The following is a 54,665-nucleotide window of genomic DNA, read 5'->3' on the forward strand; positions in this document are numbered from 1 at the left end:
CGGCGGCCGCGGCCGGCATCGACCTGCGTTTCGTCGACGAGGACCGGGTGTCGGTGTCGTGCGACGAGACCACGACGGCGGCGGTGGTGGCGGACGTCCTGGCGGCCTTCGGTGCCGCGCCGGCCGCGCCGGCGGAATGTGGTGCGCGCCCGCTCGCGCGCACGACGGACTACCTGACCCATCCGGTGTTCTCGACGCACCACTCGGAGACGGCGATGCTGCGTTATCTGCGCCGCCTGTCCGATTCTGACTATGCGCTGGACCGGGGGATGATCCCGCTGGGTTCGTGCACGATGAAGCTGAACGCGACCACGGAGATGGAGCCGGTCACCTGGGCGGAGTTCGCGAACATCCATCCGTTCGCGCCGGCGTCGCGCACGGCGGGCTACGAGGCTCTCGTCGCGCAGTTGGAGGCCTGGCTGGCGGAGGTCACCGGGTACGACGCGGTGAGCGTGCAGCCGAACGCGGGTTCGCAGGGTGAGCTGGCGGGCCTGCTGGCGATCCGGGGCTACCACCGTTCGCGCGGGGACGTGCACCGTGACGTGTGCCTGATCCCGTCGAGCGCGCACGGCACGAACGCGGCCAGCGCGGTGATGGCGGGCATGCGGGTGGTCGTGGTGGCCTGCGACGACAACGGCAACGTGGACCTGGCCGACCTGGACGCGAAGATCGCCAAGCACCGTGCCGCGCTGGCCGCGATCATGGTGACGTACCCGTCGACGCACGGCGTCTACGAGCGGGGCATCGCGGAGCTGTGCGGCAAGGTGCACGACGCGGGCGGCCAGGTGTATGTCGACGGCGCGAACCTGAACGCGCTGGTCGGGTACGCCCGGCCGGGCAAGTTCGGCGCGGACGTGTCGCACCTGAACCTGCACAAGACGTTCTGCATTCCGCACGGCGGCGGCGGCCCGGGTGTGGGCCCGGTGGCGGTGCGCGAGCACCTGGCCGAGTTCCTGCCGGGCGACCCCCTGGAGCCGGGTGACCACCACGCGGTGTCGGCGGCGGCGCACGGTTCGGCGGGCATTCTGCCGATCTCGTGGGCGTACCTGCGGATGATGGGTCCGGACGGGCTGGCGCAGGCGACGGCGGTGGCGGTGCTGGCGGCGAACTATGTGGCGGCGCGGCTGCGGGAGCACTACCCGGTGCTGTACGCGGGCAACGAGGGCCTGGTCGCGCACGAGTGCATCCTGGACCTGCGTCCGATCACGAAGGCGACGGGCGTGTCGGTGGACGACGTGGCGAAGCGGCTGATCGACTACGGCTTCCACGCGCCGACGATGTCGTTCCCGGTCGCGGGCACGTTGATGGTGGAGCCGACCGAGAGCGAGGACCTGGCGGAGCTGGACAGGTTCTGTGACGCGATGATCGCGATCAAGGGTGAGATCGACCGGGTGGCGGCGGGCGAGTGGCCGCGGGACGACAATCCGCTGCACCACGCCCCGCATACGGCGGCGGCGGTGTCGGCGGACGAGTGGCCGCACGCGTACCCGCGGTCGCTGGCCGGGTTCCCGGAGGGGGTGGATCGGACGGCGAAGTACTGGCCGCCGGTGCGGCGCATCGACGGTGCGTACGGGGACCGGAACCTGGTGTGTTCCTGTCCGTCGCCGGAGGCGTTCGAGGACTGAGGTGGCGCGCGCCGGGCCGGTGCGGAGTCACCGGCCTGAGCCGTGCCCGGTGGCCGGCGGGCGTGTGCCCCGGGGAGTCCGGGGGGCGCGCGCCCTAGGGTCTGGCGGGGCCTCTGCGTGGCGGTCCGGGTGCGTTCGTGAGGGGGCGGGCTCGGTCAGGCCGCGAGGGCGTGCCGGGCCGGGCCACGGTGGGGTTCGATCTTGCTGCCGTCGGGCAGGAGTTCGCCCGTGTCCTCGAAGAGGATGACGCCGTTGCAGAGCAGGCTCCATCCCTGTTCGGGGAAGGTCGCCACGATGCGGGCCGCTTCGCGGTCCACGGCCTCAGCGGAGGGGCAGGTGGTTTGGTGCTGGCACATCGGAGGTCTCCGTGTCGGGGGTTGTGTCGTTCTTCACATCAACGGTGGCGAACACTACTCCCATCGGAACGAGTCCGTGGGGAGCGAGTGACGGGGCCACATTGAGCGAATCCACTGTTCAGATGTTCCACGGCGGTCGCGGATACGACCACTGTGCGACAGGCGCGCCAGCCGTTCCACCGGGTTCTCCGGCCTCCTGCCAGCGCCGTCACCGTCCGTCATGCCGGTACGAGTGGTACCTGAGTGACGGAGGTGACCCCGCTGAGCTTCTGTCAGCGTGGCTCGAGAACAACGGACTGCCGGTGCGAAAACTCGTACTAACGGCTAGTTCTTTTCACCCGTTCGGCGCCGGCACCGTCTGCGGATCCTCACTGTACGTATCGGCTGCGGCCGGTTCGGTGATGATCGGCGGGGCGCCGGGACGGCCCAGCCCGGTGCCCGGAATCCCCGACGTGGTAGCGGTTCTCTACCGACACACCGATGACGACCTGGACCGGGGAGACGACCTCCCGGCGCTTCCGGGCGGTGACGATGTGTCACCGCCGGCTCCCTGGTCGATCGGCGCCTGGCAGGACAGCTGGACCCGCGACGAGCATGCCGACGCGGTCCGCGCGGTCCACGAGGCCATCGCGCGGGGCGACGTTTATCAGGTCAATGTCGTAGGGCATGTGAGCGCCCCGTACACGGGAGATCCGGGTCCGGCCCTACAGCGGGTAACCAAACTGCCCGGAGCGCGGTATGGCGGCATTCTGACAGGACGGGACTGGGCGATCGCGACGGCGTCGCCGGAGACCCTCGTGGAGGTGCGCGACGGCCGGGTCATCACCCGGCCCATCAAGGGCACCCGTCCGGCCACCGCCGAGGGCCGCCGCGAGCTGCTCGCCTCCGCCAAGGAGCGCGCCGAGCACGTGATGATCGTCGACCTGGAACGCAACGACCTGGCCCGCCTGAACGGCGTCGGCCCGGTCGACGTCGACGAGCTTTTCGCCGTGCGCCGCTGGTCCGGTCTCTGGCAGGCCGAGTCGCAGGTCTCCGCGCCGATCGAGGGCGACCTGGGCCTGGCCGACCTGCTGCGCGCGGTGTGCCCGGGCGGCTCGGTGACCGGCGCGCCCAAGCTCGCCGCGCTGGACGTGATCGCCGCCCTGGAACCGGTCGGGCGCGGCGTCGCCATGGGCGCCCTCGGCTGGGTCGGCACGAACCACGTCGACCTGGGACTGACCATCCGCACCGTCGCGGTCACCGGCGGCCGGGTCCACCTGTGGGCCGGCGGCGGCATCACCTGGGACAGCGATCCCGACGCGGAGGTCGACGAGGCGGCCGCGAAAGCGGGCCCGATCCGGGCCGCGCTGGCCGGACCGACCCGGCACGGTAACGAGTGACAGGGCTCCCGGTGCATACCGTTGATCGATAGGGTCGAGGCATGACAGTGCGTCCCATCCGGCTCTTCGGCGATCCCGTGCTGCGCACCGCGGCCGACCCCGTGACCGTTTTCGACGATGACCTGCGCCGGCTCGTCGCCGACCTGGAGGACACCGTGCGCGAGCCCGGCCGCGCCGGCGTCGCCGCACCGCAGATCGGAGTGAGCCTGCGCGTGTTCTCCTACAACGTCGACGGCAAGGTCGGCCACCTCGTCAACCCGGTCCTCTCCGGGTTCGAGGGCACGCAGGACGACGAGGAAGCCTGCCTTTCGCTGCCCGGGATGGGCTTCGCGACCCCACGCGCGATGACGGTCACCGCGACCGGCGTCGACATGTACGGCGAGCCGCTGACGATCGCCGGCACCGGCTTCCTGGCCCGGGCGCTGCAACACGAGACGGACCATCTCGACGGCCGCCTCTACATCGACACGCTGACCGGGGACACCCGCCGCCAGGCGCTGCGCGAACTGCGCCGAAGCCGCCCGATGCCGGCCTGACCGGCCACCCGGCCTCTCCGCGCGGCTCTTTCGCCCGTCGGCGCTTTCGTGGCGCAGTGATCAACCGTCGGGTTCAGAGTCGGCGGATGATCTCCCGCAGGTCGGGCGGGTCCAGCCCGGGCAGGCCGGGCAGTTCGTCGACGTGCAGCCACTGGTGACCGGCGAGCGTCTCCCGCTCGTCGGGCAGCAGCCCGTCGCGGCCCAGCGCCGGGCGCGCCTGCGCGAAGCGGGCCAGGAAGAACCGCTCCGGGCCGGTGAAACGCCGGCCCTTCCACACGAAGTCGCGCGGCACCTCGACCGACCGGTCCAGCACCGCCGCCGGGTCGAGGCCGGTCTCCTCGGCAAGCTCGCGCCGCGCCGCCTGCCAGTGCGTCTCGCCGGGGTCGAGGCCGCCGCCGGGCGGCTCCCACACCTCGTGCCCGTCGACCGGGTCGCACCAGCGCATGAGCAGCACCCGGCCGTCGGCGTCGAGGCAGACGACCCGGGCGGCGGGCCGGTGGATGGCGTCCATCAGAGGATGATGAACGACGGCGGCGGATGGCGCAGGAATTCGTGGTGCGAGATGTCCCATCCGTACGCGCCGGTGCGGGCGAAGACCAGCACGTCTCCGACGGCCAGGTCTGCCACGTGCTGGTCCCGGGCGAGCACGTCACGCGGGGTGCACAGTTCGCCGACGGCGTCGACGGTCACATCCTGCCAGCGCGGGCGCGGCCAGTCGTAGGGCCACCGCTCGCGGCCGAGCACGGTGAACGGATGGCTGTAGCCCCAGGCGGCGGGGAGCCGGAAGTGGTGGGTGCCGCCGCGCAGCACCGCGAACCGGCGGCCGTGGGTGTGCTTGAGGTCGAGAACCTCGGCGGCGTACCAGCCGGCGTCGGCGGCGAGTATGCGGCCCGGCTCGACGATCAGTTCCACGCCCGGCGGCACGGTGACACCGGCGCCGACCGCGGCCAGGTCGACGGTCGCGTCGCCGAGATAGTCGACGCCGAGACCGCCGCCGGCGTTGACGGTGCGCAGCGCGACGCCGTACCGGCGGGCGGCCCGCGCCGACCAGGCCAGCGCGTCGGCGAGGAACCGAGCGTGCGCGGGACCGTCGAGGTTGTTGGAGACCGCGTGCAGGTGGAAGCCCGTGACGGACACGTGGTCGTGCGGGAGCGCCAGCACCTCGCCGAGCTGTGCCTCGTCGACGCCGAACGGGGTCGGCGCGCCGGTCATGGCGTGGCTGCCGGGCAGGGCGGCGCCGGCGCGGTTGACCCGTATGCAGGCGGGCACGACGACCTCGGCGGCCCGGGCGAGCCGATCCAGCCGGAGCAGCTCCTGGCCGCTCTCGACGTTGACCTGCGCCCCCGCGGCGATCGCGGCGGCCAGTTCGGCGTCGGTCTTGCCCGGCCCGCCGACGATGACGCGGCGGGCGCCGGCGGCCCGCGCGAGTTCCAGTTCGCCGCCGGAGGCGACCTCCAGGCCGTCGCAGACGCCGGCCAGGGTGCGCACGACCTCCGGGTGACCGTTGGCCTTCACCGCGTACAGCAGCGTGGCGAAGGGCAGGGCGGCGCGCACGGCGGCGGCCCGCTCGCGCAGGGACCGGCGGTCGTACACGTAGGCGCACACCGGCGACGGGAGGTCGCTCAGCGCGGCGAGGACCCGGTCAGGCGGGCGCATGCAGAGGATTCTCGACGAGCAGGTATTCGTCGCCGGCGCCGGCCAGGCGCATCCGCACCAGCGCCTTGTGCGGCACGAGCGGGGCGGTGAACGCGGCATGGTCGGCGCGCCCGGCGTCGCCGAGCGCCTCGTAGGTCTCGTCCACGACGCCGCGCACGATGCGCCAGGCCGCGTCCTCGGCGAGGCCATGCGACTCCTCCAGGCGCAGGACGAGCTCGCCGAGATGCGCCTGGAAGGCGGTGTAGCCGATCTTGGCGCGGAGCACGTGCTCGTCGCCGGTGCCCACCACCGAGCCGGGCCACAGCGGCACCTCGTGGCCCGCGGCGGCCAGCCGTCCCGGATGCAGGCGGAGCCCGGCGAAGTCGCGGACCGCCAGCCGGTAGGGCACCCCGCCGACGAAGGTGGGCAGGCAGTTCTGCAGGTGCGCCTCCAGCGCCACCCCGCGCAGGGTGAGCCGCAGCAGGGGCGGCAAGAGCAGCCGGGCGTACGCGTCGAGGAAGCCGGCGGCGGCCTGCGCGTCGTCGCGGCGCCCGGTGCTCGCGGCGAAGGCCGCGACCAGATCGGCGGCGAGGAACGGCAACGCGCCACCCGCGAGCGCCCGCTCGCCGGGCCGCAGCCGCCCGGCGAGCCCGTCGCGCAGGATCGCCGACATGTCACGGCCGGCGGCGGGCACGGCGGCCCCGGCGGTCTCGGCCATCAGCAGCAGGCGCCCGGCGTCCGGATCCTCGCCGGCGAGGCGGTGCAGCAGCGCCGACACGGCCGGTCCGTTGCGGGTGCTGGCCACCGAGATGCCCCGCCGGGTCGAGGTGACCTGGATGTCGAGGGAGAGCTTGAGATAGCGGCGGCTGCCGTCGGCCGCGGGCGGCAGCAGCAGTGTCCGCAGCGCGGCGGTCGGGATCGCGTCGAGCTCGTCGCCGAGAATCCGCACGGCCCCGCCGGCGATCAGGTCGCGGTGGCGGCCGGCGACGATCGTGTCGCGCTGCCAGGCGTGCACCGGCTGGAGACGGTAGCCGTCGGGCACGGCCGGCAGCCCGGGGTAGGCGGCGCGCAGAGCGGTGCCGAGGTCGTCGCCGAGGTGCGCGTCGTCGCGGACGGCGAGGAACCCGACCCGGGTCCGCCCGGCCTCCAGGTCGTGGGCGAGCACGTCGGTGGCGTCCCAGCCGAGCCGGGTCCGGCCGCACGGATGCAGATTGTGCCCGGCCACGGCGAGTCGTTCCCCGGCCACGGCACCCTCGTCGGGGTCCGCGCCGCCGTCGGCGTCGGCGTCTCTGCTGCCGCTGACGGCCTCGCCCGTGTTGGCACGCGTGCTGTCGCCGACGCCCTCGCCTGCGTCGGCACGCTTGCCGTCGTCGGCGGCCGGCTTCTGGCGCGCCATCGCGATCGCCAGGTTGACCACGGCGTTGCGCAGTTCCGCGGCGAACCCGGCGGTGTTGCCGGGCAGCCCGGTGGGCAGCAGGTCGGCCGGGTCGTCCGCGCCGGCGTGGGCGTACTCGACGCGGCCGAAGGCGTGCACGCGATCGCCGGGTGCGGCGCTCGCCAGGCCCTCGCGGACCAGGGCGCCGCGCAGCCGTCGCCCGACGACGTCAGCGGCGACGGGCAACGCCGCGGTGAACGGGTCCAGCAGCCGCGGGGCGTGCACGGCCAGGGCCGCGCTCGCGTCGGCGGCGCCGACAGGGAGCCTGCGGTCGGTCACTCGGGGCGTCATGCCGCGTCTCCCGGGTAGGCCTTCCGGGCCCCGCGTGGCGCCTCGGTCCAGTCCGTCATGGTGAACCTCCTGGGCGTGCCTTCCGGGCCCTCCGCGGTGCCGTCGGTCATGACGCGGCCATGGGATTGTCCAGGAAGGTCCATAGGTCGTCGAGCGGGTCGGCGGCGAGGCGCATGGCCGTGGTCGCCTTGACCGGCAATGGCTCGCGGAGCATGGTCGCGGCGTCTGGAGTGCGGGCCGACGCGAGCGCCGCGGCCGCAGTCGCCCAGAGCTTCGCCGGATCGGCGCCGCCGCGCTCCAGGACGGCGACGAGCTGCCCGGTCACCGTGCCGAGGGCGGCCGCGAGCTTGGTACGCAGCACGGCCGGGTCGTCGCTGGCCAGGTCGCCCGCGAGCGGCGGCGGCTCGAACCCGGCGGCGCGCAGGCGGGCCGCGCTGACCCGGACGCCGCCGAGGTCGCGGTAGACGATCCGGATCGGGCGGCCCTGGTCCAGCACGACGAGGCTGTTCTGCCCGTGCGCCTCCAACGCGACGCCGCGGTCGAGGACCGCCAGCAGCGGCGGGAACAGCAGGTGGGTGAGATCGTGCCACCACGCGTACGGGTCGGTGGCGGCGTGCCACAGCAGGGGCCGCCCGTCGTACGGGTCGGCGGCGGCGAGTGCGGCCAACGGCACGACCGTCTCGCCGGGCCCGACGACCGGGGCGGCGCGGTGCAGGTGGGCGAGGTGGCGTTCGGGGCGCCCGTCGACGAGCACCGCGCCGGCGCCGTACTCGGCCAGGACCGTCAGCGGCAGCCCGGCGGTCACGTCACCCAGCAGCGCCGACAGCCGGGGGCCGTTGTGCACGGCGGCGGGGGAGACGGTACGGACGGCCGAGGTCATCTGCACGTCCACGGCGGTCTTGACATGCCCGGCGGCGGTGGCGACGGTGCGCAGCGACATCAGCGGCCGTACGGGCCCGGTCTCGCCGTCGTCGCGCAGCCAGGGGTACCGCTCGCGCAGGTGCGCCGCCTGCCACGGGTGGGCGAGCAGGACCGGGGGGCCGTCGCCCGACCAACGGTCCGCGGGCACCCGCAACCGTCGCAGGCGCAGGGTGCGGCGGTGTTCGGGTGCGTAGGCCAGCACGTCGGCGACATCCATGCCGCCGCGGGTGCGGCAGCAGGGGTGCAGTGGGTGCCCGTCGAGGACGAGCTGCTCCACGGTGGCCAGGTCGGGGCCGGTGGCGAGCAGGGGTCGTGCGGTGCCGGGTGGCGCGTCAGCGTACGCGAGGGTGAGGTTGGCGACGCTGTTCGCGATCTCGTCGTGGAAGGTCTGAGCCCAGCCCAGTTCCCGGACGAGCGCCGCGGGATCGGTGATCTCCCCGGTGTCGGTGACGCCGTGCCCGCTGGCGCCCGGCAGCTCGCGGTCGCGGTCGCGGGCCGCCGGTTCGCCGCTGCCTACGCCGGCCCTCGGTTCGCCGTGGTGGCCGTCGTGGGCCGCCGGATTGTCGCGGTGGCCTTGGCGGGCCGCTGGATTGTCGCGGTGGCCTTGGCGGGCCGCAGGCTCGGAGCGGCGGCCTTCGTGGGCTGGCGGTTCGGCTAGGCGGCAGGTGAGGCCGGGGGCGGGCACGGCGAACGGCAGCTCCGCGCCGGCCGGACAGGTCAGTACGCGTCCGTCGTTCAGGGTGACCAGGCCGGGCTGCCGGGCGGCGACGCCGGGCAGCGGCTCGCGGTGCAACGCCCCGAGGAGCCGGGCGAGCACTTCCGCCCGGGCCCGGGGGAGTGCCCGGTCGAACGCCCCGACCAGCCCGGGTCGAAGGTCGCCCAGCTCGGCACGGGTCAGCTCGGCGTCGGGGGTCGGCACGCCGCCTATTCTCCGGCACCGTTCCACCCGGCGCTCCTCGCACCCCTAACATCCTAGGACGGCTTAGCGGGTGTGCTGCCGCACACCCATACACCGGAATTTCATCGACACCCCAAAGAAGCGGAGTTCAGCCCAGGAGTGCGGCCTCCTTGAACGGATCCAGGCCCACGCGGGGGCGGTCGGGGCGCTGCGGTGGCGGGCCGTCCAGGGACTGCAGCCAGGCCCAGGTGTCGGCGACGGTGTCGCGTGCCGGCCGTACCCGCAGCCCGGCCGCGACCGCCCGGCTGACGTCGCCGCCGTGCATGAAGTCGTGGTCGAAGCCCGGCGGCAGCCAGATGGGCAGCTCGAGCCACGGCGCGATGCCGGCGGCGAGGATGGTCTCCGGCGGGGTCCATCTCAGCTCGGCGCGGCCGCCGGTGATTTCGTTGCCCAGGTCGAGCAGTTCGCCCATGGTGGTGTGTCCCGGCGGGCTGACCAGGTTGTAGGCGCCGGTGTGCCCGGCCTCGGCGGCGTCGAGCAGGAAGATCGCCAGGTCCCGGGCGTCGATGTACTGCAGCGGCAGGTCGCGGGGGCCCGGGGCGAGGGTCGGCCCGCCGGCGGCGAGGCGCCGCAGCCACCAGGGCAGTCGGCCGATGTCCTCGTGCGGGCCGAGGATGAGTCCGGCCCGGGCGAGCAGGACGGGGCCGTCGAAGGTCTGTTCGGCGGCGATCTCCGCGCCTCGTTTGGCGGTGGCGTAGTCGACGTCGTCGCCGGCGTCGGGGGAGGCGTCGACGACGGGTGCGTCCTCGGTGAGGGGTATGGGTCCGCCGTCGGCGTAGACGCTGCGGCTGGAGACGTACGTGTAGTGGCCCGCGCGGCCGTGCAGTTCCCGGGCGGTGTCGCGGACGGCGGAGGGTGCGGCGGACCAGGTGTCGATGACGGCGTCCCAGGTGCCGCCGTCGAGGGCGGCGAGGCCGCCGGGTGCGGTGCGGTCGCCGGTCAGGGCGGTGACGCCGGGTGGTGCCGGGCGGTGGCCGCGGTTGAGGACGGTGACGTGGTGGTGGCGGCTGCGGGCTTGGTCGACGACGGCGCGGCCGACGAATCCGGTTCCCCCGAGTACGAGCAGATGCATGGGCGCGACGATGCCTTTCGTCGTACCCGGGGCGGAAGATGCTATCGCTGTCGGCGGAACGGTATCGCTGTCGGCGAAAAGCAGGCGGAGACGGGGTCGCCTGACGCCGGCCTGGCTATCGTGTACGGCCATGATCGACTTATCCGCGCCGGACGGCACCCGGCTGGCCCTGCACGATTTCGGCGGCTCGGGTCGGCCGGTGCTGCTGGTGCCGGGGCTGTGCGGCTATGCCGGCGAATGGTCGGCAACGGTTGCCTGGCTGGCCGGTACGCATCACGTCTTTGGCCTGGATCCGCGGGGGCATGGCGAGAGTGAGCGGCGCCCGGCCGACGTGTCCCGGGCGGCTCACGTCGCCGACGTGGCGACGGCCCTGGCGGTGACGGGTCCCGCCACCGTGATCGGTCAGTCTCTGGGTGGGCACACCGCGTTGCTCACCGCGGCTGGCCATCCGGAGCTGGTTGCCCGGCTGGTGCTGGCGGAGGCGGGTCCCGAGGGTCCCGACGACGACACGGTGCGGGGCGTCGACCGGTGGCTCGCCGCGTGGCCGGTGCCTTTCCCCGACCGGGCGGCCGCTGCCGCGTATCTGGGTGGCGGCCTGGTGGGGGAGGCGTGGGCGCGGGGTCTGCGGCGCGGGCCGGACGGTTGGTGTCCGACCTTCGATCGCGAGGTGATGGTGGCTACGATCGCCGCCGCTGTCGGGCCGTGTTGGGGTGAGTTCGCGCGGATCGCTTGTCCGACGCTGGTGGTGACCGGCGGCGCCGGCTATCTGGGTGCCGAGGAGTGCGCCCGGATGGGGCAGCATCCGTTGGTTACCGCCGTGCGGATCGATGAGGCCGGCCATGACGTGCATCTGGACAGCCCTCGGCAGTGGCGTGAACTGGTGACCGGCTTCCTCGCCTCCTGAGAGGCGATTTGATCACCGTGCAGTGGGGCCCAGTGGAAGTGTCGCCGTCCGGTGCCAGGGGCCGCCGGGCGCGGGGATTCCCTGGATGAGGTGCACGGCGGTGATGTCGGCCGCGATGGGCAGATGGTTGGCGGCTTCGTCGGCGGCGGCGCGCAGCAGGTGCGGTGGGTGGTCGTGGCCGATGGTGAGGTGGGGGATCAGCTCGGGGTGTGCGCCGCCGTAGGGCTGGGCGTCGGGGAAGCGGGTGGTGACCGCGTGGGTGAGGGCCCGGAACGGGGCGTCGGGGTCGGGGGCGAGCCAGGCGACGGTGTCGCCGAACCAGCCGACGTGGGTCAGGGCGGTGGTGAAGCGGGGGATGGCGCCGATCGCCTCGCGCAGGCCGGCCAGGACGGCGTCGGTGACGGCGGTGGGTGGCAGGAACGGGTAGACGATCGTGATGTGAGCGGGCACTCCCCAGGAGGCGGCGAGGTCCAGGCGGGCGCGGTGGTGGGCCACGGCGGGTTCGGCGGCCGGGATTTCGACGATCAGCGCGGTGTGGGTGGGGGTCATGGTGTCGAGTGTGTGAGGTGGGGGTGGGGTGATGTCGATCGGGTGGTGGCTGTGCCGCGGATAGGCGTCACCTGGGAAGTGGCTGTGCGGACTTTAGGCTTTTTCCGGGTGCAACCGAGCGGCAACCGTCTGTGACCGTCTGCTGCACCCCGCGCAACGAAAAGTTCCCCCTGTCAGCCGGTGAGCCGTCACCGGGAGACGGGATACGAGGGGGAACACCATGTCCGCAGCGACCGCGCCGAAGACTGTCAGTCGTGAGCTGGAGAACCTGATCCGCGAGAACATGCCGCTGGTTGGTCACCTGGTGCGCGAGATGCTGTTCAAGGTTCCGGCCCACGTGCACCGCGACGACCTCGCCTCGGCGGGCTACGCGGCCCTGGTCACCGCGGCGCAGGCGTACGACGCCACCCGTGGCATCCCGTTCGGCCGCTTCGCCGCGGTGCGGGTGCGGGGGGCGCTGCTCGACGAGCTGCGCAGCATGGACTGGGCGAGCCGCTCGGTGCGGGCTCGGGCTCGGCGTGCCGAGGTGGCCCGCCAGGAGCTGACGGCGCGGCTGGGCCGTACGCCGTCGCCGAAGGAGCTTGCGGAGCTGCTCGGTGTGGGTGTCTCGGAGCTGGCGTCGGTCGATGACGACGTGCAGCGTGCCGCGGTGCTGTCGCTGCAGGGCTTCACCGCCGGTGCGGCGGAGGAGATGGTGACCGAGGCGTCGCTGAACCCGGAGGAGATGCTGCTGCACCGGGAGCGGATCGGCTACCTGCACGACGCGGTGGCGGTGCTGCCGGAGCGGCTGCGGTTCGTGGTCGAGGCGTCGTTCCTGCAGGAGCGGCCGCTGGCCGAGGTGGCCGCGGACCTGGGTGTGACGGAGTCGCGGGTGTCGCAGCTGCGCACCGAGGCGCTGGCGTTGCTGCGCGAGGGGCTGACCTCGCACATGGATCAGCACGACGGCGGCGCGGGCAAGGGCGACGGTGTTGTGGCGCGGCGGCGGGCCGCGTACGCGGCGCAGATCGCGGGCCGCAGCACGATGGCGACGCGGCTTGCCGTGACCGACGTGCAGGGCGTGAACGTGTCGGCGGCGTACGCCGCCTGAACTTCTCTCTGAACACCGCGGGCCGTCACCGGAATGGGTGGCGGCCCGCGGTGTTTCGTCGGCGGTCGGGTGGGCCGGAGCTGAGATCATGGCGGGCATGTCCCTGGTTCCGCGTCAGCATGCCGGGACGGTCGCGGCCGTCGGCGGCGCCGAGGAGTTCACCGAGGCGTGGCTGCGGAATCGGCGGCTGTCGGCGCATACCCGTGACGCGTACCGCCGTGATGTGACGGCGTGGCTGGTGTGGTGTGCCGAGCGGGACGTCGATCCGCTGCGGGCCTCGTTTCTGGACGTCAACGCGTACGCGCGGGGTCTGGAGGGCCGGCAGCTCGCGCCGGCGACGGTGGCGCGCAAGTTGTCGGGGCTGTCGAGCTGGTACGACTTCCTCGTCAAGCTGCGCGCCGTCGAGGCGAATCCGGTGACCGGCGCCGACCGTCCGTATGTCTCGCGGGACCATTCGGCGACGGTGGGGCTGAGCCCGGAGGAGGTCGACGCGGTCCTCGCCGCGGCCGAGGCGGTGACCGGTGTGACCGCGGCGCGCCACCGCGCGGTGATCGCCCTGCTGGCGGACCTGGGTCTGCGGGTGGGTGAGGTGGTCGGCCTCGACGTCGGCGACCTGGGCGTCGAGCGGGGGCATCGCAGCGTGCGGTTCGTGGGCAAGGGTGGCCGGCCGCGCCGGCGGGCGCTGACCCCGTACGCGGGTGCGGCCCTGGACGCGTATCTGGCCGAGCGTGCCGCGGCGGAGCAGACCACGGCCGACCGGCTCGACGGGCCGCTGCTGGTCACGACGACCGGCGCCCGGTTGGACCGGCACGCCGTGTTCCGGCTGGTGCGTCGCCTCGCCCGGGAGGCGGGGATCGAGGGGTGGGCGCGGCTGTCGCCGCACTCGCTGAGACACGCGTTCGCCACCTCGGCGCGGGCCGAGGGGGTGCCGTTGGAGGATGTGCAGGACGCGATGGGGCACGCCGACCCGCGGACCACGCGTCGCTACGACCGGGACCGGCACAATCTCGATCGGGATCCGGCATATCTGCTCGCGGCCGCACGGGTCCGCCGCAGCGGGCAGTGAGCGACCCCCTATCCTCGACCGCGGTCCGCAAGTCGATCACGGGACGGGGTTAGGTTGAACATCTTCGAAGCGGTGCTGTTGGGCGCGGTGGAGGGTTTCACCGAGTTTCTGCCCATCTCCAGCACCGGTCACCTGACCATCCTGGAGAAGCTGCTCGGCTACGAGATCGACGCGCAGGACATCACCGCGTTCACCGCGATCATCCAGTCGGGCGCCGTGCTCGCCACGGTGATCTTCCTGCGCCACGACATCGTGCGGATCATCAACGCCTGGTTCCGTGGGGTGCTGAGCCGTGACCAGCGCGCCAACGCCGACTACCGGTTCGGCTGGGCGGTCATCCTGGGTTCGATCCCGATCGGCATCGTGGGTCTGCTGTTCCAGGACACGATCACGTCGACGCTGCGCAGCCTGTGGTTCGTCGCCGGGGCGCTGATCGTTTACAGCGGTGTGATGTGGTTCGCCGACCACGCCGCCACCCAGGTGCGTCACGTCGAGGACGTCACCTGGAAGGACACTCTGATCATCGGCGTGGTGCAGTGTCTGGCCCTGGTCCCCGGCGTGTCCCGTTCGGGCGCGACGATGACCGCGGGCCTGCTGCGCGACCTCGACCGGGTGACAGTGACGAAGTTGTCGTTCTTCCTGAGCATCCCGGCGCTGCTGGGCGCCTCGGTGCTGCAGACCGTCACCGAGTTCGACAACATCTCCGCCGACAATCAAGGTGTGGGCTGGCTGCCCACGATCGTCGCGACGATCACGAGCTTTGTCGTCGGCTGGTTCGCCGTGTCGTGGCTGCTGAAGTTCATCGCCCGGCACTCGTACTCCATCTTCATCGGATACCGCCTGGTGCTCGGCTCGGTGCTGATGGTGCTGCTCGCCACGAACGTGATCGAGCCCCAGTAAACAGGTAGTTACATCGACATTCGTTGTTCTTTGCCCTAAACGGCGATAACGTAGCGCGTGCCGATCGGTACCCCCTGCTACGAATGAGGAGGGCCCGCTGTGGCCGACCTCCTGACCGACCGCCTGCCCCTGTTCCCGTTCCGCGGCCCCGACGACGACCCGTTCACGCCCGTCGCGGCCGCCGACCTTCGCCGCCTCGACGGACCGGTCACCCGGGTACGGCTGCCCACCGGCGGTTGGACGTGGCTGGTCACCCGGCACGCCGACGTCAAGCGGATGCTGCGCGGCGACGCGTTCAGCGCCGACCTGACCCGGCCCGGCTTCCCCCTGCTGCGCGAACTGCCGCCTCAGGTCCGACTGGGCAACCGCGGCGGTTTCATCCGCATGGACGGCGCGGAACACCTGCGGCTGCGGCGGATGCTCAACCCCGAATTCATGATCAAGAACATCCGGCGGATCGAGCCGCTGATCGGTGACGTCGTCGATGACGCCCTGGACGCCCTCGCCGCCGCCGGGCCGCCCGCCGACCTCGTCACGGCGTACGCGCTGCCGGTGCCGTCGCTGGTGATCTGCCATCTGCTCGGCGTCCCGTACGCCGACCATGTCTTCTTCCAACAGCGCAGCGCGACCATGCTCGACCGCGGCGCCGATTCAGCCCGGGTCCGCGACGCCATCCTCGGCCTGCGCCGCTACCTGGGCACCCTCATCGAGGCCAAGCGCACCAGCGGCGACCCCGGCGACGATCTGCTCGGCCGCCTCGTCAGCGACCGCGTACGCACCGGCGAGCTCGAGACCGGCGAGCTCATCGGCATGGCGGTGCTGCTGCTCGTCGCCGGGCACGAGACGACCGCGAACATGATCGGGCTCAGCGTGCTCCTGCTGCGGCGGTACCCGCGGGCATGGCAGCGGATGCGCGACGACGACCAGGCCGCCGACACCGTCGTCGAGGAACTGCTGCGCTACCTGACGATCGTGCGCAACGGCCTGCCCCGCCAGGCGACCCGCGACGTCGAGATCGGCGGCCGGCTCATCCGCGCCGGCGAACCGGCCACCGCGCTGCTGTCGCTGGCCAACCGCGACGACGAGGTGTTCGACGACGCCGACACCTTCGACCCGTACCGGCAGGCGCAGCAGCACCTGGCGTTCGGCTTCGGCGTCCACCAGTGCATCGGCCAGCCGCTGGCCCGCGCCGAGCTGCGCATCGCCCTGACCCGGTTGGTCCGCCGCTTCCCCGACCTCACCGTCACCGCCGACCCCGCCCGCCTGCCGAGACGCGAAAGCTCCATCGTGTACGGCGTCGCCGAACTGCCGGTGACCTGGTGACCGCCCGCGTCACCGCCGACCGCGACACCTGCGTCGGCGCCGGCAACTGCGTCCTGACCCTGCCCCACGTCTTCGACCAGGACGACGAAGGCCTCGTGGTGGTCCTCGACCCGGACGCCGCCGACACCCCGGACGACGTGCTCGCTCGCGCCGTCGATCGATGCCCCTCGGGAGCGATCACCGTACGCTGACAACCAAGTCAGCAGCCCGCCCAGGTCCGCGGCGCCGACCGCGCTGCCATGGTGTCCGGGTGCCCGCTCCCGAGCACCCCGTGTCGGCGCAGGACGGTCGCCGCTGAGCCGCGCCACCGTGTCCCGCAACGCCCGCACCGCCTCGATCACCGCCGAGCGCTCGGGCGCCGAGGACGTCATCCCGGTCAGCAGCGCGGCGGTCACGAGCTGCGTCGACCGCGTCCTGTCCACGTTAGGCCTGCCGTCGACGCCATGCGTCTCTCGTGCAGGAATCAGGCTAGCGCTGCACGATCGCCACCCGTGGGTTCACTTGCCGTGCGGGTCGGCGGCGTTGAGCGCCGCGACCACCTGGTCGTAGTCGCCGCGGGCCTCGCCGTAGCGCAGGAACTTGACCCGTTCCACCAGGACCTCGGTGGCGTCGGGCTCCTTCTCCAGCAGGCCGACGACCTCGCTGACGTACTCGTCGAGCGGCATCGCGGCGTCGCTGCTCTCGTGGCCGGGCAGTAGCGCCGTCCGCACCGCCGGCGGCACCAGTTCCACGACCCGCACCGACGTGTCCGCCAGCTGCAGCCGGATCGACTCGCTGAGCATGTGGATGGCCGCCTTCGACGCGTTGTAGCTCGGGGTGGCCTTCAGCGGCGCGAACGCCAGACCGGACGAGACGGTGACGATGGTGGCGTCCGGCCGGGTCCGCAGGTGGGCGATGAACGCGGCGATCAGGCGGATCGGCCCCAGCAGGTTCGTCGTGACGACCTCCTCGGCGCTGGCGAGGAACGCCTCGGGCTTGTGCCAGTCCTCGACCCGCATCACCCCGGCCATCGTGACCAGCACGTTGAGGCGCGGATGCCGGGCCAGCACCCGCTCGGCGGCCGCCTCGATGCTGGCGGCGTCCGTGGTGTCGATCCGCTCGGTGTCGATACCGGGGTGCTCCGCGGCGATCCGGGTGAGCAGGTCGCCGCGGCGCCCGCCGACGATGACGGTGTTGCCCCGCGAGCGCAGTGCGAGGGCGAGCGCCAGGCCGATGCCGCTGGTGGCGCCCGGGATGAAGATCGTGTTTCCGGAGATGTCCATGACCAGGGAATCTGCCCCGTCCCCGGCGTACGTGGCAGAGAGCGGTCATCGGGGGATCCGCAATCCCTGGTTGGGGTGCGGCCAAGGTTCGGATGAGCACCCGTCGTCGACATGATCACCGTGATCCGGGAGCTGATCGCAGAGGGCTGGCAGATCACCGGTGAGGACCTGGCGGTGCTCTCGCCGCACCTGACCGCGAACATCCAACGCTTCGGCGTCTACGCCACCGACGAGGTCGCCCTCGCGCCGGACGCCTACAACGCGCACCTCGGCGTCGAGCTGGCTGCCGCAGCGCTGCTGTCGGGCTGGGGTGTCAGGGAGCGGGCGACATCTACACCAAATGGTGTAGGCGGTACCCGGTTGGCGTCGGTCAAGGTGACATCCGCGGGACGACGCGGCACAGGTCGGGTTTCCATAGCGTCGGAGCATCCCGATTGAGGAGGCTCTATGTTCCGCACTGACCCAGCCGGCACCTCGCCGGCACCCCGCGGATCGCAGTCGGTCCATCCGGCCACGGCGCCGCGTACCGGCCGCCGGATCGCCGTGGACAGCGTCTTAGGCGGGTTGGTCTTGCCGCTGATCGGCTTTGCCGTAGCCGACGTGATCAATCCGGATTGGAGTCCGGCCGAGGCGATGATCAGCCACTATGTGCATGCTCCGCACGGTGGGTGGTTGGTGCCGCTCGGCACGCTGAGCATGGCCGTCGCCTCCGGGACGCTGACATGGCTGGCTGCCGCGTACACCCGGGGTGGCCGCGCCGGTCTGGCGCTGCTCGGTGTCTGGACCGCTGGCCTGCTGGTCGCCGGGGTGTTCGCCACCGACCCGCCCGGCCAGTGGGACCAACCGCCGACCATGGCCGGCACGCTGCACGGGGTCGCTGCGCTGCTCGCTTTCACGACACTGCCCGCAGCCGCGGTCGAGCTCAGCCGGGTGTGGCGCCGGGATCCCCGGTGGCGTCCGGTCGCCGGTGGACTGGCCGTTACGGCGGCACTGTCGGTGGCCGCGTTCGCACTATTCATGATCACGTTCTTCGACGTGATGGGAGGCCCATCCTTGGCGGTCGGAGCGTGGTCGACCGTCACCGGTTTCGCCGAGCGGGTCATGGTGTGGGCCTACGTCGGCTGGCTCGTCGTCGCGGCGGCCGGGCTGCGCCGGATTACACGGGAAGGATAATCCTCTCATGGGACAGGCGGCGGCATCGATGGATCGCTCCTGCACCGAGCTGCCCGCGAGCCGGGCCGGGTTGCCGCGTTGGGCCGTCACGGCGGTCCTTGCCGTGTTGACCCTGGTGGGTGTGCCGACAGGTATCGCACTCACCGGCGGCAGCGTGACCCTGCACGGTGCACTCCCGCTGGCCGAGGCTCTCGCCATCCTGGTGATGCTGCGTCAACGGTGGCCCGTCGCCGCTCTGCTCGCGGCGGTGGCGGCGGTGACGGCGATGAGGGGTGCCGGCCTGGTAGAGGTGGGCTGGATCTGGCCGGCCACCGTCCTGTTCGCCCACGCTGTCATGATCGGACGCATCGGCTGGGCTGTCGGCACCGGCGCGGTCGTCCTGGCCTACGCTGCCAGTTGGGAGTGGGCGGTGCTCGGGCACAGCCCGGATCTAGTTGTCGCCCGGGTCGGTGGCGAGGTGTTCTGGCTGGCTCTCGTGGTGGCGATCGGTGTCGCGTACCGCAACCGACGCGGCTGGCAGCAGGAGCTCGCCGCCCGGGTAACGCGATCCGCATACGAACGCGAGCTCGACGCCCGGCGCCGGCGGGCGGAGGAGCGGGTCCGAATCGCGCACGAGTTGCATGACCTCGTCTCGCACACCCTCGCCGTGGTCGGGGTGCACCTCAACGTGGCCCTGGATACGCTGAAGTCCGCGCCCGACGAGGCCAGAGACGCGCTCCAGCTCGCCCAGGACGTGCGTGGCAAGGCGATGGTGGATCTGCGGGCACTGGTCGAGGTGTTGCGCGACGGGTCCGCGACGACGATCGAGGCGCCGGCGGCCCAATTGGACGGGCTGGCCAGCCTGGTCGAGCGGGTGCGAGCCGCCGGGATCGACGTGGAACTGCAGGAGACGGGCGACCGGTCGGCTGTGCCCGCCCCGGTGGCGCTGGCCAGTTTCCGGATCGTGCAGGAGGCGTTGACCAACACCGTCCGCCACGCTGGGGCGACCCGAGCCCTGGTGGCACTGTCCTACGAACCGGCCCAGGTCACCGTCACCGTGACGGACAACGGCACACGTGCCGAGTTCGACTGGACGGCCACCACCGGCGATCCAGACCATCCTGGCACCAGCAGGCCGGCCGGCGAACCCGGCGGCGCGAGCACCGCCGGGCATGGCATCGCCGGGATGCATGAACGCGTCAACGCACTCGGCGGCCTACTACGGGTCGGTCCAGTCGCCGGAGCCGGGTTCACGGTCCAGGCGTCAATTCCGGTGGCCTGGTGACCATGGCGATCTCCGTCCTGCTCGCAGACGACCAGCACCTGGTTCGGGCCGGGTTCCGCAGCCTGCTCAAGCGGGACCGCGGCATCGTCGTGCTCGGCGAGGCGTCGACTGGTGACGAGGCGGTCCGCACCACCCGGGCGCTGCGGCCCGACGTGGTGCTGATGGACATCCGGATGCCCGGCATGGACGGGATCACCGCCACCCGCCAGATCGTCGCCGACCCGCAGCTGCACGGCTGCCGGGTGGTTATCCTCACCACCTTCGAAACCGACGAGTACGTCTTCACCGCCCTGGCCGCAGGAGCAAGCGGATTCCTCACCAAGGACGTCGACCCGGACGGCCTGCGCCAGGCCGTCCGGGTCGTCGCGGCCGGCGACGCGCTGCTCTCCCCGAGCGTCACCCGCCGCGTGGTCGCGCAACTCGCCCACCGGCCGTCGGCCGGCACCGGCGGGGCACAGCTCGCCGCGCTTACGGAACGCGAACGGGAAATCGTCCGGCTGGTAGCGACGGGCCTGTCCAATGACGCCATCGCCGATCACCTCGTAATCAGCCCGCTGACGGTGAAAACCCACATCACTCGGTCCATCGCCAAGCTCGACGTCCGAGATCGGGTCCAACTGGTGATCCTGGCCTACGAGGCTGGGCTAGTCCGCCCAGGCGAGGCCGCCGCGCCAACCGACCAGTCGCCGTCCGGCGGTTGAGGACTCCTCACCGGAAGCGCGCGGGCCCTGGGCGGCCGTGTTCGCAGGATTCCTGTTTCATAGGTGGTCACCTGTGAAACAGCCGGCCGGACGCCGGCGCCAGCTCGACTCCCTCCGGTCCGCCGGCGTCACGCGGAAAGCCTCGGACGTCGGCCTGGAGTTCCTCACATGCTGTCCATGGCGCTGCATCTGCGCGGCCAAGAGCTGAGCCTGCGCGACATCGCCGCCCGGCTGGTCATCAGTAAGGGGAAGAAGAAGGGGCAGCTGCTGCCGCACCCCTGGTTGCGCCGCGGCGGTCGACGATACTGGGCGCATGGACCGTGCCGCCCTTGCCGACTTCCTGCGCCGCCGCCGCGCCGAGCTGCGCCCCGGTGACGTGGGACTGCCCGCCGGCGCCCGCCGTCGCGCCCCCGGCCTACGCCGCGAGGAGGTGGCGGCGCTGGCCGCGATGTCGACCGACTACTACACCCGGCTGGAACAGCAACGCGGCCCACAGCCCAGCGACCAGATGCTGGCCTCGCTCGCGGTCGCGCTGCGGCTGAGCACCGGCGAACGCGACTACCTGTTCCGGGCCGCCGGCCGCCACGCCCCCTCGCCGGTGTCGACAAGCTCGCATGTCGCCCCGGCGCTGCTGCGCGTGCTCGACCGCCTCGACGACACCCCGGCGCTGATCCTGTCCCAGCTGGGCGAGACCCTGGTGCAGAACCGCATGGCCGCGGCGCTGTTCGGTGACCGCTCCGGCGACACCGGTCTCGATCGCTGCGACGTCTACCGCTGGTTCACCCGCCCCGGGGAACGGCTGCGCTACCCCGAGCACGACCGGGAAAGGCAGAGCCGCGCCCAGGTGGCGAACCTGCGGGCGGCGTACGGCTCGATGGGTCCCCGTTCGCGCGCCGGGGACCTGGTGCGGGCTCTGCAGAAGGCCAGCGCCGAATTCGCCGCCCTGTGGGAACGGCATGAGGTGAGCCAGCGGTTCCATGACCACAAGGTCCTGCTGCATCCGGAGCTCGGCGCCATCGAGGTGGACTGCCAGGTGCTGTTCACCGAGGACCGGTCGCAGGTCCTGCTGGTGCTGACCGCCCCGCCGGGCTCCGAGGGCCACGAGAAGCTGCGGCTGCTCGCGGTCGTGGGCCACCAGACGTTCACCCGGACCTGACTGTCATGAGTTCGCAGGACGCAGTACGGCCTGGACCAGCGCCAAAGCCGCCTCCGGCGTCAGACCGAGTGACCGTGTCTCCTCCGCGTACCGTTGCGCGGCGGCATGGGCCGCGACCGGAGTCCCGGCCGCCGCCGGGGTGACCAGCGTGCCCGCCCGGCCGTGGGTTTCCACCAGCCCGGCCTGCTCGAGCTCGCGATACGCGCGGGCCACCGTGTTGACCGCCAGTCCCAGGTCGGCGGCCAGCCGGCGCACCGGCGGCAGCCGGGTCCCCGCCGCCAGGACGCCCTGCGCGGCCAGTGCCGCGATCCGCATCCGCACCTGCTCGTACGGCGGCACCGACGACGCCGGATCGATCACGATGTCCACGCGCTTACCCCTGTCCGTGCGTGCTCACAGCAGTCGCGGCGGGGTGTTGCCCGCGGCGACGATGGCCCGGCGCATCGGCACCATCGCCAGCAGAATGCCACCGAGGACGAAGAACACCACCAGCGACACGATGCCGATCCGGTAGCTGTTCGTCAGCTGGAAGACCAGGCCGAACGCGAGCGGGCCCAGCCAGCTGGTGCCCTTGTCGCTGATCTCGTAGAAGCCGTAGTACTCGCCCTCGCGGCCGGCGGGGATGAGCTGGCTGAACAGCGAGCGGCTCAGGGCCTGGCTGCCGCCCAGGACCAGGCCGATCCCGACGCCGAGCAGCATGAACGGCACCGGCTCGCCCTCGGGCAGCCAGAACGCGCCGAGGATGACTAGCAGCCACAACACCAGCGAGAGCAGCACCGTACGGCGGGCGCCGATGTGTTCGGCGATTCGGCCCAGCAGCAGCGCCCCACCGAACGCCAGGAACTGCACGATCAGGATCGTGACGATCAGGGTGGACTGCTCGAGCCGCAGTTCCTCGGTGCCGAACTGGCTGGCCAGGGCGATCACGGTCTGGATGCCGTCGTTGTAGACCAGATAGGCGACGAGAAAGAACAAGGTCAGCGGGTACGCCCGCAAGCGGCGCACCGTGCCGGCGAGCTCGCGGAACCCGTCGGTGAGCACGTTGCCGCCCGTGCGGGCGCCGCTGACCGGGCTCGGATGCTCCCGCAGCCAGCGCAGCGGCAACAGGGTGAACAGCGCCCACCACACGCCGGCCGACACGATGCACCAGCGGGCCAGGTCCAGGGTGCGCTGGCCGTCGCCGTCGACGCTGAGGACCGTCACCACGACCAGGTTCAGCAGCAGCAGGACGCCGCCGCCCAGGTAGCCCAGCGCCCACCCGCGGCTGGACACCTTGTCCCGCTCGTCGGGGCCGGCGAGCCACGGCAGGAACGAGTTGTAGACGACCACCGACGCGCCGAACGCCACGTTGGCGACGACGAACAGCGCCCCGCCGAGCAGGTACCGCTCGCCGGTCACGAACGCCATCGCGATCGTCGCGCCGGCGCCGGTGAACGCGGCCGCGGCCAGCAGCGGCTTCTTGCGGGTGGCCCGGTCGGCGACCGCTCCCATGATCGGCAGGACGACGACGGTCAGCAACACCGACAGCGACACCAGGTAGGGAAAGTACGAGCCCGCGGCGACGCTGACGCCCAGCGGATACACCCGGCCGTGGCACTCGTCGGCGCCGAGGGCGCACCCGGCGGCCTGCTCGGTGACCGAGGTCAGGAACGGGCCCAGGAACACCGTGATGACGGTGGTGGAGAACGCCGAGTTGGCCCAGTCGTACAGGTACCAGCCGGTGCGTTCACGCCGCGCGACCCGCGGCGCGGTGGTGTCGGTCATGGCCGGAGATAATGTCACCTCCGAGGCCTGCCCCGATACCGTGACGACGGCGAGTTTTCAGCCGTTCGCCGCCCACCACCGGGCCAGAGCGGCGGTGGCCGGGTCCTCGGAGTCGGCCAGGGCCGCCCACGGGTCCACCCCCGGCGGCAGCTCCTCGACCGCGTAGGCGGCCAAATCCTGCGGCGTGACCGGGTCCGTCGTGCCCGCCACGGGCGCGGCCGGATCGACCACGCCGAGGCTGCCGGTGTCGATCCACGGGAACCCGTCAACCGGTTCCGGCAGGGGGCCGACGTCGACGATCGGCGGGAACAGGCTCGCCGGCTCGTCGCCGGCGTCGGCCGCGTCGGGGTCGGCGCCGATCGGGCCGAGCCCGCCGGTCACGTCGGCGGGCGCCGCGGCCACGTCGTCGGGGCCCGGGCCCGGATCGGGGTCGGGGTCGGGGCCGGGGTCGTCGTGGCCGTCGCCGCCGGCGTCGTACTCCACGCCCGCGTGAGCGACGTGCGGATCGTCCGCCGTGCCCGCGTCGTGGTGGCCGAAGTCATCGTGGTCGACGTACCCGTCGTCGGTGAACGCGTCCGGCAGCGGAGCGTCATGGTGTCCCGGGTCGTCGTGGTGGTCGGGCAGGTCCGGCCAGCCGTACTCGTCGCTCATGCGTTCTCCTGACCGATTGGTGCGGACGTGGGCGCGAGGGCACGCGCCCGGGTGAGGACCTCGTCGATCTGCGCGAGCCGGCCGCGGACCCGCTGGACCTCCGCGGTGGCCCGCGCCCGCCGGCGGGCGCGGCCGGCGGCGTCCTCGGCGGCGGCCGCGTCGATCTCCGCGATGTGGGCGTCGAGTTCGCGCAGGCGGCGTTCGACGGCGTCGTCGACGGCCACGCTCAGCGCGTACTGCAGGTCGGTGAAGCGGTGCGAGATCTCGTCCTGCAGGGCCGCGCGGGCCTCGCCCAGCACCTCGCGGAGCCAGACGCGGGCCTGCTGCCGGTCGTTGTGCACCCGCCTGCGATACAGCACGTATCCGCCGGCGGCCAGTCCCAGCCCCAGGCCGGCGACCGGGATCAGCAGGCCACCGGCGACCGCGCCGCCGACGCCCAGCGCGGACACGCCGAACATCGCCCCGCGGCCGGCCATGAACGCGATCCCGCCGGCGGACAGCGCGACGAGCAGATTGTCGCCGGAGCCGTCGCGGGGCGGCCCCGCCGCCAGGGTGTGCCGCAACGTCGCGTTGAGCCGGTCCAGCAACCCGGCCCGTTCCTCGTCGTCGAAGACCTGCGCCAGCACCCGCTCGCCGACCTGGCGGAACGTCGCCTCCAGATCCTCCGACAGCTGTACGGCGACCGCCTGCAACTCCGTGTCCAGCCGGTCCGGCAGCGCCGCCAGCGCGTCACCGCGCAGACCGTCGACGCGGGCCGCCACGTCCTGCTGCAGCGCGGCTACGCGGGTGCGCAGCAGACCCACCATCTCGACCCGGGCCCGCTGGGTCTCGGTGCTCAACAGCAGCGCCCATTGCCGCTGCTCGGTGCGCTTGCGGGCGGCGAGGGCGCTGCGCTCGGCGCGGACCCGCGCGGTCACACCCGGGTCCGCCTCGGCCGCCCGCACCCGCGCCTCGGCGGCCTGCTCCAGCCGGACCAGCTCGGCGCGCGCGGCCCGCAGCACGTTCGCCAGCTGCAACTGGTGGCCCCACCCGGCCAACTCCACCAGGGCGTGCTGCAACGCGGCGATGTGCGAGGCGTCGACCAGGGCGGCCTGCTCGCCGGCGGGCACGCTCAGGGCCAGCTCGGCCAGCCGTGCCGACACCGGGAACCAGGGCGCGTCGGCGAACCGCGGCGCCCGGGCCCGCAGCAGCACCCGGTTGTCGTCGGCGATGCGCCGCCAGCCCGGGTACGCGTCGACCTTCGTCAGGGCGAACACCACCGTGTCCACCCGCTCGCTCGCCGCGACCAGGAAATCGAGCTCGGGCCGCGACAGCGGCGCGGACGCGTCGGCGACGAACAGCAGCGCGGTCGCCCGCTCGACCGCGGCCAGCGCGACCGCGGTGTGCGCGGGATCGAGGCCGCCGACGCCCGGAGTGTCGATCAGGCTCACATACTGCAGCAGCGGCGCCGGATGCGTGATCTCGATACGCCGCGGCGAGCGGGGCCCGCCGCGGCCGGTGGCCCAGTCGCCCAGCTCCCGCAGCTCCAAATCGACCGGCTCGCCCAGTCCCGGGACGTAGGCGACCGCGCCGGGCCGGGCACCGGGGGAGAAGTGCAGGTAGGCGGCGGTGGCGACGGCGGCGTCGACCGGCGACAGCCCCGGCACCCCCAACAGGGCGTTGACCAGTGAGCTCTTGCCGCGCTTGGTCTCGCCGACCAGCACGATCGACGGGCGGGTCAGCCGGCGGCGGCGCAGCTCGGCGAGTTCGGCGCCCGCGTCGGAGTCGGCGGCGCGTACGGCGGCGAGCGCGTCCTGTACGGCGGTGTCGAGGGCCTGGGCCAGCTCGCGGTTCGCGGTCATCGGTCGTCCTGGTTCGCCTGCCGCGCGTCGCCGTCGCGCAGACTCTGGGCCAGCAGGTGGAAGCCGCGGTGGGCGACCTGGGCGACGCGGGCCTGGGCCGGGCCGGCGCCGGCCACCGCGTACACCCGCCACCGGCCGGCGGCCTCGACCGCGGCCGCCGCCAACTCCTCTGCGTCCGCCCGCGGCAGACGCAGCACCGTCCGCGCGTCGTCGGACATGGCCAGCCGGGTCAGCTCCTGCTCCCAGGCGACCGGCAGCCGCACCCGGCCCGTCGCCACCCGCTGCGCCACCTCCAGCAGCCGCAACCGGTGGTACGCCGGCTCGCGCAGCAACTGCTCGGTCGCGTCGCGCAACGCCTCGGAATCGCGGCGCTCACGGGTGTGCCCGGCGATCCGCTCCAGCCGCGACAGCGCCCAACCGGCCTTGATGGCGTCGGCGCGACCGCGCAGCGACTGGTCCAGGGTGTGCCGCAGCCGGGGCAGGCCGGAGGCCAGCACCAGGCGCCGCACCAGTTCCCCGGTGCCCAGCTGCGGTTCGGCGGACAGCTGCGCCAGAGCGAAACCGATGCCGTACAGGTCGAGCAGACCCAGCAGCCGTTCCCGGCGGTCGGGCCCGACCGGCGCGGGCCGGCTGCGGAACAGGTCCACCGAGGCCAGCAGCACCCGCAACTCCTCGGCCGGCAGCGCGGCGAGCTCCTTCAGGGCGGCGCAGTCACCCGCGGTGAGCCGGCCGGCCTCCCCGGTCTCGGCGAGCAACCCCACGACCGGCACAACCTGCGACACCGTACGGGCCAACAACGCGGCCTGCTGCTCGGCGAGGGGACCGGCGACCGGCCACGGATCCTCGGCCCCGCCGACCAGCGTATCGACCTTGCCGAATACCCCCAGCGCGTTGATCGGGCTGCTCGCCAGCCGCGCCGACGCCGCCCGAAACGCCTCCAGCGCCCGCATGTCGTCGGCGCGCACCGCCTGCGTGAACACGTAGACGACCGCCTCGGCGGCGGCGACCTCGGACGCCGAGTCGGCGTCGATCGCGGCGTCGAACGGCGCGGTGCTCTCACCCAACTCGGCCGCGGCGCGCGCCGACACCTGCGTGTCGGCCGAGGCCAGGCCCGGGGTGTCCACCACGGTCAGCTCCCGCAGCTTCTCACTGGTCAAGGTCACGTCCACGTACGCGACGCGACCGGCACCCATCCCGAGGCGCTGCGGGATCATGCCGTCGTCGTCCAACGGCAGGCTCGCGCGGCTGCCGTCGCGGCCGACCACGTCGACCCGGTCGGCCGTGCCGTACCGGAACCGGGTGACCACCCGGGTGCACTCCCCGACGGCCGTCGGGGCGACCCGGCGTCCGATCAACGCGTTGACGAGTGTCGACTTTCCGGCTTTCAACCGGCCGGCGATCGCGACGCGTAACGGCTCGGCGAGCCGGTCACGGACCTGTCGGACCTGGCCAGCGGCCTCCGGGCCCACCGTGGCGACAACGTCGTTACATAAAGTAGCCACGCGGGCGGACAGGGGTCCCACGGTCATGACTCGTCAGCCGAGCACACATTCGGCGAGAATGTGCTGACCGCGGCCGTCGACGCAGACAAGGCGAGTGACCTTCCCCTCCCGGGCAGGGCGGATCGCCTGCCGCAGCACAGACTACGGACATGGGAACACGCGGGGATCCCAAGTTCGTGCCAACGGACGCTGCCGGGGGGCGCAGCGGGATGGGGGTGTGGGTGTCACAGCAGGACCTGGCCGGCCTCGCCGCCGCGCACCTGCGCCGCCCCGGCCTCGTCGTGCTCACCGGCGCACCCGGTGCCGGCCGCAGCACCCTGCTCCGTCGCGTCGCCGCGGCCGCACCCGGCCCGATCCACGCCGGCGGCGGCCTGGCGATGCTCGCCGGCGTGCCCGCGCTGGCGCTGTCCCGGGCGGTCAAGGCCCGCCTGCCCGCCCACGACGTGCCGCTGCTGGCCGAGGCGGTCCGCTCCCGCGTGCGCACCGGGCTGCTCGTCCTCGACGACCTGCAGTACGCCGACCCCGCCACCCTCGCCGCCCTGCCCCACCTCGCCACCCGCATCCGCGTCGTCGCCGCCCTGCGCACCCCGCACCGCATCCCCGAGACGACCGTGGCCGCGCTGCGCCAAACGGCGACGGCATGGCTGGACATCGCGCCGCTGTCCCCGCAGGCCGCCGCCGACCTGGCCCGGCGCACCGCGGGACAGCTCGACGACGACGCCGTCGCCGCGCTCGTCGCCCGCGCCGGCGGCAACCCCCTCGCGATCACCGCGCTGGCCCGCCAGGCAGGCGCCGGCCGCGGCACCCCCGACACCGACGTCGACCAGGTCGCGTACGCGATCGCCACGGCCCTGGCCGACCTGCCCCGCCCGGCCCGCACCGCACTGGCCGCCCTCGGCCTGCTCGGACGCCCCGCACCACCGGCGCTGCTCGGCACCGGCGCCGACGACCTGCGGCGGGCCGGACTCATCCAGGACACCGCCGACGGCGTCGTGCCCGTCTCGGCGTACTTCGCCGAGACCGCCGCGGGCCTGCTCGACGGCGACGCCCGCACCGACCTGCACCGCGTCCTGGCCACCGCCGTACCCGACGCGGAGGCCGCCCGGCACCTCGCGGCCGCCGGAGACCACACGCGGGCCTACCGCAAGGCCCTCACCGCGGCCGACCGCACCACCGGCGCCGACCGCGCCGACCTCCTCTCGTTCGCCTGCGCCCTGCCCGACGTCACCGTCACCGCACAGGTACGCGTGGCCGCGGCCGACGCCCTGCTCGCGTCCGGCCGCCCCCACGCCGCGGCCGCCGTGCTGGCCACCACGGTCCCCCTCGGCGTCGAAGCCGACGTCCTGCGCGGCGAGGCGCTGCTGCAGGCGGGCGACCCGATGGCGGCCCGCGCCGCCGTCGCCCCCGTACCCGACGCGGCCGCCGCCACCGTCGTCGCGGCCCGCGACCGGATCCTGCTCCTCGCCGACCTGGCCACCGACCCGACCGCCGCCGTGGACACCGCGGAGAAGATCGCCGCCCGCCATCCGGCGCCACCACCCGGGGTGTCGGCCGCCCTGGCCGCGGTGCGCGCCGCCCACCGCAGACCCGGCTGGGAACGCGACCTCGCCTCGGCGGCGGCCATGGTGATGGACCCACTGACCGCCCGTTGGAGCGCCTGGCTGCTCGTCGAACACCTCAGCGCCGACGGACGCCTCGCCGACGCGGCCCGATCCGCGCGGTCGGCGGCCGCGGTGTGCGGGGCGGACCTGGCGTACAGCTGGCAGACCCGCTTTCTAGCGATCGCCGGGTGGGTCGAGGCGTTGCAGGGCCTCGCACCTTCCGCGTCGCCTTCCGCCGGCCCTTCGCCGTCGCCAGCCGGGCACGGTGCGGAATCAGGCGAGGCCGCCCCCGGGGATTCGGTGGCGGACGATGTCGTGCGGCGCGGCGCGGACCTCGCCGACCGGGCACTGCCCGCCGACGCCCGCGCCTACACGCTCGCCGCGACCGCGCTGGTCGAGGCCGACACCGGGCTGCTCGCCTCCGCCCGGGCCCGGCTGGCCACCCCGGAGGAGCATCCCGCGACAGCCTGGGTGGCCCGCGAGGCCGCCTGGCTCGACGGCCAGCCGGACCGGGCGAGCACGGGAGGCGGCGCCCGCGCCTCGGGACTGCTCACCGGGCTCCAGCACATCACCGCCCGCTGGGCCGCGTACGACACGGGCGCCAGAGCCCGGCCGGCCCTCGACGACGCCGCACCCGCCATCCCGGCCGGACTGCCCGACGCCGCCCGCCGCACCCTCACCGCCTGGGCGACCGGCACCGGATTCACAGCCGCGGCACAGGCGTGGACGGGCACCGCCCGCCGCGAACAGATCCGCTGCCTACTCGCCGCCGGCCTGCAGGACACCGACCCCGAACGCGCGGTGAACGCCCTGCTGCAGGCCGAACGCCTCGCCGACGAGGCGGGCCTGGTCGTCCTCGCCGGCCGCGCCCGCCGCGGCCTGCGCCGGCACCACGTGCACCGCGACACCCGCAGCCCCCGCTCCGGCAGCCAGCTGACCCGCCGCGAGATGGAGGTGCTGCGCCTGGTCGCCGCCGGCGAGCCGACCCGACGCATCGCCGGACAGCTCGGCATCTCGACCGAGACGGTCGACACCCACATCCGTGCCGGCATGCGCAAACTGGGGGCCCGTACGCGCACCGAAGCGGCTGCCCTGGCCCTGACCCAGCTCGAGCCCGACCGTTCCGACCGCTCTGATCGTTTCGACCGCTCTGATCGCTCTGATCGCTCCGACCGCTCTGATCGCTTCGACCGTGAGGATGGCCGGTGATCCGACAGCCCGACGCTCCCCGCCACGTCGTCGCCTCCAGCGCCGACGCCGACACCGTGGTGCGCCGCCTGCTGCGCGACGGCTGGACCGTCCGCGAGGGCTACGCCCTGCCCAGTTCCGCCTGGGACGTCACCATGGAACGCCTCGTGCTGCACGGACGCATCGGCGACCAGGACACCCTGCGACTCGCCGTCCTCGCCGCCGCGCGCGGCGCGGGGATCGTCGCGGTCTGCGACACCGACAGCGCCATGGGCCGCGCCCTGATCGACGACCTGAGCAGACTCGGCACGGTGCAGCTCGGTCCCGGCAACCAGGCCACGACACCCGCGGAACCCGGCCACGCCCTGGCCGAACTCGTCCCCGAACAGCGCGCCCTGCTCGACCGCCTCGCCGCCGGCGACACCATCGCGGCCGCGGCCGCCGCGGAGTTCCTGTCTCTGCGCACGGCGAACCGCCGAATCGCCGAAGCCCGGGCGCTGTTCGGGGTCCGCACCACCCGGGAGGCGGTGCTGGCATATCTACGCCAGCGCCGAGCAGTCGACTGAGGGACGTGCACCACCGGTCCCGCCTGCCGATAAGATGCCCATCGATGAAGGTGCTGATCTCCGCCGACCTGGAAGGGATCTCGGGGATCGTCCACGCCGCCGAGACGAACCCGGGCGGCAACGACTACGAACGCGGCCGAGCCCTCATGACCGCCGACGTCAACGCCGCCGTCGCCGGCGTCCTGGAGGCGATGCCCAGGGCCGACGTCCTCGTCGCCGACGCGCACGGCTCGTTTCGCAACCTCCTACCCGACGAACTCGACCGCCGCGCCCGCCTGGTACGCGGCAGACCACGGCCCCTGGGCATGCTGTCCGGCCTCGACGACACCACCGACGCGCTCCTGTTCGTCGGCTACCACGCCCGGTCGGGCAGCGGCCCGGCCGTGCTCGCCCACACCCTCAACGACGCGGTCCTCGACATCCGCGTCGACGGCCGCCCGATGGGCGAGATCGGCCTGAACGCGGCGATGGCCGGCCACCACCAGGCCCCCGTCGTCCTACTCACCGGCGACGACGCCGCCTGCGCGGAATTCCTCGACCTGGTCCCGGGCGCGACCACCGTCGCCGTCAAGCACGCTACGGGCCAGGCCGCCGCCACCGTGCTGCACCCCGAGCAGGCCCGCGACCAGATCCACCGCGCGGCCGCCAAAGCCATCCGCCGCACCGACCGCGTACCCCTGCTGACCGTGCCGGGCCCGGTCCGCGTCGACATCGACCTCCACAGCCCGGACGGCCTCGACCTGGCAACCCTGATCCCCGGCGTCACCCGGTCGCCGGGCGCCCGGACACTGACCTTCACGGCCGACGACATGGCCCAGGCGTACGGCCTCGTCCAGCTCGTGGCCCAGCTCACCCAGCTCAAACCCGCCTAGGCGGCCCCGCGCCCGGCTCGCAGGGGGACCACGGCCTCCTAGTCCTCGACGATGTCCGCGACCACGCAGGAAATGTTGTCCGGAGCCCCCGCCGCATGCGCCAAAGCGATCAGATGCCGCACCGTCTGTTCCGGATCACCCGCCGTGCCGAGCGCGGAGTGCAGGGACGCCCGGTCGACGACGCCCCACAGACCATCGGAACACAGCAGATAACGATCGCCGGGCAGCGCCGTGCGCAGCGCCAGGTCGGCCTCGACCTCGGCACCTCCGGCGCCAAGGGCACGCACGAGCAGAGCGCGTCGCGGATGCGCGTCCGCCTGATCGCGATCGAGCGCGCCGGCGTCGACCTGCGCCTGCACCCAGGTGTGGTCCTGCGTCAACGCGAACAGCTCGCCGCCGCGCAACAGGTAGGCCCTGGTATCGCCGATATGCACCAGAGCCAGCTGCGAACCGCGCCGCAGCAGCGCGGTCAGGGTCGTGATCGGCTGATGCTCCCCGGTCGCCGCCTGACGCACCGTCCGATCGGCGTCGGCGACCGCCCGAGCCACCATGGTCAGCAGCTCAGCGGCGGGCACATCGGCCAACTCGAGCGGCCTGAGAGCATCGATCGCCGCGGCGCTGGCCGCGGCACCGCCCGGCCCGCGTACGCCGTCGGCGACAGCCAGCAACCGATCGCCGGCGTACACGGCGTCCTCGTTGCTGTCACGCCCAACGCCGACGTCGCAACCGGCGAAACACCGGACGGCAAGAGTGGGATTCGACATGGTGGTCCCCTTCCCGGAGAGGTTCTCGACAAGGAGGTCGGCCAACCCCGCACGCACGGCCGTGTCCACACTGACCCGCTGCCAGTACGCCGCGACGGCGTCGGCCGCCGCGGCCGGCTCCAGGTCACAGACGGCACCGATCTCGGCCAACGGCATGCCGATGCGACGCAGCGAAGCGATCAGCTCAGCCCGACGCAGCTGCCCCGGCTCGTAGTACCGGTAGGCGGAATCCGGGTCGACAGCGGCCGGCGGCAGCAGCCCCGACTCGTCGTACAGGCGTAGGGCCTTCGGCGTCAGCCGCGCCGCGCGGGCAAACTCCCCGATGGTCCACAGCTCCACGTCGGCCTCCTCCTCGTGCCGGTCACGGCGACCGGCACGAACCAACCTCCGGCCTGCCCCAAGGTGAAGGTCAACAGGTCACCCCGCTGCCGTTCGAACAAGGGTGACTGGCGCCCCGCAAACGTCAAGCTCCCGGCTGCGCCGGGAGGGCGTCCCACAGCAGACCTCGGCATCGTCCGAACTGGCTGTTGAACGACAGGTTGATGTCACCGATGGCCGACAGTTTGATGCCACTGCACTGGAGGCAGACTTTGACTCGCCCGGATCAGCTCAGCGGTGACGTGGTTGAGCTCGTCCTCGGCGAGGCGATGAGCGCCACGGACGCCAAACTCCACCAGCTCTACGTCGTGGAAGAGGTAGCGGCACCTGCTCCGGGGTGCGGGCTGGCCGTCACTCGACCCATCTTGTCGGCCTCGACCAGCCGCCGGGCTTGGGCGTAGCCCATGCGGAGCCCGGTGACCTCCAGCGATCACCACCGGCCTTCCTGCGTAGCCACCACCTCGTAGTTGATCACCCCCGTAGACTACGGACCCCGGCCCTTCGCCGCACAAGGCACGGAGGCGGATCCTCCGGCGCAGGACGTGCCGTGAACTCGGCGGTCGACGTAGCCTTGGATTCGAAAGCTGGGCGTCTGCGCACGTCAGTGTGTCGGGGCGTCGTCGGCACGAATACCGTCGGCGACCTCATCGGCGAGCCCGGCCAACGCCGTCGGGTCGACGTCGGCCAACAGCTCGATCACTCCTGTCCAGACGCCGGTGCGCAGCACGTACCCGACGAGCGCTCGGGCCCGCATTGGCGGCACGTGTGCGGCCAATGCGATGAACGCCGCTGCCCGGCCAGCCGGATCCGGCGCTGCCCGGGCCAGCGTCTCGGCGTGGTCGTGCTCGCCGGCCGCGGCTAGTGGTTCCACGAGTGCGATCAGACTCTCCTCGCGCAGTCGCGGATGGGCGAAACCTCGGGAGATCGTCTCGGCCCGGTCCAGGTGGCCGGCGTCTACGGCCATGAGCATCACCGCTGCCAGCGCAAACAATCGGGGCGTCTCTTCGGGGATCGACTCGGCTGTCCGCGCGGCTGCCTCGTACTCGCCCGCACCGGCCGCCGCCTGGGTGGCGGCTATAAGAAGGGCCGTCTTGTCGACCTGCGCATCATGCGTCCCGGCGGCGGTCCGGTCCGGCGCTGCGCGGGCCAGCAGCCGGGCCTGCGCGGCCCACGCCAGCAGTACGTCACGGTCGGTCTCGCGGTCGGCCTGTCCGATGTGGTGCAGGAGGAGCGCGGCCTGCGGGTCCAGGTCTTCCGTGGGCGGGCTCGGCTCCGCCGGCATCGGCTGGCTCGCGTGCTCCCATGCCCAACCGCACACCCAGATTTCGTCGGCATCGTCCGGATCCGACTCGGCGTCATCCCGCCAGTCTGGGCCGAGGATCTGGTCGAGTTCCGACCGCACATCGGAGGGTGCGGTCGACGGGACCCGTTTCGCCAGTTCGCGGGCGCGGACGAAGTCGCCGTCGATGAGAGCCGCGCGCACCAGCGCCAACACCACCCGGCCCGACAATTCGTCACTCAACCAGTCGATGTACCCCTCGGCACGGTGGGCGCAGGCGCGCATCCGGTCGGTGTCACCGGCGGCCGCGGCGGTCTCGGCCAGCATCGCCCAGGCATGGGCCTGGCTGTGCGGATAACGGATCGCCGCCACGACCTCATCGGCGAGTTCGGTGTCGTCGCCGAGGTACGGGAGCAGCGGTAGCAACGCCTGGGAACGCCACGGCGGGTTCGGCGCTGTCGTGCTCAGCGCGCGGGCGCGGACCAGGTCGCCGCTCGCAGCGAGCGTGCGGACCAGCTCGGTCACCGTCTCGCCCCGCCGGTCCACGTCTCTGATCAACGCCGTCATACCGGTAGCCCGGTCCATGTCGCCGGAGCGGCCCAGCGCGGCGGCGAGACGGGCCAGCAGATGGTCCGGATCATCGGTCTGGACCGGGTTCCGGCGTACCGCCGATCGGGCCAGCGTAGGAAGGTCGGATTCCGCCGCGGGGAGGTCGTCGACGTCACGTTCGGGGTCGGCTCCGGCGTGCTGTTCGGCATGAGCGAGGGCGGGGCGGGCAATGCTGATGGCCCGCCGGGTGTGACCAGACCAGGACTCGCCCAGTTTCATGCGCCGAGACCGGTTGCCGTGACGCAGCGGTGCGGGGTGACCCCGCCCGGACGGCGCGGTAGCGTGCCGACAAGTCCCGACCGGACGGGGCGTCGGCGGCCGGCGGGTGGCAGATGTAGATCGACGCGGGGGATCCGCAGGTCGGTGCGCGGGAAGCGTCGATCGGCCCGCGGGATCCGCGGGCCGGTGCGCGGGAGGCGTAGGCCGGACCGCGCGAAACGTAGACCAGCGCGCGGAAGGCGCAGGCCGGCGGCGGCGTGGAGGCTGCTCCCGGGGAGCGCCGTCACCAACCGGAACCCATGAGAGAGATTCACGCGCCCACCCTACCGACCGCCCACCAGACGTCTGGCATCTCGTGCGTCGGCAGTGCGCAGGGAGAGCCGGCCGCCGGCGCGGTTGAGGAACAGCGCTGGATTGGTGTCGGCGCCGGGCCAGGTGCGGCGTTCGGCGAGCCAGGCGTCGAGCGCGGCGGCGAGTTCGGCGTGCACGGGCACGGACCGGTTCTTGCGAGCTTTCCCGCGGATGCGCAGCCGTCGCCGGCGTTGGGTGGTGGGCAGGTCGTTGAGGTCCAGGCCGACGGCTTCGGCGATGCGGGCGCCGGCGAATCGCATCACTGCGGCGAGCGCCTGGTCGCGTGCCGGGGCGGCTTGGGCGGCGCGTTGCCAGCGGGTGTCGTCGCGGCCGACCAGCGCCTTGGGTGCGCGGCGGGCGGGCACGTCGAGCCGCGCGACGGAGCCAGGCCAGGTAGACCCGGACCCGGGAGAGATAGGTGCGGCGAGCTTCGGCGGTCATGTCGGCGCGGTCGAGTTCGACGGCGTACGCGTCGAGGACCGCCGCGTACTTCTCGGGCAACGGCGTCGGCGTCCGGCGCCTCTCCATCGGTCTCGAACACGTCGACGACCTGATCGCCGACCTCGATCAGGCGCTCGCCCCGACCGTCGTCGCGCGACGGGCGGCCTAGCCCAGGACCGCCCGCCAGTAATCCGGCCCCAACCATTCGAACTCTTCCGGGGAAAAGTACTGCCACGGGAACGGAACGGATGTCCAACTCGCCACGACTACACCGTGGCCCTCGGACAGGTAGGCAGTAGCCCAGGCCATGGCCTCATTCAGTGAGAAGGCGCGGGGCGACTCGTGGATCAGTAGTTCGGTCGAATCACCAGGATTCCATTTCACCATCCACTTGGATGACGGGCCAGACCACGGACGCTCATAACGAAGGACCCAGAAAGCAGTGATGTCCGTACTCATATGCCCTTCCCGAAAGACGGCCTGGGATCGGCGGCCCGGAACATCATACGTCGCGGATGTCGCCATAGTAGATCCGCGCCGAAGATGAAGACCTGGGCACCTCGGAAACCCTGTGGACAGGGTGTCGGAGAATCGAAGACTCGACGACGTCGCGAGGAGGAGCCAGTGGGTCGTACGCTGCGGTGGGTTCTTCCGATTGTCGGATTGGCGCTGTTTGCTGGTAGGCGTCCCACGCCACCACGATCGTCGTCTGGGAGCTGTGGAAACTGCTGCCGTGGCTGCTGGTGCCGGTGCTGATCGTCGTCCTGGGCGCGGCGCCCTTCGTGGTGAGTTCCCTGGGTCGACGCGGCGACGGTGCTGCGTCGGGCGGGGTGGTCCTGCTGGGCTGGCTGGGCGCGGCGGCCGGACTGGTGCTCGGCATCGCCGGCCTGTACTACCACTCCTACCTCCAGGACCGTGACTACGCGTCGGCGATTCACGTGGTCGACGACCCGGTGCCCGGCTTCGTGGCCCGACCGCCCTATCTGATCGGAAGGGCCCAGGCCGCGCCGAACCTGGGCGATGTCACCGGCGAGATCGTCGACGTCACCTACCTGACGGACACCGACCGCTGCGGCACGCTGGTCGAGCGGCGCGGCTGGCTCGCCGGTTACGAGGTCGGTCTCGTCCAGGAGGTTCCGCTCGGCAGCAACGGCCGCAGGAACACCTGCCTGGCCACCGACGAGCAGGTACGGACCTGGTGGGCGGTACTCGGGGACACTCCCCGCCGGGACGGCGGGGACCAGGCCCGCTGACGGCGGCCCGCCGCTGACGGAGGAACCAAGGTGAGCACCTGGACGGCCTCCCACCTGCCCAAGATCCGCGACCAGCTACACCGGCTCCTCGCCGATCCCAACAGCGGGGTGCGGCACGCCGCCGGCGATATTCACGCCGCCGAGCACCTGGCCCGCAGCGAGCAGAACGTCCGGGCTCTACTTACGTTCTTCGGCAGCACGCCGTCACACCCGCGACACCGCCACGGGCCCCGGCTCGGGCTCGGGCTTGCGACCTGAGCCCTTCGCCACCGGAAGCAGACGACCGCCGCCCATGCCGCCAAGGGTAGAGCCGCACACCGGGCCGCTCATCAAGACAGCCAGCAGCCACTTCAGACTAAAGATCCTGGTCAGAGCATGATCAGAAGATTAGGAACAGGCTCTCAACTTGTCGTTTAACCCGTTCGGCGAGGCTTGGTGCCCTTCTTGTGGTGGACCGGTCGCTGATGTGCCTGGCCGGTGACCAGGATGAGTCCCACATCGTGACGGGCAGCGGGCCGCCGGTTGCGGGAGCCCGGCGGACGCCCCGGGCCGGGATGGCTGGGTTTAGGTGCACGTGCTGGTGAGCTGCTGGCCGCGCGGAGGTTCCGAAACCCCCGTCGCACGCGGGCCGGGGTGAGTCGCTCCGGCGCCATCGGACGTTCCCAGGGCCGGCGCAGGTCCTGGGCGAGGGGCCGGGCCAGGCGTAACTGAGTATGCGCAGCCAGCACCAGCCACGTCCACCGGTCCGCGGCACCTGGCTCGCGCAGCTGCGGAGCGGTCCAGCCCAGCGTCTGTTTGAGTAGGCGGAAGGTGTGCTCGATGTCGAAGCGGCGCAGGAACGCCTGCCAGCACCGGTCGACATCTTCCGTGGTGGCGTCGACGTTGGACCACCACAGCCATACCGGCTTCGGCTCGCCGCGGCTGGGCAGGTGCTCGACGGTGAGCCGGATGACCGTGCCCGCGATGATCGGCAACGCCTCGTCGTGGTCGATCCAGGCGGCTCGGCGGGTGAGTCGCGGGTGCAGCCGGTCCCAGGCCTGCGTCTTCACTTGGCTGTAGAGGCGGGTGTCGGTGTTCGTGACCGCTTGTTCGATGTTCCAGGTGGCCGGGTCGCCGAACACGAACTCGCCGCCGTGCTTGGCCGGCCGACCGCCTTCCGGGTTATAGACGCGTGGCGGGGTCGCTCGGCGCAGCACTCGGTCGGAGCGCATCCGGCCGAGGATCTCGATCGGCAGGTCACGGAGCAGCCAGGCGATGCGCGGGGCCTCGTAGCCTGCGTCGAGCACGATCAGGATTTCGGGATCTCCGGCCTGCCATTGGCCCGCGCCGGTCAGCCGGTCGACGAGCTGCCGGATCTGCGCGCAGGTAATCATCGTGACGTCCGCACCCGGCGGCAGGCGAACGGCGTCCAGCAGGGCCGTCCAGGAGGTCCGGCCGGTCTCCAGGGCAGCGACGATCGAGTACGGCCAGCTTGGGATCATCCGGTGTTCGTCCTTGCCACGGCCGTAGGTGTGGCAGAACGAGCGCTGCGGACTACAGTTCCCGTCCGGACGCAGCCACGGCGAGACGTCGACGGCCAGCACCAGGCGCCCGTCCGCCGCCCGCGGCAACGGCAAGCCGGCCAACTGTCGGCGCAGCGACTCGACGTCGATGCGGCCATGGTTCAGCGCGTCATACATGGCGCCGTGGCCACGTCGGTGCTCCGGCGCTAGCGACAACCCGACCAGGGTCTTGACCGGCCCATCGGTGCATAGCAGGGCATCGGTCAGCTCGAACAAGGCGTCCGCCCGCCTGGTCAGGCAACGGTAGAGCTGCCCACGAAACTCCGCCAACACATCGATCGCTTCCCCCTGTCCGTCACGACCGCCACAACGAGCATCGATAGATGCGGACACGACTCTGCATGCGTCAGCATGCCGAGGCGTCACTTACCCGGGCGCCGGATGACGCTCACTCACACGCAGCCCGGTCGAAGACGGCCCGCCATGTGAACAGATCTGCCGAAGTGCGTGCGTTCATGCGGTCAGGGACGTTGCCCTGGATAAGCGTGGGCTTCGCGGTCGTAGCACCAGTACAGACGGCTGTCGTCCTCGACTCTGGCCCGGTAGTGGCCTTTAGCGGCCGTGCCGTTGACTAAGGCGTCGGCTATCTCAGCGAGCATGGCGGTGACGCTGGGCCAGACAGGCTTCCAGAATCCGACGTCCTCCTTGTCCATCTCGCCGATGCAGCCGTGCATTGGTCCCTCGCGGAGGTCGAGGAATAGGTGACCGCCGCCCGGGTGGGCGGCGATGGGAAGCCAGCTGGGCAGCCAGGGAATCTCTGCGGCCGTTCCGGCGGACGCTTCGTCCAGCACGGCCATGTTGGGAAAGTATCGATCGAGGTCCTTGAGCCGCGCTTGGCGCCTCTTCATGGCCTCGGCCACGGGTACGGGCCTCCAAATCGTGGGGATGAGGGCGGGGCCGGGCTCATCGGCGCCGTCACTCAGTCGCCACCATGTCAGTTGATCGGCCGGCAGAGGCCTGCCTGTGGCTTGCTGAACGGCGTGGAGATCTTCCTCAGTCGCCGGGCCCCGAAACGCCAAACGTTCGGTCGGGCAGTGCTCCTCGAACCAGCTGAGGATCCTTTCCCATGACTGTTCGACGGTGTGCGTCATACATCCAGCATGTCCTACGCGCCGCATGCCGAGGGTCGGAACTTGTTGCTTCCATCGAGTCCAAGCGCCGCGTCGAGTGGGTGCTGTTCACGGCCCACAGTTCCCGCTGGGCACCTTGCTCGAGCGCACTGCCCAGCATCCGGATCTGCCGCTGAAGAAGCGCGCTTGGCTCGGTCCCTACCGCGCCCCGGCGGACAGACCGGCACTTGCTGTAGTCGCCGTTTGACGACCCAGCGGGCTAGTCCACCGTGGCGCCCGGTGGTGGGGCGGAGGTTAAACGACAAGCTCAAGGACACCGGCCTGATCGAGTGCTCCACCGGCCCCCACCGCGCCCTGCCGATCAACGACGTCGGCTATAGCATCGACCACCGTCGGCACAGCTACGAGTGACAACAACCTGTCGGCACTGGTGACATCAATCTGTCGTTCCCAGTGACATCAACCTGTCGCTCAACACTACTGCCCGGGCGCCCGGTGCGGGTCCGGCCTGGGCGAGACCTCCGTGCGCCGCCGCACCCGGGCCATCTCGACCGGACGGGTCTGATCGACGAAACGCGGCAGCTCCGGCTCGTCCGCACGCAGCGGCACCAGGGTATCGGCGATCGCGTGCATGATGCGATCGGTCGCCCGCATGGCCTGCGCCCCCGGCGAACCGGTCAGGCCGGACAGATCGACCGGCTCACCGAAACGAACCAACACCACCGGCCGGTGCCGCATCGCCCGGAGCACCGCCCGCACCACATCCTTCGGCGCCGTGTACGGCATCACCGCATGCGACCCCCACTGCGCCACCGGGACGACCGGCGCCCCGGACAGCGCCGCCATCCGGGCCACACCGGTCTTGCCGCGCTCGGGCCACATCCACGGGTCCAGACCGATCCGGCCCTCCGGATACACCAGCACCACCGACCCGGCCCTCAACGCGGCGGCCGCGTTCGGTAACGCCTCGGCGACCTGCGCCGTATGCCGGTCGACCCGCAGATGCCCGGAGGCACGCATCGCCCACCCCGCGATCGGCGCGTCGAACAGCCCCCCGGTGGCCATGAACCGCGGCGCCACTCCCGCAATGCTGCACGCCGCGGTCATGATGATCGGATCCACCGGGCTGACATGGTTGGCCGCCAGAAGCAGCGGACCCCGCCGCAGCTCCGAGGGCACCTGCCCGGACACCCGCAACCTGCAGATCAGCGGCACGAGCACCCGCGAGAACCGCAGGAGCACCCGCCACAGCACCGGAACCCGCCATGACGCATCCATCAGTCCAGCATGATCGCACGCCCGCCCCGCCGGCGCGCCCACCCCTGGACCGAAGCCCACCCGACAGCGGCGTCACACCAAGGCGCCATCCCGCCCCGCCAACGTGCCCACCGCACTCCGCGCCCCCAAGATCCAGCAGCGACGACCCGACATCACCCCACGACGCGAACCGGTCCCTCCAACCCGACCGACGAAAGGCGTCCCGTCCTCCCGAACCACGGCCGGAGCCCCCATAGACCGCCTGTCAGCCTCCTGCTCCGCAGCGAAGACCGCTCACGGCGCGGCAACCGCTGCGCCAGCCATCGCCGCTGTCGTGCATGGCCGACCGATGCCACGGAGCGCCGTTGGGGGAGTGCCATCGCTGGGAAACCGTGCGTTCAAGTGCCGCGTGCTCAACCGGCGTCCTCCAGCTCCCGCAGACGCGCCTCGATCTCCGCCAGCTCCGCTCGCAGTCGCTGCGCCTGCTGCTCCGCCTGGGCCCGCTCGGCAGCCACGATCTGCTCCACCGCCTCCTGAACCCCGGGGACGTCGACCAGCGACACCATCCGCATCGCCTCGGCGGGACGGATCACGTAAGGCTTCGCCAGCGCCTTCGTCCCCTGGTTGGCCGCGACCGTCCATTCGCCCTCGGTGTAAGCGAGTGTGACGGTCAACCCCGGTGGCGGCTTCGGCTTCGCCGCCCGCCCCGATGCCTTGCGAGGAGCCGGCGCGGTGACACCCGAAGCTCGCCGATCACCCGCCGGATCTGCCCCAGCCCGCGATGCCAGCTCGGCCGACGAAGCCGCACCACCCGAACCCGAGGCCGAGGTGTGCGAGCGCGCCCGCCCGTTCACCGCCCCACCATCCGGCCGCGTCGACTCGGCATCACTCCCGCCGCTGCCCGCCCGACCGGCACTCGCACTTGCACTCGCACTTGCACTCGCACCAGGCTCCACCGCAGCATTTCCGCTGCCGGCGAGCCCCGCCCGGCCAGTCCGGCCACCCCGAGCGGGAGGCGCCGGCTTGTCAATCACAAACTCGGGCTCCGGCCGCACCGGTGGCGCCGGCGGCGGGGGAGCAGCCCTCCGCGCCGTCGCCCCCTTAGGAGCCACCTGCAAGTCAGCCGGAGCGAACGGCAGCTCGTCACGGCCGAACCGCACCACCACCCACTCGTCCGACTCCGCCGGATCGGTCAGCGCCACCACCTGGCCCAACTGGCCCGCGATCTGGCCCGCGGACTCGGTAAACACGACCTTCGGCTTGCGCCCGGCCGCCAGCGCGTCCCGGATCATCTGCAATTCCTCGGTGCCGAGCCCTCGCACACCGGTCAGCGCCGCTGCCATCGATCCGCCCTTCCGTCGTACGTGTGTTCCAACGTCGTCAGTTCTACCAGCACCCACCGACACAAACGGATCCGCGGGGGAGAGCCACGCCGAATTCTGTCGAGCGCGGCACGGGGGTGAAGGCCCCCACCGGCGGTCGGCGACGCCGCCATCGGAGCGAACGCCTCAGGGGATGAAGAGCCGGCTCAGCCGCGACAACAGGCGTGTCACACCACAGACTTGTCCGCGCGCTGGCTACGCTGCGTCAACCTGATCCACACCCTCGGGAAGGAGACACCGGCAATGCAGCATCTGTACGCGCGGCGCCTGACAGGCGCGCTGGCGGTAGCCGGCGCTCTCCTCGCCACCGTGGCGGGCCCGGCCCAGGCCGAGGGCGTCCACCGCGGCGACCCGATCTCGGCCGCCTTCCCGGACATCAAGGTGCCCGTGGGCGGCACCGCCATCGACCTGCTGGGACCGAACCTCTGGTCCACGGGCCCGACGAAGCTGACAGGAGCGAAGGTCACCTACGACCTGAGCGGGGTCGCCGGGGTCCGGATCACCCCGAGCGACGGCCGCGGCGACTGCGTCAAACCGTCACCGACCCGGGTCATCTGCTCCGAGCCCGGAGAGCTCTCGTTCGAGGGGGAGACGATCGAGTCGTACCTGCCCGTGGTGGTGAAAGCCGCCAAGAGCGCCCGGGTCGGCGACACCGGAACGGTGACCATCACGTTCTCCGCCAAGGGACTGGCACCGATCACGGGCACCAGCAACGTCCGCGTCGTCGCCGGCCGGGGAAGTCTGGCGACCACCGGCCCCACGGCCGGATTGATCAGCGGGATCGGCCTGCTGTTACTCGCCGCCGGTACGGTGGGCGTGCTGGCCGCGCGTCGCCGCCGCGCCCGCTTCATCGCATAGCCCGCCATCGGCGGACAACACCTACCGCCGTCACGCTGACGCTAGCATCGCGTCCGTGATCGAGGATTTCGCAAACCGGCTTCTGCGCGACGTAGCCGACCTCGATCCGTGCACAGCGGTGGTCGAGGTCGGCGAGGAGGAAGTCGACGGGCTCACCGACTACAGTCCGGACGGCCATCAGGCCCGCGCCGATCTCGCCGCCTCCGCCCTGCGCGAGCTCGAAACCCTGCCCGCGACGAGCCCGCTGCATGCCCACCTCGCCGAACGGCTGCGCGCCCGCATCGCCTTCCACAATGGCGGGGAGGACCTGCGGGAACTGCACGCGGCGGCCACCGGCCCGCTCCAGCTCATCCGCCAGTGCGTCGAGGCCGCGGTGCCCGGCCGCGACGCCGAGGGCGCAGCCTACGAGGATGGCTGGGCCCGGGTCGCCGCGCGCCAGGACGCGATCCCCGCGGCCTTGGACGGGTACGCCCGCAGCCTCCTGCTCGCCGCCGAGCGCGGTCACCCGCCGACGCGGCGCCAAGTGGAACTCGTGACACAACGCTGCCGCGACTGGGTCGACGACGACGTCGCCCTGGTGGAACGTTACGGCGGCGAACGGCAGCGGGCGGCGTTGCGGGCGGCGGCGAGGAGCGCGGGGGAGGCGTACCAGCGACTGGCCGCGACGCTGACCACGGACCTGGCACCGCGGGCGCACAGCGCGGAAGCCTTCGGACCGCATCGGTACGCGCTCTGGGTGCGGACCTTCCTCGGCAGCGAGCCGGATCTGCGCGAGCTCCACGACTGGGGCTGGGACGAGTTCACCAAGATCGAGGCGGAACTGGTCGCCGAGGCGAAGGCGCTGGGCGGGAGCGTACCCGAGGTGCTCGACCGGCTCGGCGACCCCGACGCGCCGGGCACCCTGCACAGCCGGGCCGAGTTCGGCGCATGGCTGCAGGATTTGCTGGAGGCCACCACCGAGCAGTTGCACGGCGTCCACTTCGACATCCCCGCGCCGCTGCGGCGCATCGAGTCCCGGGTGACCGTGTCGGCCGGCACCGGCTACACCGGACCGTCGCAGGACCTGACCCGGCCAGGCAGGGTCTGGTGGTTTCTCCCCGAGGGCCAGGCGAGCTTCCCCACCTGGCGGGCCTACAGCATCGCCTACCACGAGGGCGTTCCCGGCCATCACCTCCAGATCGGGTACGAGGCCTGCCAGGGCGGTTTAGGACAGCGCCTGAAACTGCTCGGCGGACTTTCCGGCTGCCACGAGGGCTGGGCCTTGTACGCCGAACGGTTCATGGATGAACTCGGCCGCTACGAGCAGCCGGGCGCACGCCTGGGGTACCTGTCCTCACAGCTGCTGAGGGCGGCACGGGTCGTGCTCGACATCGGCCTGCACCTACGGCTGTGGACGCCGGACGCCGCGCTGCGGCTGCTGCGGGACCGCTGTCTTCAAGGGCCGTACGCGGCCGGGGAGCTCGCGCGCTATCTGGGCAGGCCAGGTCAGGCCCTTACCTACAAGGTAGGAGAACGGGTGTGGCTGGAAGGCCGCTCATCCTTCCGCGGCGACCGGCGAGCATTCCACCAGCGGGCGCTGAACGTCGGCTCGCTGGGATTGGACCAGCTGACGGAGGCGCTGGATGACCGTCCGGGCCAGTTGGTCGATAATTGATATTATGTCAACCTGAGCGCTGCGAGGTCCCCAAGAGGGGCGGTTTGCCCCGGGCGCGATGGCTCACCCGGGGGCAAGTTCGGCGACCCCGGGGCAAGTTCGGCGACGGCCTCACGCGGGAGGCAGAGTGTCTGCCGGCCGACTCGCGCACCGCCAGCGACTCAGCGGCAAAATCGACCGCCGCGCCGGATCTGCATGGCCCGCGAAGCTTGCCACCTCTACGTGACACGACGACACGGCCTGCACCCACAAGTACGAAATGGCCAGCCCGCCGGATGGGACTTTCATGCATAATATTCCTTATGCAGGATAAAGAAGGCACTGCGGTCGAAGGCTTGATCGAGGAGTTTCTCGCCGCACGGGCCGCGCGCAAACCCTCCGAGCACACCCTCCTCGCCTGCCGCCGCGACCTTCTCGCCGTCCTGCGCCTGCTCGGCGATCAGGTCACTCTCGGTGACCTCTCCCCCCGTACGCTGCGAACGGCTTTTGGGTCCTTCGCCGCCGGCCGCTCCCCCGCCTCGGTGTATCGGGCCTGGTCGAGCTGGAATTCGTTCTTCGGATTTCTCGTCGTCGACGGCGTGGTGGCCGGCAATCCGATGTCGGCGGTCGGCAAGCCGCGGATATCGGTGCCCTCCCCCAAGCCGCTGCGCGGTGAGGACACTCCGGAGCAGTTGCTGGAGGCGGTCAACCACGCCGACGAGCGGCAGCGGGATCCGTGGCCGGAGCGGGATGTGGCCGTGTTGGCGCTGGCGTTGTGTGCCGGGCTGCGGTTGTCGGAGTTGTTGGCGCTGCGTGCCGGTTCGTTGTCGGGTCGGCCGGGTGAGCGGCGGGTCGAGGTGGCCGGTAAGGGTGGGCGGCCGCGTACGGTGCCGATCGAGCCGGAGTTGGACGCCGTGGTGGCGCGCTATGTGGAGAGCCGGCAGGTGCGGTTCGGGCGGGTACGGCCGCAGGATCCGTTGCTGGTGGACCGGCAGGGCGCGCCGTTGCGCCGGGGTGGGCTGCAGTATCTGGTGCAGTCGTGTTTTCGGCGGGCCGGGGTGTCGGATCGGGTGCCTCGGGGTGCGCAGTTGCACGCGTTGCGGCATACGTTCGCGACGCGGTTGGCGGAGGACGGGGCGAACGCGTCGGAGATCATGCGGTTGTTGGGGCATGCGTCGTTGACGACGTCGCAGGGGTATATCGAGGTGACGGCGGCTCAGCAGCGGGCGGCGGTGCGGGCCAACCGCACGAACCGGGCCCTCGGCCGTCTCCAGTAGTCGCGACGAACGACGGCAGGGCCTGAAGACAGCAATCCCGCTGAGAGCGCAGACAGCTCTGCCCCGGGCGCGCCCACCGCGCCCGGGGCAGAGACAAACTCAGCCGTTCAGGAAGCTGATCAGCGCCTCGTTGAACTCGGCCGGGTGCGAGGTGTTGATGCCGTGGGGCCCGTTCTCGATGACGACGAGTTTGGCGCCCGGGATCGACTCGGCCGTGCGCTTGCCGCTGTTCTCGATGGGGACGATGGCGTCGCTGTCCCCGTGGATGACCAGGGTGGGAATGTCGATCTTTTCCAGGTCGCCGCGGAAGTCGGTGTAGCCGAAGGCGGCGATGCTGTCCAGGGTGGCCTTGGGTGAGGCGAGGTGGGCGAGTTCCTGGGCGAAGCGGACCTGGCTGTCGCTCACTGTGGGCTTGTCGCCGGCCAGGTAGAAGCCGGTGGCGAAGCCGTCGACGAAGGCGATGCGGTCGGCGGTGACGCCGTGCTGGAAGGACTGGATGGCGGCGTCGTCGAGGGCGCCGTCGGGGTTGTCCTCGCTCTTGCGGATGTACGGCGGGATGGCGCCGGCGAAGACGGCCTTGCTGATGCGTCCGCTGCCGTAGGTGCCGAGGTAGCGGGCCACTTCTCCGCCGCCCATGGAGAAGCCGACGAGGGTGACGCCGGTGAGGTCGAGCTGGGTGAGCAGGGCGTCGAGGTCGGCGGCGAAGGTGTCGTAGTCGTAGCCGTCCCAGGGCTGGCTGCTCTGGCCGAAGCCGCGGCGGTCGTAGGTGATCACGCGCTTGCCGGCGGCGACGAGGGCCGGGATCTGGGCTTCCCAGCTGCGCCCGGACAGGGGCCAGCCGTGGATGAGGACGACGGGGTCGCCGGCGCCGTGGTCCTGGTAGTGCAGGTCGACGCCGGCGCTGACGGTGATGGTGGGCATGGCAGTGCCTCTCGGGCGAGGGCGGGGATGGGGGGATGGGGACGGGGGCGGGGAGCGTCAGGCGAGGGTGAGGGTGACGTCGACGTTGCCGCGGGTGGCGTTGCTGTAGGGGCAGACCTGGTGTGCGGCGGCGAGGAGCTGCTGGGCGGTGGCTTCGTCGAGGCCGGGGAGTTCGGCTTCGATGGCGATGGTGAGGCCGAAGCCGCCGGAGTCGTTGGGGCCGATGCCGGCGTCGACGGTGATGGCGGTGTCGGTGAGGGTGATCTTCTGCTTGCCGGCGACGAGCTTGAGGGCGCTGTGGAAGCAGGCGGCGTAGCCGGCGGCGAAGAGCTGCTCGGGGTTGGTGAGGGCGCCGCCGGGGCCGCCGAGCTCCTTCGGGACGGCGAGGTCGAGGTCGAGGACGCCGTCGCTGGAGCGGGTGTGTCCGCCGCGGCCGTCTCCGGTGGCGGTGGCTGAGGCGGTGTAGAGGGACTGCATTGGGGGGTCTCCCGTTCAGATCGCGGAGGTGGTTGCGGCGCCGCGGATGCGGCTGAGCAGGTGTTGCAGGGTGGTGAAGTCTTCGACGGTGAGGTCGAGGGCGCAGGCGAGGCGCTGGGGCAGGTCGGCGACCTGTTGTCGCAGGGCGGTGCCGGCGGGGGTGGTGCTGATCCAGACGACGCGTTCGTCGTCGGTGCCGCGTTCGCGGCGGATGAGGTCCTGGCTTTCGAGGCGCTTGAGCAGTGGCGAGAGGGTGCCGCTGTCGAGGCGTAGGGCGGCGCCGAGGTCGCGGACGGTGATGCGGCCGCGGTGCCAGATGACGCGCAGGGCGACGTATTGGGGGTAGGTGAGGCCGTGGGTGTCGAGCGCCGGCCGGTAGAGGCTGGTCATGGCCCGGGAGGCCGCGTAGAGCTCGAAGCAGATCATGTGCTCCAGGCCGGTGCTCTGTTCCATGGACAGAACAGTAGTGCGCAATTCAGTTGTGCACAACCAAAGGTGGTGGCGGCCACATCGGGTCGAGGTGGACGACCAGCGGGCGGTGGTCGGAGATGGCGGCGGCGGGGGTGCGGACCTGCACCACGGGGCCGAGCCGGGCGGCGCCGCGGGGGTCGGCCAGGATGTGGTCGAGCTGCGCGCGCGGCGCCGGGCTGGGGAACGTGGGGCGGCGGGCGAGGCTGCGCCAGCCGGTGAAGGCGCGTACGGGTCCGCCGGGCATGTTGAGGTCGCCGAGCAGCACCCGGGGCGCGGGCAGGGACCGCAGGGCGCGCACGGCGGCGCGGAGCTGGCGGATGTTCCAGCCCGGCACGAACGACAGGTGGGTGGTGGCGACCGTCATCGGCCCGGTGGGCGCGTCGATGACGGCGGCGATCAGGACGCGCGGTTCGTCCTTGAGCAGCAGCAGGCCGCCGTCGGGGCCGGGCGCCCACACCGGTGAGCGCACCGGGGCGGCGGGCAGCTGGGTGATCTGCCAGCGGGCCACCGGATAGCGGCTGACCAGGGCGATGCCGTAGAGCGGATGGACGTTGTCGTCCTCGGAGCGCCAGGGCTGCCAGGTCTCCCCCGGCGTGCCGGCGATGGCGGCGGCGAAGCGGTGGGCCGGGGCGCCGAGGGCGTCTGCGGCGATGGCGGTCAGGTCGAGGTGGCCGCTGCGGGGCTGGGCGCGGTCGACCTCCTGCAGGCCGAGGACGTCGGCGTCGAGGTCGGCGACGGCGGCGGCGACGCGGTCGGCGTGTACGTTGCCGTCGGAGAGGGACCTGCCGTGCAGCAGGTTGAAGGTGGCCAGGCGCACGGGACCAAGACTACGGAGGTGGGCTCGTGTTCAAGGCGGTGTGCTGCGCGGCGTCGGTGTTCTTGCTGATCGGGATGGTCGGGATCTGGTTGCGGCGCCGCCGGGGCTGATCTTGCTCCAGAATGGGCGGATGAGCGACGACGACCTCATCGCCCGGCTCGAGGAGCAGGAAGAGCGCCTGACGTTCGACCGGTTCGACAACGCGGACGCCTGGCATCTGGGCAGCCTGCTGGTGGATCTGGCCACCGGCCGGGACCTGCCCGTGGCCATCGACATCCGGCGCGGGACCCAGCAGCTGTTCCACGCGGCGCTGCCCGGCAGCACGGCGGACAACGACCATTGGATCCTCCGCAAGGTACGGGTGGTGGAACGGTTCGCGGCCTCGTCGTACCTGGTCGGTCGGCGACTGGCGGCCAAGGGCGACGCCCTCGACGCGAAGTACGGGGTGGACCCGGGAGATTACGCGGCGCACGGTGGTGCTTTTCCCGTACGCGTGGACGGCGTGGGTGTGGTGGGCGTGGTGACCGTGTCGGGGTTGCCGCAGGCCGACGACCACGCCCTGGTGGTCGAGGCGATCGAGGCCTACCTGGCGGACTGAAGGGTCGCCTCGACGGCGGCCTTGTCGAGGCCGAGGGTGCCGAGCACGCCGCCGCCCTGGGCCTCTTCGAGCAGGGCGAGCAGGATGTGGCCGGTGCCGACGCGGTCGTCGCCGAGGCGCAGGGCCTCGCGGAAGGTGAGTTCGAGGATCTTGCGGGTCCGGGCGTCGAACGGGATGAGCGTCGGCAGTTCGCCGCCGGGCGCCTCGGGCAGGGCGGCGTGGGCGGCCTCGCGGACTCCGCCGAAGTCGCCGAGGGCGTCGTGCGCGCTGGCGCCGGGCACGTCGAGCAGGCCGAGCAGCAGGTGTTCGGGGTGGATCTCGGGGTGGCCGGTGGCGCGGGCGGCGTTCATGGCGCCGACGACGGTGCTGCGGGCGTTGTCGGTGAAGCGGCTGAAGCCCTGCGACGGGTCGAGGTCGGTCTTGGGAACGAAGCGCTTCTGGGCGGCCTGCTTGGAGACGCCCATGCTGCGGCCGATGTCGGTCCAGGACGCGCCGGAGCGGCGGGCCTGGTCGACGAAGTGGCCGATGAGGTGGTCGGCGAGTTCGCCGAGGTGGTCGGCGAGCAGGACGGCGTCGGAGAGCCGGTCGAGCGGGGCGTCGGGGCGGTTGCTGGTGATGGTGTGGATGAGGTCGTCGAGCCGGACGGGCGGCGTGATCTGGGTCATGCCGTCAACTGTAGGTTGACGATCCTGCAGTCGTCAACCATTGGTTGACGCGTATCCTCCGGTGCCATGACCACCCCCATCCGGCACATCACGATCGACGCGCACGACCCGTGGCGGCTTGCCCAATTCTGGGCGCAGGTCACGGGATACACCGTCTCCGACGAGGACGCCCCCGGCGACGACGAGGCGTTGCTCACCAGCGAGGAGTCCGGCTCCCCCGGCCTGCTGTTCATCCGCGTACCCGAAGAAAAGATCGTCAAGAACCGCGTCCACCTCGACATCGAGCCGCCGGTGGGCACCCGCGACGAGACCGTCGAGCGGCTGCTCGCGGCCGGCGCCACCCTGCACGAGGACCACCGCAAGGACGACGGCCTCGGCTGGGTCACCCTGCGCGACCCCGAGGGCAACGAGTTCTGCGTCGAGCGCGGTGCCGCCGAACGCGGCCAGACGCAAGCGTGAAACCACCGCCACCCGCCGACGGGCTCACCCTGCGCGCGTGGGACGACGGCGACGCGGCCGCCCTGATCGCCGTGGCCGCCGACCCCGAACTGCGCCGGTGGACGTCCCTGCGGGTCACCGACGAGACGACGGCGGCCGCCTGGCTGCGGACGCAGCAACACGGCTGGCGGACCGGCACCCGGTACGCCTTCGCCGTGCTCGACGACCATGGGCTGGTCGGGCACGCCGCGCTGAAGCGGCCCGACGGCGAGGTCGGTTACTGGACCGCCGCCGCGGCGCGCGGACGCGGTGTCGCCTCCCGCGCGCTGGAGCTCCTGACCGGGTGGGCGTTCGCCGAATTCCCGGACCTGGGCCAGCTGCGGCTGCTGCATCAGGTCCCCAACGCCGCGTCGTGCCGGGTCGCGCTCAAAACCGGCTACGCGTACGCCGAGACGTACGCGGCCCAGCACCCGTTCCCCTACGACGGGCACCTGCACGTGCGGGCACGCTAGCCGGCGCGGCCGGCCTCCCGGCGGCCCCGGCTGCCCAGCGGCGTCAGCGACATGTCGACCGTCTGCGCGGTGAGGTTCTTGAAGGCGTACCCGTGGGAGGTCAGCCAGCGCACCGCGGCGGCCTCGGCGCGCCGGGTCACCGCCGGGATGTCCCGCTCGTCGTCGACGCTGTCGGCGAAGCGGAAGGTGAAGAACGGGCGGGCCGCGATGTCATAGGTCATCGACCCGTCGGCAGTGAAGGCGGCGAATGCGACGTCGTGCGCGGCGGCGTCGGCCAGCAGAGCGGCGCGCTGCTCGGTGGTGAGCTCGTTGAAGGCGCCGCGTACGGTGACCCGGATGGTGCGTGATCCCATGGCCCGACCGTAGTGGCGGCCGGGGTGCGACCACCATCGGTTTTCATGCGGCCCGGACAGCCACGGATGGCGGATTTCGGGTCCGGCGGTGTGTATCGGTGCTCCGATTCGCCGGGACGCAGACCATTCTTGGGTGGGCGATGTCCCACGGTGCGAAGGAGAGAGCATGCAGACAGCGGCCGTAGTCGAGGGCCTGGGCGCGGTGCTGCCGGCCCGTACGGTGCCTAACACGGAGCTGGAAGCCGACCTCGGCGTCACCGACGAGTGGATCCGCCGACGCACCGGGATCACCCGACGCCACGTCGTCGACCCCGGCACCACCACCGCGGACCTGGCGAGCACGGCCGCCCGCAACGCCCTCAAGTCGGCCGGGACGGACACCGCCGACGCGGTCGTCGTGGCCACCACCACCCCGGACCGGCTCAGCCCCGCGACCGCCCCCGAGGTCGCCTGGCGGGCCGGCGTCGCCCCCGCCGCCGCCTTCGACCTCGCCGCCGTGTGCAGCGGCTTCGTGTACGGGCTGGCGACGTGCGCCGGCCTGATCGCGGCCGGAATCGCCCAGCGGGTGCTGCTGGTCGGCGCGGAGACCAACTCGTACTTCCTGCGCCGGACCCCGCAGGACCGGGGCCCGGCGATCCTGTTCGGCGACGGCGCGGGCGCGGTGCTGCTGCGCGCCGGCAGCCCGGACGAGCCCGGCGCCGTCGGCCCGTTCGACCTGGGCAGCGACGGCGGCCAGGCCGACCTGATCCGCATCGAGTCCGGCGGCAGCCGCCAGCGGGCCCGCGGCGCCGCCGGCTGCCCGAGCGACGACCCGGACGACGATCTCTACTGGGCGGTGTCCGGGCAGGAGGTCTACCGCCGCGCGGTGATCCACATGACCCGCTCCTCGCGCCGCGTGCTGGACGCGGCGGGCGTCGCCGTCGCCGACGTGGACCGGTTCGTGGCGCACCAGGCCAACCAGCGGATCCTCGACCGGGTCGCCGAGGAGGTCGGGGTCGGCGAGGAACGCCGGCTCGGCAACGTCGCCACCGTCGGCAACACCGGCGCGGCGTCGATCCCGCTGGCCCTGGCCGACGCCGTCCTGCGGGGGTCGCTGTCCGCCGGCCACCGGCTGCTGATGACCTCCTTCGGCGGCGGCCTGACCTGGGGGTCGACGCTGCTGACCTGGCCCGGCGTGGAGGCGGTGCTGACCGAGCAGTAGGTCAGCGCGTGCCGAAGGTGGTCAGGAACCGGTCGCGGAACGTGTCCATGCGCCACACCGGCGCCCCCGGGTCGGGCTCGAGCCCGTCGGTCCAGCCCCAGTCGGCGACCCGATCCAGCACCTTACGGTCGTGCGCGACGATCGTCACCGGCACGTCGTGGCTCGCCTCGTCCCCGACGACGATCGGCGCCGGCTGGTGGTCGCCGAGGAACACCAGCACGAGATCGTCGTCGCCGTACTCGCGGACCCAGGACACCAGACTGCCGATCGAGTACGCGACGGACGCGGCGTACTCGGCACGGATGCGATCGGGGTCCTCCCACACCTCGCCGGCCTTGCGGCCCCGGGCGTGCTGCTCGCGGTACACCGAGCCGTCACCGATCTCGTCCCAGCCGATCAGCGACGGGAGCGGCGCCCACGGCGTGTGGCTGGACACGAGCGTGACCTCGGCCATCAGCGGTCCCCGGCCGGCGCGGGCGTACTCCAAGTCGGTGAACGCCCGCAGGGTGAACTGGTCGGGCACCGGCGCCCAGCCGAACGACGGCCCCTGATAGCCCAGCGTGCGCGAGTCGTACAGATGGTCGAAGCCGTAGAACCGGCTCTCCGGCCAGTCGAACGTGATGCCGGGCTCGACGCCGACGGTCCGCCAGGCGCCCGCCTTCTGGAACGCGCCGGTGAGGGTGAACCGGTCGGTGGACACCAGGGAGCGGTAGCGCTGCTCGTTGTCGACCCACACCCCGGAATGCAGCGTCGCGTGGGCCAGCCAGCTCCCACCGCCCGTCGTCGGCGAGGTCAGGAAGCCGCTGCGGGCGCCGTAGCCCGCGTCGCGCAGCTCGGCGGTGCCGGCCGACAGCACCGCGCCGACCTCCCGCTCCATTCGGGGATCCTCGATCGCCGAGCGGCCGTAGCTCTCCACGAACGCGAAGATCACATCCTTGTCCCGCAGGCCGGTGAGCAGCGAGGCGGGCGGGACGTCCCGGAACGCGTCGGAGGCGGCCTCCGACGCGAACACCTGACGGTCGTGGGCGGCGGCGGGAACCCGCAGCACCTGCTCGCGGGCCAGCACGGCGGCGCTGTCGGAGGCGACATAAATGCCCGGGACCAGCGACGTGCCGAGCAGGGCCAGCGCCAGCCACGCCACCGCGGCGACGCCCACGCCCGCGCGGGCCACACCGTCGTGCCGGGCCCCGACCTCGGCCAGCCGCCGCACGGCGAAAACCATGCCGGCGAGAACGCCGACCACCAGCGCCACTGCACCGACGGCCGCGCCGACGGCACCCGCGGTCCCGAAAGAATCCCGGACGAAACGGTACGCGTCGGCGAACAGCGGCCAGTCCATCACCGGATCGAACGGGCGGGCCAGCACCGTCATGAACCCCACGTCCACGACCTTCAGGACGGTCAGCAGGCCGAGCCCCGCGCCGATCACGCTCGCCGCCACGACCCGCGCCCGCCCCGGCAACACCAGCAACACCGCGGCGGCGAGCAGCGCCTCGACGGGCACCCGCACCAACGCGGCCCACGGCGACGCGCCGGCGGGCAGCCGGGTGATCTGCTCGGGCACCACGAGGGCGAGGAAGACGAGAAGCGCGGCGAGGCCGGTGACGACCCCCGCGGCGAGGCGGCGCGGACGAGACAAAACAGGCAATCCTTAGTACATGGGGGCGAGAACGTAGCTCCGGACAACCTTATGCTCGCGTCCGCGCCACAAGACCGCACGACGCCGGTCCCCCGCTGCGGCACAGGTCACGCCGATCGGGAACGGGGTTCGATCACCACCACGGGGATTTCTCTCGCGGTCGCCCGCTGATACTCCCGGTAGGAAGGCGACATGGCGGTCAGCAGGCGCCACAGCCGTGGCCGCTCCCGCGCGGTGGCGGTTCGCGCGCGAGCCGCCAGGGTCTGGTCCCGGACCTGGATGGTGCCGCCGGTCTGCTCGAAACGCCGGATGTGCTCGGCGACCCAGGGGTGCGGGCTGTCGACGATCCGCTCGCCCGTCATGCGGCCTCGACGCCCAGGTGGGTCCGGTGGTGGGCGGGAGCGTCGATCTCGTCGATCAAGGCGACGGCGAGGTCGGCGTAGGAGACCCGGCTGGCCGGGTCGGCCGTCGCCGCACGGTAGCGCCCGGTGCGCGCGCCGTCCTGGTGGAAGTCACCGGCGGGACTGACGACCAGCCAGTCCACCGCGCCGCCCGCGGAGTGCAGCATCCGTACGCCGGCGGCATGGTCCAGATAGAACGAGCGGTACTGCTGGGGATAGCCGGGCGTGTCCATGAGCGCCGTCCCGTGTTCGGTCTGAAGT

General features: G+C 72.2%; 57 protein-coding genes (2 of these 57 running past the window's edge). 28 read left to right on the plus strand and 29 right to left on the minus strand.

Annotated features, from left to right (window positions below; translation table 11 throughout):
* Positions 1 to 1,625, plus strand: the 3' portion of a protein-coding gene (gcvP, locus tag AB0M36_RS13785; RefSeq protein WP_364156412.1) for an aminomethyl-transferring glycine dehydrogenase. The gene continues 1,180 nt to the left of window position 1, outside the view; only the last 1,625 of its 2,805 coding nucleotides appear in the window; its start codon lies off the left edge, out of view; the stop codon is at positions 1,623 to 1,625.
* Between the two features lie 155 nt (positions 1,626 to 1,780).
* On the opposite strand, the gene AB0M36_RS13790 is transcribed toward gcvP, so the two are convergent.
* Positions 1,781 to 1,981 (minus strand): DUF5999 family protein, encoded by a 201-nt coding sequence (locus tag AB0M36_RS13790; protein ID WP_364156414.1) that lies wholly within the window; start codon positions 1,979 to 1,981, stop codon positions 1,781 to 1,783.
* Positions 1,982 to 2,103: 122 nt separating this feature from the next.
* Between AB0M36_RS13790 and AB0M36_RS13795 the strand changes: the two genes are divergently transcribed.
* On the plus strand, positions 2,104 to 3,360 hold the full coding sequence (locus tag AB0M36_RS13795) for an anthranilate synthase component I family protein (protein ID WP_364156417.1): 1,257 nt from the start codon (positions 2,104 to 2,106) through the stop codon (positions 3,358 to 3,360).
* 41 nt (positions 3,361 to 3,401) lie between these two features.
* Positions 3,402 to 3,896, plus strand: a complete 495-nt coding sequence (locus tag AB0M36_RS13800; RefSeq protein WP_364156420.1) for a peptide deformylase — start codon at positions 3,402 to 3,404, stop codon at positions 3,894 to 3,896.
* A 73-nt stretch (positions 3,897 to 3,969) separates the two neighbouring features.
* Here the strand turns inward: AB0M36_RS13800 and AB0M36_RS13805 are convergent, their stop codons facing one another.
* The 5 genes from AB0M36_RS13805 to AB0M36_RS13825 all read right to left on the minus strand — a co-directional run bounded on the left by AB0M36_RS13805 (position 3,970) and on the right by AB0M36_RS13825 (position 10,208).
* On the minus strand, positions 3,970 to 4,407 hold the full coding sequence (locus AB0M36_RS13805; RefSeq protein ID WP_364156423.1) for an NUDIX domain-containing protein: 438 nt from the start codon (positions 4,405 to 4,407) through the stop codon (positions 3,970 to 3,972).
* Positions 4,407 to 5,552 carry an alanine racemase gene (locus AB0M36_RS13810; RefSeq protein ID WP_364156426.1) on the minus strand — a complete coding sequence of 382 codons (1,146 nt, stop codon included), beginning with the start codon at positions 5,550 to 5,552 and terminating at the stop codon, positions 4,407 to 4,409. The genes AB0M36_RS13805 and AB0M36_RS13810 overlap by 1 nt, the downstream gene beginning before the upstream one ends.
* A complete protein-coding gene (locus tag AB0M36_RS13815) occupies positions 5,539 to 7,257 on the minus strand; it encodes an IucA/IucC family siderophore biosynthesis protein (protein ID WP_364156429.1) in 1,719 nt (572 codons plus the stop codon). The genes AB0M36_RS13810 and AB0M36_RS13815 overlap by 14 nt, the downstream gene beginning before the upstream one ends.
* 106 nt (positions 7,258 to 7,363) lie before the next feature.
* Positions 7,364 to 9,097, minus strand: a complete 1,734-nt coding sequence (locus AB0M36_RS13820; RefSeq protein ID WP_364156431.1) for an IucA/IucC family protein — start codon at positions 9,095 to 9,097, stop codon at positions 7,364 to 7,366.
* A 127-nt stretch (positions 9,098 to 9,224) separates the two neighbouring features.
* Positions 9,225 to 10,208, minus strand: coding sequence for an NAD-dependent epimerase/dehydratase family protein (locus AB0M36_RS13825; protein WP_364156433.1), 984 nt, complete (start codon positions 10,206 to 10,208; stop codon positions 9,225 to 9,227).
* A 130-nt stretch (positions 10,209 to 10,338) separates the two neighbouring features.
* Between AB0M36_RS13825 and AB0M36_RS13830 the strand changes: the two genes are divergently transcribed.
* Positions 10,339 to 11,112 (plus strand): alpha/beta hydrolase, encoded by a 774-nt coding sequence (locus tag AB0M36_RS13830; RefSeq protein ID WP_364156435.1) that lies wholly within the window; start codon positions 10,339 to 10,341, stop codon positions 11,110 to 11,112.
* A gap of 12 nt (positions 11,113 to 11,124) precedes the next feature.
* On the opposite strand, the gene AB0M36_RS13835 is transcribed toward AB0M36_RS13830, so the two are convergent.
* On the minus strand, positions 11,125 to 11,661 hold the full coding sequence (locus AB0M36_RS13835; protein ID WP_364156438.1) for a 2'-5' RNA ligase family protein: 537 nt from the start codon (positions 11,659 to 11,661) through the stop codon (positions 11,125 to 11,127).
* A 220-nt stretch (positions 11,662 to 11,881) separates the two neighbouring features.
* Between AB0M36_RS13835 and AB0M36_RS13840 the strand changes: the two genes are divergently transcribed.
* The 5 genes from AB0M36_RS13840 (at position 11,882) to AB0M36_RS13860 (ending at position 16,228) form a co-directional block, all read left to right on the plus strand.
* The gene (locus tag AB0M36_RS13840; protein ID WP_364156441.1) at positions 11,882 to 12,748 is read left to right on the plus strand and encodes a sigma-70 family RNA polymerase sigma factor; all 867 of its coding nucleotides are present in this window, start codon (positions 11,882 to 11,884) and stop codon (positions 12,746 to 12,748) included.
* A gap of 97 nt (positions 12,749 to 12,845) precedes the next feature.
* A complete protein-coding gene (locus AB0M36_RS13845) occupies positions 12,846 to 13,814 on the plus strand; it encodes a tyrosine-type recombinase/integrase (RefSeq protein WP_364156444.1) in 969 nt (322 codons plus the stop codon).
* Positions 13,815 to 13,868: 54 nt separating this feature from the next.
* Positions 13,869 to 14,714: an undecaprenyl-diphosphate phosphatase gene (locus AB0M36_RS13850; protein ID WP_364156447.1), complete on the plus strand. Its 846-nt coding sequence runs from the start codon at positions 13,869 to 13,871 to the stop codon at positions 14,712 to 14,714.
* 99 nt (positions 14,715 to 14,813) lie between these two features.
* Positions 14,814 to 16,037, plus strand: a complete 1,224-nt coding sequence (locus AB0M36_RS13855; protein WP_364156450.1) for a cytochrome P450 — start codon at positions 14,814 to 14,816, stop codon at positions 16,035 to 16,037.
* Positions 16,034 to 16,228 carry a ferredoxin gene (locus AB0M36_RS13860; protein ID WP_364156453.1) on the plus strand — a complete coding sequence of 65 codons (195 nt, stop codon included), beginning with the start codon at positions 16,034 to 16,036 and terminating at the stop codon, positions 16,226 to 16,228. Before AB0M36_RS13855 ends, AB0M36_RS13860 begins: the two co-directional genes overlap by 4 nt.
* Positions 16,229 to 16,534: 306 nt before the next feature.
* Here AB0M36_RS13860 and AB0M36_RS13865 read toward each other — a convergent pair whose 3' ends face one another.
* The gene (locus AB0M36_RS13865) at positions 16,535 to 17,299 is read right to left on the minus strand and encodes an SDR family NAD(P)-dependent oxidoreductase (protein ID WP_364156456.1); all 765 of its coding nucleotides are present in this window, start codon (positions 17,297 to 17,299) and stop codon (positions 16,535 to 16,537) included.
* Between the two features lie 111 nt (positions 17,300 to 17,410).
* Here AB0M36_RS13865 and AB0M36_RS13870 point away from each other — a divergent pair, with 111 nt between their 5' ends.
* The 5 genes from AB0M36_RS13870 (at position 17,411) to AB0M36_RS13890 (ending at position 21,593) form a co-directional block, all read left to right on the plus strand.
* Positions 17,411 to 17,737 carry a hypothetical protein gene (locus tag AB0M36_RS13870; RefSeq protein WP_364156458.1) on the plus strand — a complete coding sequence of 109 codons (327 nt, stop codon included), beginning with the start codon at positions 17,411 to 17,413 and terminating at the stop codon, positions 17,735 to 17,737.
* A gap of 9 nt (positions 17,738 to 17,746) precedes the next feature.
* Positions 17,747 to 18,472: a DUF998 domain-containing protein gene (locus tag AB0M36_RS13875; protein WP_364156460.1), complete on the plus strand. Its 726-nt coding sequence runs from the start codon at positions 17,747 to 17,749 to the stop codon at positions 18,470 to 18,472.
* A gap of 7 nt (positions 18,473 to 18,479) precedes the next feature.
* Complete coding sequence (locus tag AB0M36_RS13880) at positions 18,480 to 19,736, plus strand: histidine kinase (RefSeq protein WP_364156463.1); 1,257 nt, start codon at positions 18,480 to 18,482, stop codon at positions 19,734 to 19,736.
* 2 nt (positions 19,737 to 19,738) lie between these two features.
* Positions 19,739 to 20,437, plus strand: coding sequence for a response regulator transcription factor (locus tag AB0M36_RS13885; RefSeq protein WP_364156466.1), 699 nt, complete (start codon positions 19,739 to 19,741; stop codon positions 20,435 to 20,437).
* Positions 20,438 to 20,750: 313 nt separating this feature from the next.
* The gene (locus AB0M36_RS13890; protein WP_364156469.1) at positions 20,751 to 21,593 is read left to right on the plus strand and encodes a helix-turn-helix transcriptional regulator; all 843 of its coding nucleotides are present in this window, start codon (positions 20,751 to 20,753) and stop codon (positions 21,591 to 21,593) included.
* Between the two features lie 3 nt (positions 21,594 to 21,596).
* Here the strand turns inward: AB0M36_RS13890 and AB0M36_RS13895 are convergent, their stop codons facing one another.
* Genes AB0M36_RS13895 through AB0M36_RS13915 form a run of 5 tightly spaced genes read right to left on the minus strand, consistent with a single transcriptional unit; the run spans position 21,597 to position 27,378 of the window.
* Entirely contained in the window at positions 21,597 to 21,962 is a 366-nt protein-coding gene (locus AB0M36_RS13895; RefSeq protein ID WP_364156472.1) for a GntR family transcriptional regulator, read from the minus strand.
* A 24-nt stretch (positions 21,963 to 21,986) separates the two neighbouring features.
* On the minus strand, positions 21,987 to 23,357 hold the full coding sequence (locus tag AB0M36_RS13900) for an MFS transporter (protein ID WP_364156474.1): 1,371 nt from the start codon (positions 23,355 to 23,357) through the stop codon (positions 21,987 to 21,989).
* A gap of 57 nt (positions 23,358 to 23,414) precedes the next feature.
* The gene (locus AB0M36_RS13905; RefSeq protein WP_364156477.1) at positions 23,415 to 24,008 is read right to left on the minus strand and encodes a hypothetical protein; all 594 of its coding nucleotides are present in this window, start codon (positions 24,006 to 24,008) and stop codon (positions 23,415 to 23,417) included.
* A complete protein-coding gene (locus tag AB0M36_RS13910) occupies positions 24,005 to 25,849 on the minus strand; it encodes a dynamin family protein (RefSeq protein WP_364156480.1) in 1,845 nt (614 codons plus the stop codon). Before AB0M36_RS13910 ends, AB0M36_RS13905 begins: the two co-directional genes overlap by 4 nt.
* A complete protein-coding gene (locus AB0M36_RS13915; protein ID WP_364156483.1) occupies positions 25,846 to 27,378 on the minus strand; it encodes a dynamin family protein in 1,533 nt (510 codons plus the stop codon). The genes AB0M36_RS13910 and AB0M36_RS13915 overlap by 4 nt, the downstream gene beginning before the upstream one ends.
* 122 nt (positions 27,379 to 27,500) lie before the next feature.
* On the opposite strand from AB0M36_RS13915, the gene AB0M36_RS13920 reads away from it, so the two are divergent.
* Genes AB0M36_RS13920 through AB0M36_RS13930 form a run of 3 tightly spaced genes read left to right on the plus strand, consistent with a single transcriptional unit; the run spans position 27,501 to position 31,578 of the window.
* On the plus strand, positions 27,501 to 30,161 hold the full coding sequence (locus AB0M36_RS13920; RefSeq protein ID WP_364156486.1) for a LuxR C-terminal-related transcriptional regulator: 2,661 nt from the start codon (positions 27,501 to 27,503) through the stop codon (positions 30,159 to 30,161).
* The gene (locus AB0M36_RS13925; RefSeq protein ID WP_364156489.1) at positions 30,158 to 30,706 is read left to right on the plus strand and encodes a LuxR family transcriptional regulator; all 549 of its coding nucleotides are present in this window, start codon (positions 30,158 to 30,160) and stop codon (positions 30,704 to 30,706) included. The genes AB0M36_RS13920 and AB0M36_RS13925 overlap by 4 nt, the downstream gene beginning before the upstream one ends.
* A 44-nt stretch (positions 30,707 to 30,750) precedes the next feature.
* Entirely contained in the window at positions 30,751 to 31,578 is an 828-nt protein-coding gene (locus AB0M36_RS13930; RefSeq protein WP_364156491.1) for a M55 family metallopeptidase, read from the plus strand.
* 38 nt (positions 31,579 to 31,616) lie between these two features.
* Here AB0M36_RS13930 and AB0M36_RS13935 read toward each other — a convergent pair whose 3' ends face one another.
* The 3 genes from AB0M36_RS13935 to AB0M36_RS13945 all read right to left on the minus strand — a co-directional run bounded on the left by AB0M36_RS13935 (position 31,617) and on the right by AB0M36_RS13945 (position 35,543).
* Positions 31,617 to 32,681, minus strand: a complete 1,065-nt coding sequence (locus tag AB0M36_RS13935; protein ID WP_364156494.1) for a MerR family transcriptional regulator — start codon at positions 32,679 to 32,681, stop codon at positions 31,617 to 31,619.
* Positions 32,682 to 33,321: 640 nt separating this feature from the next.
* Positions 33,322 to 34,827: a hypothetical protein gene (locus tag AB0M36_RS13940; RefSeq protein WP_364156497.1), complete on the minus strand. Its 1,506-nt coding sequence runs from the start codon at positions 34,825 to 34,827 to the stop codon at positions 33,322 to 33,324.
* A gap of 323 nt (positions 34,828 to 35,150) precedes the next feature.
* Entirely contained in the window at positions 35,151 to 35,543 is a 393-nt protein-coding gene (locus tag AB0M36_RS13945; protein ID WP_364156500.1) for a tyrosine-type recombinase/integrase, read from the minus strand.
* 53 nt (positions 35,544 to 35,596) lie between these two features.
* On the opposite strand from AB0M36_RS13945, the gene AB0M36_RS13950 reads away from it, so the two are divergent.
* The 3 genes from AB0M36_RS13950 (at position 35,597) to AB0M36_RS13960 (ending at position 37,130) form a co-directional block, all read left to right on the plus strand.
* A complete protein-coding gene (locus AB0M36_RS13950) occupies positions 35,597 to 35,788 on the plus strand; it encodes a hypothetical protein (RefSeq protein ID WP_364156502.1) in 192 nt (63 codons plus the stop codon).
* A 574-nt stretch (positions 35,789 to 36,362) separates the two neighbouring features.
* A complete protein-coding gene (locus AB0M36_RS13955) occupies positions 36,363 to 36,872 on the plus strand; it encodes a hypothetical protein (RefSeq protein WP_364156505.1) in 510 nt (169 codons plus the stop codon).
* Positions 36,873 to 36,902: 30 nt separating this feature from the next.
* The gene (locus AB0M36_RS13960; RefSeq protein ID WP_364156507.1) at positions 36,903 to 37,130 is read left to right on the plus strand and encodes a hypothetical protein; all 228 of its coding nucleotides are present in this window, start codon (positions 36,903 to 36,905) and stop codon (positions 37,128 to 37,130) included.
* Positions 37,131 to 37,285: 155 nt separating this feature from the next.
* Here AB0M36_RS13960 and AB0M36_RS13965 read toward each other — a convergent pair whose 3' ends face one another.
* Positions 37,286 to 38,704 (minus strand): NF041680 family putative transposase, encoded by a 1,419-nt coding sequence (locus AB0M36_RS13965; protein WP_364156510.1) that lies wholly within the window; start codon positions 38,702 to 38,704, stop codon positions 37,286 to 37,288.
* Positions 38,705 to 38,895: 191 nt separating this feature from the next.
* The gene (locus AB0M36_RS13970; protein WP_364156512.1) at positions 38,896 to 39,525 is read right to left on the minus strand and encodes an SMI1/KNR4 family protein; all 630 of its coding nucleotides are present in this window, start codon (positions 39,523 to 39,525) and stop codon (positions 38,896 to 38,898) included.
* A gap of 261 nt (positions 39,526 to 39,786) precedes the next feature.
* On the opposite strand from AB0M36_RS13970, the gene AB0M36_RS13975 reads away from it, so the two are divergent.
* A complete protein-coding gene (locus AB0M36_RS13975) occupies positions 39,787 to 39,915 on the plus strand; it encodes a hypothetical protein (RefSeq protein WP_364156515.1) in 129 nt (42 codons plus the stop codon).
* Between the two features lie 66 nt (positions 39,916 to 39,981).
* On the opposite strand, the gene AB0M36_RS13980 is transcribed toward AB0M36_RS13975, so the two are convergent.
* Positions 39,982 to 40,782, minus strand: a complete 801-nt coding sequence (locus tag AB0M36_RS13980; RefSeq protein WP_364156517.1) for a lysophospholipid acyltransferase family protein — start codon at positions 40,780 to 40,782, stop codon at positions 39,982 to 39,984.
* Between the two features lie 392 nt (positions 40,783 to 41,174).
* Positions 41,175 to 42,104: a hypothetical protein gene (locus tag AB0M36_RS13985; protein ID WP_364156519.1), complete on the minus strand. Its 930-nt coding sequence runs from the start codon at positions 42,102 to 42,104 to the stop codon at positions 41,175 to 41,177.
* Between the two features lie 282 nt (positions 42,105 to 42,386).
* Here AB0M36_RS13985 and AB0M36_RS13990 point away from each other — a divergent pair, with 282 nt between their 5' ends.
* From AB0M36_RS13990 to AB0M36_RS14000, 3 genes are all read left to right on the plus strand, one after another.
* Positions 42,387 to 43,001, plus strand: a complete 615-nt coding sequence (locus tag AB0M36_RS13990; protein ID WP_364156522.1) for a hypothetical protein — start codon at positions 42,387 to 42,389, stop codon at positions 42,999 to 43,001.
* Between the two features lie 55 nt (positions 43,002 to 43,056).
* Complete coding sequence (locus AB0M36_RS13995) at positions 43,057 to 44,655, plus strand: DUF885 domain-containing protein (protein ID WP_364156525.1); 1,599 nt, start codon at positions 43,057 to 43,059, stop codon at positions 44,653 to 44,655.
* A 302-nt stretch (positions 44,656 to 44,957) separates the two neighbouring features.
* The gene (locus AB0M36_RS14000; protein ID WP_364156528.1) at positions 44,958 to 45,911 is read left to right on the plus strand and encodes a tyrosine-type recombinase/integrase; all 954 of its coding nucleotides are present in this window, start codon (positions 44,958 to 44,960) and stop codon (positions 45,909 to 45,911) included.
* A 99-nt stretch (positions 45,912 to 46,010) separates the two neighbouring features.
* Here the strand turns inward: AB0M36_RS14000 and AB0M36_RS14005 are convergent, their stop codons facing one another.
* The 4 genes from AB0M36_RS14005 to AB0M36_RS14020 are packed head-to-tail and all read right to left on the minus strand — an operon-like array spanning position 46,011 to position 48,597.
* Positions 46,011 to 46,832 (minus strand): alpha/beta hydrolase, encoded by an 822-nt coding sequence (locus AB0M36_RS14005; RefSeq protein ID WP_364156530.1) that lies wholly within the window; start codon positions 46,830 to 46,832, stop codon positions 46,011 to 46,013.
* Between the two features lie 57 nt (positions 46,833 to 46,889).
* Complete coding sequence (locus AB0M36_RS14010; protein WP_364156533.1) at positions 46,890 to 47,309, minus strand: organic hydroperoxide resistance protein; 420 nt, start codon at positions 47,307 to 47,309, stop codon at positions 46,890 to 46,892.
* A gap of 15 nt (positions 47,310 to 47,324) precedes the next feature.
* Positions 47,325 to 47,762: a MarR family transcriptional regulator gene (locus AB0M36_RS14015; RefSeq protein ID WP_364156536.1), complete on the minus strand. Its 438-nt coding sequence runs from the start codon at positions 47,760 to 47,762 to the stop codon at positions 47,325 to 47,327.
* 22 nt (positions 47,763 to 47,784) lie between these two features.
* Positions 47,785 to 48,597, minus strand: coding sequence for an endonuclease/exonuclease/phosphatase family protein (locus AB0M36_RS14020; RefSeq protein ID WP_364156543.1), 813 nt, complete (start codon positions 48,595 to 48,597; stop codon positions 47,785 to 47,787).
* Between the two features lie 130 nt (positions 48,598 to 48,727).
* Between AB0M36_RS14020 and AB0M36_RS14025 the strand changes: the two genes are divergently transcribed.
* On the plus strand, positions 48,728 to 49,195 hold the full coding sequence (locus AB0M36_RS14025; RefSeq protein WP_364156546.1) for a heme-degrading domain-containing protein: 468 nt from the start codon (positions 48,728 to 48,730) through the stop codon (positions 49,193 to 49,195).
* On the opposite strand, the gene AB0M36_RS14030 is transcribed toward AB0M36_RS14025, so the two are convergent.
* Positions 49,180 to 49,860 (minus strand): Clp protease N-terminal domain-containing protein, encoded by a 681-nt coding sequence (locus tag AB0M36_RS14030; RefSeq protein ID WP_364156549.1) that lies wholly within the window; start codon positions 49,858 to 49,860, stop codon positions 49,180 to 49,182. The genes AB0M36_RS14025 and AB0M36_RS14030 overlap by 16 nt on opposite strands.
* A gap of 66 nt (positions 49,861 to 49,926) precedes the next feature.
* Between AB0M36_RS14030 and AB0M36_RS14035 the strand changes: the two genes are divergently transcribed.
* Both AB0M36_RS14035 and AB0M36_RS14040 read left to right on the plus strand, forming a co-directional pair.
* Positions 49,927 to 50,319: a VOC family protein gene (locus AB0M36_RS14035; protein ID WP_364156552.1), complete on the plus strand. Its 393-nt coding sequence runs from the start codon at positions 49,927 to 49,929 to the stop codon at positions 50,317 to 50,319.
* Positions 50,316 to 50,810 (plus strand): GNAT family N-acetyltransferase, encoded by a 495-nt coding sequence (locus AB0M36_RS14040; RefSeq protein WP_364156555.1) that lies wholly within the window; start codon positions 50,316 to 50,318, stop codon positions 50,808 to 50,810. The genes AB0M36_RS14035 and AB0M36_RS14040 overlap by 4 nt, the downstream gene beginning before the upstream one ends.
* On the opposite strand, the gene AB0M36_RS14045 is transcribed toward AB0M36_RS14040, so the two are convergent.
* The gene (locus tag AB0M36_RS14045; RefSeq protein WP_364156557.1) at positions 50,807 to 51,163 is read right to left on the minus strand and encodes a DUF6204 family protein; all 357 of its coding nucleotides are present in this window, start codon (positions 51,161 to 51,163) and stop codon (positions 50,807 to 50,809) included. The genes AB0M36_RS14040 and AB0M36_RS14045 overlap by 4 nt on opposite strands.
* A gap of 166 nt (positions 51,164 to 51,329) precedes the next feature.
* Here AB0M36_RS14045 and AB0M36_RS14050 point away from each other — a divergent pair, with 166 nt between their 5' ends.
* Complete coding sequence (locus tag AB0M36_RS14050) at positions 51,330 to 52,364, plus strand: beta-ketoacyl-ACP synthase 3 (RefSeq protein ID WP_364156559.1); 1,035 nt, start codon at positions 51,330 to 51,332, stop codon at positions 52,362 to 52,364.
* Between the two features lies 1 nt (position 52,365).
* Here the strand turns inward: AB0M36_RS14050 and AB0M36_RS14055 are convergent, their stop codons facing one another.
* The 3 genes from AB0M36_RS14055 to AB0M36_RS14065 all read right to left on the minus strand — a co-directional run.
* Positions 52,366 to 54,003, minus strand: coding sequence for a sulfatase (locus AB0M36_RS14055; RefSeq protein WP_364156562.1), 1,638 nt, complete (start codon positions 54,001 to 54,003; stop codon positions 52,366 to 52,368).
* Positions 54,004 to 54,110: 107 nt separating this feature from the next.
* A complete protein-coding gene (locus tag AB0M36_RS14060; RefSeq protein WP_364156564.1) occupies positions 54,111 to 54,365 on the minus strand; it encodes a nitroreductase/quinone reductase family protein in 255 nt (84 codons plus the stop codon).
* Positions 54,362 to 54,665, minus strand: the 3' portion of a protein-coding gene (locus AB0M36_RS14065; protein WP_364156567.1) for an NAD(P)H-binding protein. The gene runs 299 nt beyond the window's last position; 304 of the gene's 603 nt are visible here — the last part of the coding sequence; its start codon lies beyond the right edge, outside the window; it ends in the stop codon at positions 54,362 to 54,364. The genes AB0M36_RS14060 and AB0M36_RS14065 overlap by 4 nt, the downstream gene beginning before the upstream one ends.

The organism is Actinoplanes sp. NPDC051346 (genome assembly GCF_040682215.1).
In the GTDB taxonomy this organism is placed as follows: domain Bacteria; phylum Actinomycetota; class Actinomycetes; order Mycobacteriales; family Micromonosporaceae; genus Actinoplanes.

Bases quoted from the DNA above. Each gene is read 5' to 3' on its own strand.
- AB0M36_RS13940 (WP_364156497.1), bottom strand. From the start codon at position 34,827: ATGAAACTGGGCGAGTCCTGGTCTGGTCACACCCGGCGGGCCATCAGC.
- AB0M36_RS14000 (WP_364156528.1), top strand. From the start codon at position 44,958: ATGCAGGATAAAGAAGGCACTGCGGTCGAAGGCTTGATCGAGGAGTTT.
- AB0M36_RS14015 (WP_364156536.1), bottom strand. From the start codon at position 47,762: ATGGAACAGAGCACCGGCCTGGAGCACATGATCTGCTTCGAGCTCTAC.
- AB0M36_RS14060 (WP_364156564.1), bottom strand. From the start codon at position 54,365: ATGACGGGCGAGCGGATCGTCGACAGCCCGCACCCCTGGGTCGCCGAG.
- AB0M36_RS13810 (WP_364156426.1), bottom strand. From the start codon at position 5,552: ATGCGCCCGCCTGACCGGGTCCTCGCCGCGCTGAGCGACCTCCCGTCG.
- AB0M36_RS13990 (WP_364156522.1), top strand. From the start codon at position 42,387: ATGCAGCATCTGTACGCGCGGCGCCTGACAGGCGCGCTGGCGGTAGCC.
- AB0M36_RS13800 (WP_364156420.1), top strand. From the start codon at position 3,402: ATGACAGTGCGTCCCATCCGGCTCTTCGGCGATCCCGTGCTGCGCACC.
- AB0M36_RS13905 (WP_364156477.1), bottom strand. From the start codon at position 24,008: ATGAGCGACGAGTACGGCTGGCCGGACCTGCCCGACCACCACGACGAC.
- AB0M36_RS14025 (WP_364156546.1), top strand. From the start codon at position 48,728: ATGAGCGACGACGACCTCATCGCCCGGCTCGAGGAGCAGGAAGAGCGC.
- AB0M36_RS13825 (WP_364156433.1), bottom strand. From the start codon at position 10,208: ATGCATCTGCTCGTACTCGGGGGAACCGGATTCGTCGGCCGCGCCGTC.
- AB0M36_RS13900 (WP_364156474.1), bottom strand. From the start codon at position 23,357: ATGACCGACACCACCGCGCCGCGGGTCGCGCGGCGTGAACGCACCGGC.
- AB0M36_RS13930 (WP_364156491.1), top strand. From the start codon at position 30,751: ATGAAGGTGCTGATCTCCGCCGACCTGGAAGGGATCTCGGGGATCGTC.
- AB0M36_RS13970 (WP_364156512.1), bottom strand. From the start codon at position 39,525: ATGACGCACACCGTCGAACAGTCATGGGAAAGGATCCTCAGCTGGTTC.
- AB0M36_RS13840 (WP_364156441.1), top strand. From the start codon at position 11,882: ATGTCCGCAGCGACCGCGCCGAAGACTGTCAGTCGTGAGCTGGAGAAC.
- AB0M36_RS13885 (WP_364156466.1), top strand. From the start codon at position 19,739: ATGGCGATCTCCGTCCTGCTCGCAGACGACCAGCACCTGGTTCGGGCC.
- AB0M36_RS13790 (WP_364156414.1), bottom strand. From the start codon at position 1,981: ATGTGCCAGCACCAAACCACCTGCCCCTCCGCTGAGGCCGTGGACCGC.
- AB0M36_RS13795 (WP_364156417.1), top strand. From the start codon at position 2,104: ATGTTCCACGGCGGTCGCGGATACGACCACTGTGCGACAGGCGCGCCA.
- AB0M36_RS14050 (WP_364156559.1), top strand. From the start codon at position 51,330: ATGCAGACAGCGGCCGTAGTCGAGGGCCTGGGCGCGGTGCTGCCGGCC.
- AB0M36_RS13845 (WP_364156444.1), top strand. From the start codon at position 12,846: ATGTCCCTGGTTCCGCGTCAGCATGCCGGGACGGTCGCGGCCGTCGGC.
- AB0M36_RS13915 (WP_364156483.1), bottom strand. From the start codon at position 27,378: ATGACCGTGGGACCCCTGTCCGCCCGCGTGGCTACTTTATGTAACGAC.
- AB0M36_RS13815 (WP_364156429.1), bottom strand. From the start codon at position 7,257: ATGACGCCCCGAGTGACCGACCGCAGGCTCCCTGTCGGCGCCGCCGAC.
- AB0M36_RS13865 (WP_364156456.1), bottom strand. From the start codon at position 17,299: ATGGACATCTCCGGAAACACGATCTTCATCCCGGGCGCCACCAGCGGC.
- AB0M36_RS13910 (WP_364156480.1), bottom strand. From the start codon at position 25,849: ATGACCGCGAACCGCGAGCTGGCCCAGGCCCTCGACACCGCCGTACAG.
- AB0M36_RS13980 (WP_364156517.1), bottom strand. From the start codon at position 40,782: ATGGATGCGTCATGGCGGGTTCCGGTGCTGTGGCGGGTGCTCCTGCGG.
- AB0M36_RS13830 (WP_364156435.1), top strand. From the start codon at position 10,339: ATGATCGACTTATCCGCGCCGGACGGCACCCGGCTGGCCCTGCACGAT.
- AB0M36_RS13985 (WP_364156519.1), bottom strand. From the start codon at position 42,104: ATGGCAGCGGCGCTGACCGGTGTGCGAGGGCTCGGCACCGAGGAATTG.
- AB0M36_RS14035 (WP_364156552.1), top strand. From the start codon at position 49,927: ATGACCACCCCCATCCGGCACATCACGATCGACGCGCACGACCCGTGG.
- AB0M36_RS14010 (WP_364156533.1), bottom strand. From the start codon at position 47,309: ATGCAGTCCCTCTACACCGCCTCAGCCACCGCCACCGGAGACGGCCGC.
- AB0M36_RS13875 (WP_364156460.1), top strand. From the start codon at position 17,747: ATGTTCCGCACTGACCCAGCCGGCACCTCGCCGGCACCCCGCGGATCG.
- AB0M36_RS14005 (WP_364156530.1), bottom strand. From the start codon at position 46,832: ATGCCCACCATCACCGTCAGCGCCGGCGTCGACCTGCACTACCAGGAC.
- AB0M36_RS13805 (WP_364156423.1), bottom strand. From the start codon at position 4,407: ATGGACGCCATCCACCGGCCCGCCGCCCGGGTCGTCTGCCTCGACGCC.
- AB0M36_RS14030 (WP_364156549.1), bottom strand. From the start codon at position 49,860: ATGACCCAGATCACGCCGCCCGTCCGGCTCGACGACCTCATCCACACC.
- AB0M36_RS13835 (WP_364156438.1), bottom strand. From the start codon at position 11,661: ATGACCCCCACCCACACCGCGCTGATCGTCGAAATCCCGGCCGCCGAA.
- AB0M36_RS14045 (WP_364156557.1), bottom strand. From the start codon at position 51,163: ATGGGATCACGCACCATCCGGGTCACCGTACGCGGCGCCTTCAACGAG.
- AB0M36_RS13920 (WP_364156486.1), top strand. From the start codon at position 27,501: ATGGGAACACGCGGGGATCCCAAGTTCGTGCCAACGGACGCTGCCGGG.
- AB0M36_RS13880 (WP_364156463.1), top strand. From the start codon at position 18,480: ATGGGACAGGCGGCGGCATCGATGGATCGCTCCTGCACCGAGCTGCCC.
- AB0M36_RS13890 (WP_364156469.1), top strand. From the start codon at position 20,751: ATGGACCGTGCCGCCCTTGCCGACTTCCTGCGCCGCCGCCGCGCCGAG.
- AB0M36_RS13870 (WP_364156458.1), top strand. From the start codon at position 17,411: ATGATCACCGTGATCCGGGAGCTGATCGCAGAGGGCTGGCAGATCACC.